The sequence below is a fragment of the Burkholderia sp. SRS-25 genome (genome assembly GCF_004343765.1).
Lineage (GTDB): Bacteria > Pseudomonadota > Gammaproteobacteria > Burkholderiales > Burkholderiaceae > Burkholderia > Burkholderia contaminans.
The window spans coordinates 1-57,480 of sequence record NZ_PTXM01000024.1 but is presented as its reverse complement, the minus strand read 5'-3'; the positions used below and the strand labels follow the sequence as shown (position 1 = coordinate 57,480).

Sequence of the window (57,480 nt, the reverse complement as noted above, 5' to 3'; positions counted from 1 at the left end):
TCGACGTCGGCCGCACGCTGCGTTACGCGTCGTCACGTCAGCTGCTGCGCGATGCCGGCGACTGGCGCTATTGACGCCCCGTTTTACCGCGTGACATTTCGACATCCATAACGATCGACAAGGAGACATCGCCATGACAGCCCCACTCGAAGGACAGGTCGCCATCGTCACGGGCGGCGCGCGCGGCATCGGCCGCGGCATTGCCCTGACGCTTGCCGGCGCGGGCGCCGACATCCTGCTGGCCGACCTGCTCGACGACGCACTCGACGCCACCGCGAGCGAGGTACGCGCGCTCGGCCGCCGGGCGGCGGTTGCGAAGGTCGACGTCACGCAGGCCGCGCAGGTCGACGCGATGGTTGCGCAGGCGCTCGCCGACCTTGGCCGGCTCGACATCCTCGTGAACTGCGCGGGCGTGATCAGCATTCATCCGGTTGGCGAACTGACCGAGCGCGACTGGGATTTCGTGATGGACGTGAACGCGAAGGGCACGTTCCTCGGGTGCCGCGCGGCGCTCGCGCCGCTGAAGGCGCAGGGCCGCGGCCGGATCATCAACGTCGCGTCGATCGCCGGCAAGGAAGGCTTTCCGAATCTCGCGCACTACAGCGCGTCGAAATTCGCGGTCGTCGGCTTCACGAACGCGCTCGCGAAGGAGGTCGCGCGTGACGGCGTGACCGTCAACGCGATCTGCCCCGGCATCGTGCGGACCTACATGTGGGACCGGCTGTCCGACGAATGGAAGACCGACGGCGAATCGGTCGAGGCGTCGTGGCAGCGGCACCAGTTGACGCTGATTCCGCAGGGCCGCGCGCAGACGCCGGAGGACATGGGCCGGCTCGCGCTGTTCTTCGCGACGATGGACAACGTGACGGGCCAGGCCGTGAACGTCGACGGCGGCTTCACGTTCCACTGACGGCCGCGGGCCGTGAAATCCGTCGCCACGGCCCCGGCCGCGGCGGCATTCGCAGTCAGACCTACTCAGGAGACACACATGACCGCTTCGACACAGCTCAGCAGGGACACGCTGCTGGACGCCTACCGGCTGATGCGCACGATCCGCGAATTCGAGGAGCGCCTGCACGTCGAATTCGCGACCGGCGAGATCCCCGGCTTCGTTCACCTGTATGCGGGCGAGGAGGCGTCCGCGGTCGGCACCATACTGCACCTCGGCCTCGACGACTACGTCGCGACCACGCACCGCGGCCATGGCCATTGCATCGCGAAGGGAGTCGACGTGCACGGAATGATGGCCGAGATCTACGGCAAGAAGACGGGCGTCTGCCACGGCAAAGGCGGCTCGATGCACATCGCCGACCTGGCGATGGGGATGCTCGGCGCAAACGGGATCGTCGGCGCGGGCGGCCCGCTCGTCTGCGGTGCGGCGCTCGCGGCGAAGCACAGGAAGACCGGCGGCGTCGGCGTGTGCTTCTTCGGCGACGGCGCATCGAACCAGGGCGTGATCTTCGAATCGATGAACCTCGCGTCGGTGTGGCGGCTGCCCGCGATCTTCGTGGCCGAGAACAACGGCTATGCGGAAGCGACGTCGTCGAGCTGGTCGGTCGCGACCGACAACATCGCCGATCGCGCGAACGGGTTCGGGATGCCGGGCGTGATCGTCGACGGCTTCGACTTCTTCGCGGTGCACGAAGCGCTCGGCGAGGCCGTCGAGCGTGCGCGCAACGGTGGCGGGCCGACGCTCGTCGAGGTGAAGTTCACGCGCTATTTCGGCCACTTCGAAGGCGATGCGCAAACCTATCGCGCACCCGGCGAAGTGCAGAAGCTGCGCGACGAAAAGGACTGCCTGAAGCATTTCGAAACGCGCGTCGTGCGGGCCGAAGCGCTGACGACCGCCGACCTGCGCGCGGTCGATGCCCAGGTGAAGGCGCTGATCGACGATGCGGTCGCGCAGGCCAAGGCCGCGCCGGTACCCGACGCGGCCGACCTGCTGACCGACGTCTACGTGTCGTACCCGTGAGCGCCGCCTGACACCGCGGCCGACACGGCGAACCGAACATTCCAGGAGACAGACATGGCAAGGAAGATCACTTATTCGCAGGCGATCAACGAAGCGCTCGCGCAGGAAATGGCGCGCGACGACAGCGTGATCGTGATGGGCGAGGACAATGCAGGCGGCGCGGGCGCGCCGGGCGAGGACGACGCGTGGGGCGGCGTGCTCGGCGTGACGAAAGGGTTGTTCCACAAGTTTCCGGGCCGCGTGCTCGATACGCCGTTGTCCGAAGGGGGCTACATCGGCGCGGCGGTCGGCGCTGCCGCGTGCGGGATGCGGCCCGTCGCGGAGCTGATGTTCATCGATTTCATGGGCGTGTGCTTCGACCAGATCTTCAACCAGGCCGCCAAGTTCCGCTACATGTTCGGCGGCAAGGCCGTGACGCCGGTCGTGATCCGCGCGATGTACGGCGCCGGCCTTCGCGCGGCCGCGCAGCATTCGCAGATGCTCACGTCGCTGTTCACGCACATTCCGGGGCTGAAGGTCGTGTGCCCGTCGACGCCGTACGACGCGAAGGGGCTGCTGATCCAGGCGATCCGCGACAACGATCCCGTGATCTTCCTCGAACACAAGCTGCTCTATACCCGCGAAGGCGATGTGCCGGAGGAGTCCTATGCGATTCCGTTCGGCGAAGCGAGCGTGATGCGCGACGGCGACGACGCGACGATCGTCACGTACGGCCGGATGGTACATCTCGCGATGGACGCGGCCGCGAAGCTCGCGAAGGACGGCATCCAGGTCGACGTGATCGACCTGCGCACGACGTCGCCGCTCGACGAGGACACGATCCTCGAAAGCGCGGAGCGCACCGGGCGCGTGGTGGTCGTCGACGAGGCGAACCCGCGCTGTTCGATCGCGACCGATATTGCCGCGCTCGTTGCGCAGCGCGCGTTCCATGCATTGAAGGCGCCGATCGAACTCGTGACCGCGCCGCATACGCCCGCGCCGTTCGCAAGCGTGCTGGAAGACCTGTATATCCCGTCCGCCGATGCGATTGCGCAGGCGGTCCTGAAGACGAGGAGCTGACACGATGTCGATTCACATGATCACGATGCCCAAGTGGGGGCTGTCGATGGAGCAGGGGCAGGTCAACGGCTGGCTGAAGTCGCTCGGCGAACGCGTGACGAAGGGCGATGAAGTGCTCGACGTCGAGACCGACAAGATCTCGTCGGGCGTCGAATGCGCGTTCGACGGCACGCTGCGCCGGCAGGTCGCGCAGGAGGGCGAGACGCTGCCGGTCGGTGCGCTGCTCGGCGTCGTCGCCGCCGCTGACGCGAGCGATGCCGACATCGATGCGGCGATCGCCGATTTCCAGCGTGACTTCGTGCCGAGCGCGGCCTCCGACGAAGCAGCGGGCCCGCAGCCGGAAAAGGCGCAGATCGGCGGCCGGACGGTGCGCTTCCTGAAGCTCGGTGAAGGCGCGGGCACGCCCGCCGTGCTGATCCACGGCTTCGGCGGCGATCTCAACAACTGGCTGTTCAATCACGCGGATCTCGCCGCGCACCGGCCGGTGTGGGCGCTCGATTTGCCCGGTCATGGCGAGTCGGGCAAGGCGGTCGAGACGGGCAGCCTCGACGAACTGGCCGATGCGGTGCTTGCGCTGCTCGATGCGAAGGGCATCGACAAAGCTCACCTGATCGGCCATTCGATGGGCGGCGCAGTCGCGATGACGGCGGCCGAGCGCGCGCCGCAACGCATCGCATCGCTGACGCTGATCGCGAGCGCCGGGCTCGGCACCGACATCAACCGTACTTACATCGACGGCTTCGTCGCCGGCAACAGCCGCAACACACTGAAGCCGCACCTCGGCGCGCTGTTCGCGGACCACGCGCTGGTCACGCGGCAGCTCGTCGAGGATCTGGTCAAGTACAAGCGGCTCGAGGGCGTGCAGGCCGCGCTCGAGAAGATCGCGAATGCCGCGTTCGACGGCGCCGCGCAGCGGCGCGTGTTCCGCGACCGGCTCGCGATGCTTGCGCCGCGCACGCTCGTCATCTGGGGCGAGCGCGACCAGGTGATTCCGGCGCAGCACGCGCAGGGTTTGCCGGAAGGCGTGCGGGCCGAGGTGATCGCCGGCAGCGGGCACATGGTGCAGATGGAGGCGGCCGCCGACGTGAACCGCCTGATCGTCGCGTTTCTCGGAGGCTGACGATGGCCGCCGCGCTCGAACGACCCAGCCTCACGGCGCTCGGCCAGCCGGGCGCGAGAAGCCGTGACAAGCTCGCGCGCATTCCGGTGCGCGTCGAGCCCGCGGCCGGTGCGGCGTTGCCGAAGCCGCCGTGGCTGCGCGCGCGGCCGATGATGAGCGCGGCGGTCGCCGACATGGCGGCCGTGCTGCGCGACCATCGGCTGCATTCCGTCTGCGAGGAGGCGATGTGCCCGAACATCGGCGAATGCTTCGCGCAGCGCACGGCGACCTTCATGATCATGGGCGGCCTGTGCACGCGGCGCTGCCCGTTCTGCGACGTCGCGCACGGCCGTCCCGAGCCGCTCGACGCCGACGAGCCCGCGCGGCTGGCCGATGCGGCCGCGGCGCTCGGGCTGCGCTACGTCGTGATCACGTCGGTCGACCGCGACGACCTGCGCGACGGCGGCGCCGCGCATTTCGCCGCGTGCATCGCGGCGGTGCGCGCAAGCGTGCCGGGCATCGGCGTCGAAGTGCTGACACCGGACTTCCGAGGCCGCGTGGCCCGCGCGCTCGATGCGCTGTCGACGGCGTGGCCCGACGTGTTCAACCACAACATCGAGACGGTGCCGTCGCTGTATCGGGCGGCGCGGCCGGGTGCCGACTATCGCGGCTCGCTCGAACTGCTCGCGCAGGCGAAGCTGGCACGGCCGGGACTCGTGACGAAATCGGGGTTGATGCTCGGGCTCGGCGAGTGCGACGACGAAGTGCGCGACACGCTGCGCGACCTGCGTGCGCATGACGTCGACGTGCTGACGCTCGGCCAGTACCTCGCGCCGTCCGCGCACCATCTGCCGGTGCGGCGCTACGTCAGTCCGGACGCATTCGCCGCGTGGCGCGACGAGGCGCTGTTGCTCGGTTTCAGGGAAGTCGTCGCCGGCCCGCTCGTGCGGTCGTCGTATCACGCGGCCGACGTGCTGGAGGAGACGTAGCGGGCGGTGCGTCAGGCGGACGTGGAAGCGGTGGCGTGCGCACGACTGACGCGGCGCAGGTACAACACGAGCCCGGCGCCCGCGAGCATCAGGCTGACCGTGTTCGCGAACCAGAAGCCGCGCGCACCGGTCAGCCACGCGGGCGCGATCCCGCCCACGTCGAAGCCGAGCACGTAGCCGCCGCTGAGCCCGACGCCCCACAGCGCGACCGCATAGATCACGGTCGGCACGACCGCCACCTTGTACGCGCGCAGCACGAACGCCGACGTGACCTGCAGCGCATCGAAGACGTGGTAGCACGCGACGATCGCGACGAGCGGCATCGCGGCCGCGGCGACGGCCGGGTTCGGCGTATAGCCGCCGATGATCAGCGGGCGCAGCACGAACACGAGCAGGCCGTAGGTCGCGGCGATGCCGCACGCGAAGATCACGCTGTGCCGGCCGAGCAGCCGGGCTTCCTCGGGCCGTCCGGCGCCGAGCGCGCGCGCGACCAGCGTCGACGCCGCCACGCCGATCGACAGCGGCGTCATGTACAGCACCGCGCCGATGTTGCCGGCGATCTGGTGGCCGGCGAGCGTCGTCGTGCCGAACTGCGCGATGAACAGCGCCATGCACGTATACGACGTGACCTCGATCAGGTACGACAGGCCCATCGGCACACCGAGTTTCAGGATCGCCTTCTGGCGTTCCCACACCGGCCAGCAGAAGCGCGAGAAGATCGCGAGCGGCGCGAACACGTCGAGCTTCGCGAGCAGCGTGTAGCCGATCAGCGCGAGCGCCCAGTTGATCAGCGTGCTGGCGAGCCCGCAGCCGGGGCCGCCGAGGGCTGGCACGCCGAACCCGCCGAAGATGAACCACACGTTCAGCGGAAACTTGAGCAGCAACGCGCCGATCTGCAGGATCATCGCGAGGCGCGGCTTGCCGGCCGCGTTGGTCAGCGCGTTGTAGATGCGGAAGACGAGGCTGGCGGGCAGCCCGTACGACAGGATGCGCAGGTAGTCGACGGTGCGGTCGTGCAGCGCGGCGGGTGTGTGCGCGACGCGCAGCAGCGGTTCGGGAAAATGCAGCAGAAGAAAGCCGGGCACCGCGAGCAGCAACGCGAGCCACAGCGCCTGGCGCACTTCCTCGCCGATCTCGGCGTAGCGGCGCGCGCCGTACAGCTGCCCGGTAATCGGCTGCAGCGCTGACAGGATGCCCGTCAGGCCGATATAGATCGAGATGTAGATCGACGAGCCGAGCCCGAGTGCGGCCAGATCGACGGCCGAATAGCGCCCGACCATCGCGGTGTCGATCACGCCGAACGCGATGATCGCAAGCTGGCCGACGAGCACCGGCCATGCGAGACCGACGATCCGGCGGATGTCGCCGAACATCGTCAATCGGCCGGCTGGCGGCGCGGCGGACGCCGTTTGACGGGCGTCTTCGGCCGTTCGATGCGCTCGTACAGGCGGAAGCGCTCGTCACGGTCGGCGGCGCGCCGGCCTTCCCACACGAGACGCCACACGTATTGCGACATCGAGCTCGGCTCGCCGAAGTCCGAGCGGTCCTGGCGCAGGATCACGTCGCAGTCGCCGGAGAAATCGAAGCGCATGTTGCCGAAATACGCGAAGGTTGCGATCTGCGCGTCACCGAGCCGCACCGGCGAGATGCACTCGTAGTCGGACGGCAGGTGCACGGCGATCTGCTGCGCGACGTCGCGATAGGTCCGGCCGTAGTTGACGATCGGCAGCCACAGCGTCATCAGCAGCACCCACATCAGCGTGGTGCCCGCACCCGACAGCACGACGCTGCGCCACAGCACTTTCGGCTGCCGCGAGATGCGCCAGCGCACGAGGAAGCACCAGCACACGGTGGCGATCACCGCGCAGATGAACGACAGGATCTTGAAGTGCGGCTCGTAGCCGGGCACGAGGCGGGCGAGGTTGCGCGCGAGCGGGTGCGGGAAGCCCGTGAGCGACGCGAGCCAGACGAGCCACACGAAGGTGCCGAGGATCGTGAAGCTCAGCACCGCGAACCAGTCGATCGCGTTGATCGCGCCGCGCTTGAGGGTCGGCAGCGCGAACGTCGCGAGCACCGCGAGCGGCGGCAGCAGCAGCATGTACATGCGGTTCGACTGCTGGCTCTGCAGGATCACGAGCGCGACGAGAGGCACCGCGACCGACAGTGGAATCGCGACGTGCGCACGGCGGCGCATGCCGGCCCAGCTCCACCACGCCCAGATAGCGAGCGGCCACGCGGGCCATGTGAACAGCGGCAGGTTCTTTGCCGCATAGCCGAGCACGGCGGTCGGCGGACCCGAAAAGCGCATCAGGCTGCCGTGAATCCACTGGTTGAAGAACCATGCGGCGTCGTCGGGTGCCGCGACGAACGCGGCCAGCGGCCACAGCGCGAAGATCGCGGCCGCGAGCGGTACGCCGACCAGCGGCAGGCGCAGGTTGCGCATCTCGGGCGTGACGAGCCACAGCACGGCCGTGCCGGCGAGCAGGGCGACGACCAGCACCGGATTGCCGGACAGCGCGACGAGGCCCATCGCGAGGCCCCACCACAGCGCGCCCTGCATCGGCTTGTCGATGCCGCGCACGATCCCGTAGACGAGCATCGCGATCCACGCGAACTGCGCAAGCTGCGGCGTCGTTTCGTGCCCGCGCTCCGCGAGACCGAAGCAGGCGACGAGCACCAGTAGCGCGCCGTCGGCGAGCGTGCGGCCGTAGTCGCGCGGCTCGGGCTCGCCGCCGAATGCGTATTTGAACGGCTGGACCTCGGCACGCCGGCCGAGCAGGTAGGCCGCGTACCAGACGAATGCGCATGCGACGCAGAACAATATGCCGGTATCGACGCGCGACGCGTTGCTCGCGTCGACCCACGGGCCGAGGCCGCGGATCGACAGCGCGCCGAACCAGTAGCCGAGCGGCCCGTCGGTCGTGATGAACTTGCCGACCAGGTTCGGCAGCAGCCAGTCGTGCCAGCCGCCCTTGGCCATCGTCCACATCACGCCAAAGCCCGCCGCGTCCTCGTTCTTCCACGGGTCGCGGCCGAACAGGCCGAACGCGGCGTAGACGAAGCAGAGCGTGAGCAGCAGCCAGCGCGGTAGCGCGCGCGTGGCGGAGGCGGTGAGACGGACGACAGGCTTCATGCAGATGAGCGATTTGTTATGGGCGGGTGGCCGGCGCGGATGCGCGCGGTCGAGCCGGTTTCGAGCATCCGGCATTGTAGACGCGCCCGCTGTTGCGCGTCAGGTCGATACCCGGGCGCAGGCTGGCGCCTGCCGGGCGAGCAGAGACAAAAAAGGGCAGCCTCGGCTGCCCTTTTGTGCGGTACCGGTGCAATGCAACCACCGGATGCAATGCGAAGCTTACTTCGCCTTGCCGCTGGCGCGAACGCCGAACTTGTTCTTGAACTTCTCGACACGGCCTGCCGTGTCCATGATCTTTTGCTGACCCGTGTAGAACGAGTGCGATTCCGACGACACTTCGATCTTGGCGAGCGGGTAGGTCTTGCCGTCGAGTTCGATGTTTTCGCGCGTCTGGATCGTCGAGCGCGTGATGAACTTGAAGCCGTTCGACATGTCTTGGAAGACGACTTCGCGGTAGTTCGGGTGGATGCCTTCTTTCATGGTCTTTCCTTGGTGAGAGCGGTAGCCAACCCGCCGCTTGTCGTACCGGAACGCGCACATTGCGCAAACCAGACCACGCCAAGCCCGGCGCGAGCCACTTGCCTAAGGTCGAAAAACGGCGATTATGCCAGAAAATCAGATGGTTGACGAATAATTTTCACGGTGCGTCGAGCGCGCCGGTGCCGGCCGGATCCTGCCGGTAGTAGCGCGCGAGCAGCCGGTACAGCTCCGGAAATTCGGACTCGAACGCTTTCGGCCGGACGAACAGCGCTTCGCTGCATACCGCGAAGAATTCCGACGGGTGGTCGGCTGCATAGGGATCGATCAGCGAATCCCGCTCGAAGCGCGCCCACGCACGGTCCGGCACCGCGTCGACGCGCGCGCAGAACTGGTCGTACGCGTGTTCGAACACGTCGGCCCAGGCCTGCGCATCGAGGTGCGGCGCGTGCCACCGCCGAAATAGGGGCGGATAGCCATCGGCCGCGCCGTTGACCATGTCGATCTTGTGCGCGAACTCGTGGATCACGACGTTGTACGCGTCGTGGCCGTCCGTCATCTGCGCGTCTTCCCAGGACAGGATCACGGGGCCGCCTTCCCAGGCCTCACCGCTCGCATCCTGCTCGACTTCGTGCACGACGCCGTCCTCGTCCTGCACCGTCTTGCGGATCACGAATTCACCCGGATACACGACGACGCCGACCCAGCCGTCGTACAGCGACAGGTCGAGATTCAGCACGGGCAGGCAGGCCTGCGCGGCGATCGCGACGATCATCGCGTCGGTCAACTCGAGCCCGTGTGCGGTCGAGAACGATTTCTTCGCGACGAACAGGCTCGTCAGTTCGCGCAGCCGGCCGAGCGCGTCGGGCGGCAGTGCCGCGAGGAACGGCAGGCGCTCGACGGTGTCCTGCCACAGCGCGTCGGGAATCGGGTGGCTGCGCAGCGCGCGGTCGCGGCGGCGGTCGTCGAACCAGCGGGTCAGTTTCGAGAGCATGAAGGCGGCTCGCGGAAATCCAAAGCCTGTCTTTTAACTCAATCGATCTCTTTTTGCCATGCCGCAAAGAGACCGCCGACGAGCGCCACGCCCGCCAGGAAGTAAAAGCCGTCGAGCGACGCGAGGAACGACGCCTGTTGCGCGACCATGCGCGCGATCGACGCGATCGCGAGACCGTGCGCCTCGTTCAGCGCGTGGCCGGCGGCGGCATAGCTGCGCGTCAGCGCATCGACTGTCTGCCGGAAGAGCGGGTCGAACACGTTCGCGCGCTCGACGAGCCGCGTCTGGTGCACGGCCACGCGGTGCTGTTCGACGATGATCACCGACGACGTCGCGAACGAGATCGTCAGTTGCCGCACGATGTTCTTCAGCCGGTAGCCGTGCGTATATTCGTCGATCGCGAAGATCCGGAACGTCAGGTTGGCCACCGGCAGCACGATGAAGAGCAGCAGCAATCCGCGCAGCAGCAGCGGGACGATCAGTGCGGCTTCGCCGACCTGCGGCGTCATCCGCGTCATCCACAGCGCGGCCGTGATGGCGATCGCGAACCCCGGCACGACGAACCACTTCTTGTGCGTGACGAATTTCGCGTAACGCAGGTACGCGAACAGCGCGGTGGCCGAAATCAGCGACATCGTGCCCACCAGCCGCCCGGCGTTCTCGACCGGATAGCCGAGCCCGCTTTCGAGAAAACGCGAGGTCAGGTAACTGAAGCCCGTCGACTCGAAGTAATAGAACATGTAGAGCAGCAGCCCGACCTGGAACGTCCGTTCGCGGAACGCGTGCAGGCGCACGAGCGGCGTCGGGTGATTCCACTGGTGATACGCGAACCACGCAAGCGCGCCGATCCCCACGATCGTCAGCAGGATCAGCATGGGCGAGCCGCTGTAGAGCTGGTAATGCACCTGCTGCAGCACGATCTGCAGTGCACCTTGTGCGAGCGCGAACACGACATACGGCCAGAAGTGTCCGGAGCCGCGTTCGTCGTCGGGTGTCCGGCCCGAATCGGGCAGCGTGAGCAGCGCGAGGACCGCAAACGCGATGCCGGCCGGCGCCGAGCACGCGAACAGCGCGCGCCACGTCGAATGTGCGACGAGCAGGCCGCCGACGATCGGCGCGAGCGCGCTGCCGAGCAGGATCATGATCAGGAACGCGCTTGTCGCGGGCGGCCGTTCCTGCGGCTTGAAGCTGATCTGGATCAGGATCCGGCACGCGCCCATCATCGGGCCGATGAAATATCCCTGAAAGCCGCGCGCGAACGCGAGTTCGAGCGACGTGTCGGCGAGCGCTGCCGCGATCGCGCCGAACGAGAACATCAGCATGCAGCCGGCGACGTAGCGGCGATGGCCGAGCCGGTCGACCCACCATTGCTGCTGCAGGATGCCGAGCACGGCTGTGATCGCATAGGCGCTCGACGACCACACGAGCTCGTCGGGCGATGCGTTGATGCCGCCCGCGATGTAGCTCGCGAAGAACGAGAAGACCGCGTTGTCGAAATAGTCGATGCCGGTCACGAGCGCGAGCGCCCAGGGGAAAAGGTCCGCGCGCAGGTTCGCGCGGCTCCACAGCGGCGAGCGACCGGGCATCGCGTTCATTCGCGCGCCTTGCGTGCGCGCCGCGTGCCGGCTTCGGCCTGCCGCTGCGCAATCAGCGCATCGGCGTTTTCGCCGGCAAGACGCCGATCGACGTAGTCGATGTCGTGTTGCAGCTCCTTGCGCAGCGCGACGGCTTCCTTCAGTTCGCGCTGGACGGCCGCGATCCGCCGGTCGAGTGTGTCGATCTGCTCGGCAAGGCCGGTGCGGATGTCGCGCAGCGATGCGTCCGAATAGCGGCGCCGGCCGTCGCCCGTTTCTTCCAGCGGGCGCTTCAGCATTTCCGTGATGCCGTGTAGCGAGAAGCCGAGCGCCCGCAGCCGCAGGATACGCGCGAAGCGCTCGAGGTCGGTCTCGTCGTAGAGACGGTAGCGGCCTTCGCTGCGCGACGGCGTGACGAGCCCGCGCTCTTCGTAATACTTCAGCGTGCGCGGCGTGACGCCGAGCCGTGACGCCGCATCGCTCACGGTCAGCAGCGGGGTGGAGGTGTCGTTCGGCATCGGGAGGAGGATCGGGTTTGGGCGATGACGCGATTATAGATCAACCTGTACGTTCACGTTCAGGTTGACGCCGAAAAACGGCCGCCGGGCGGGATGCGCGGGCGGCCGTCTTTTTGGTGCGTGGCGTGGGCGATTATCCGCCGCGGCGCATCAGGTCGAAGAACTCGGAGTTGCTCTTCGTCTGGCGGATCTTGTCGAGCAGGAATTCCATCGCTTCGACTTCGTCCATGTCGTGGATGAACTTGCGCAGCACCCAGATCTTTTGAAGAATCTCGGGCTTGATCAGCATTTCTTCGCGACGCGTGCCCGACTTGTTCAGGTTGATCGACGGATACACGCGCTTTTCCGCGAGACGGCGCTCGAGGTGCACTTCCATGTTGCCGGTGCCCTTGAACTCTTCGTAGATGACGTCGTCCATGCGGCTGCCGGTTTCGATCAGCGCGGTGCCGATGATCGTCAGCGAACCGCCTTCCTCGATGTTGCGCGCCGCGCCGAAGAAGCGCTTCGGACGTTGCAATGCGTTCGCGTCGACACCACCCGTCAGCACCTTGCCCGATGCCGGGATCACGGTGTTGTACGCGCGTGCGAGACGCGTGATCGAATCGAGCAGAATCACGACGTCGTGCTTCATTTCGACGAGGCGCTTGGCCTTCTCGATCACCATTTCGGCGACCTGGACGTGGCGCGTGGCCGGTTCGTCGAACGTCGAGGCGATCACTTCGCCGGCGACCGAGCGCTGCATTTCGGTCACTTCTTCAGGGCGTTCGTCGATCAGCAGCACGAACAGGATCACGTCCGGGTGGTTCTGCTTGATCGCATGTGCGATGTGCTGGAGCATCACGGTCTTGCCCGACTTCGGCGACGCGACGAGCAGGCCGCGCTGGCCCTTGCCGATCGGCGCGATCATGTCGATGATGCGGCCCGTGACGTTTTCCTCGCCGCGCATTTCGCGTTCGAGCGACAGCGGCTTGTTCGGGTGCAGCGGCGTGAGGTTCTCGAACATGATCTTGTGTTTCGAGGCCTCGGGCGGCTGCCCGTTGACTTTGTCGACCTTCACCAGCGCGAAGTAGCGCTCGCCGTCCTTCGGCGTGCGGACTTCACCTTCGATGGTGTCGCCGGTGTGCAGGTTGAAGCGGCGGATCTGCGACGGGCTGATGTAGATGTCGTCGGTGCTCGCGAGGTACGACATTTCCGGCGAGCGCAGGAAGCCGAAGCCGTCCGGCAGCACTTCGAGCGTACCGTCGCCGAAGATCGTCTCACCCGTCTTGGCGCGCTTTTTGAGAATGGCGAACATCAGCTCCTGCTTGCGCAGGCGGTTCGCGTTTTCGATCTCCAGGCCATTGGCCATTTCGATCAGTTCGGAGACGTGCAGAGACTTGAGCTCGGATAAATGCATACGGAGAACCCGCCAGGGAGGAGACGACGAAAGAAATAAAGGGAGGAGGGCGAGCGGAAGCGCTCAGAGACTTAAATGCGTCTTGTAGACGTTTTTTAATTCTAGCATAGGCCGATTCGCGCTTGAGCGAGCGATCGGCGGGTTGTCGACGGACGTGTTGCCGGCTGACAACACGTCCGCGGAACTGCCTGTATTACAGGTGGCTGTCCAGGAATGCGGTGAGCTGCGACTTCGACAGCGCGCCGACCTTCTGCGCGGCGGCCGCGCCGTTCTTGAACAGGATCAGCGTCGGGATGCCGCGCACGCCGAACTTCGCGGGCGTTGCCTGGTTGTCGTCGACGTTGATCTTCGCGATCTGCAGCTTGTCGCCGTAGTCCTTCGCGACTTCGTCGAGGATCGGGGCGATCATTTTGCACGGGCCGCACCATTCGGCCCAGAAATCGACGAGCACGGGCTTGTCGGATTTGACGACGTCCTGTTCGAACGATGCGTCGCTGATGTGTTTGATCTGTTCGCTCATTGGGTCAATACCTCTTACGGTTCGGGGACTGCCTGCTTGCGCGTTGCGGCGAACCGGCTGCCGTTGGCTGCCGGCCGCTGCGGCAGGTCACTCCGCTCTCCGGAAAGGAGGGGTGTAAGCGCTGCATGCCGCGGCTCGCGGGTCGTTCGGGCGTCATATTAGCCTAAATTGCTATCTGCTGCGGGCGGCGATAGTAGCCGCTACGCGAGTAGGGGTACGACGCGACGTTCGACCGTCGTGTCCAGCAGGTGGAGGCCGGATCGCAAATTACAAGGGGTGGACGCGCAGCCCGTTCGCGTCCGGTGGGCTTCGTGGAGCCCGATGTGCGTCGGTTTGTCTGGTCAAATTCGCATTGGTGCGAACAAACGGTCGCATTCATCCGGAAGCGGTGATAGAATATGCCGTGACGGGCCTCCTCGCATGGTGGGGCGGTGAACCTGGTCAGGTCGGGAACGAAGCAGCCACAATCGTTTTCCGCCAGTGCCGAGGGTCGGGCTCGTCACCTTCCTTCTCGCCCCGTTCGCCGGGCGTTTTTTATTTCTGCACCACACTCCGTTTTACCTGCGCGTTGCCTGTCTTCCGCACCGTTTCGCGTGTCGGCGCGACGCAGCGTTACTGATACAATTTCCCGATGACCTATCAAGTTCTCGCACGCAAGTGGCGTCCGAAGGATTTCGCTTCGCTCGTCGGCCAGGAGCACGTCGTCAGGGCGCTTACGCACGCGCTCGACGGCGGGCGTCTCCATCACGCCTATCTGTTTACCGGAACCCGCGGTGTCGGCAAGACGACGCTGTCGCGGATCTTCGCCAAGGCACTCAATTGTGAAACCGGTGTCACGTCGCAGCCGTGCGGCGTGTGCCGAGCCTGCCGCGAGATCGACGAAGGGCGATTCGTCGATTACGTCGAGATGGATGCCGCGAGCAACCGCGGCGTCGACGAAATGGCCGCGCTGCTCGAGCGCGCGGTGTACGCGCCCGTCGATGCGCGCTTCAAGGTCTACATGATCGACGAAGTGCACATGCTGACGAATCACGCGTTCAACGCGATGCTGAAGACGCTCGAGGAGCCGCCGCCGCACGTCAAGTTCATCCTCGCGACCACCGATCCGCAGAAAATCCCCGTGACCGTGCTGTCGCGCTGCCTGCAGTTCAACCTGAAGCAGATGCCGGCCGGGCACATCGTGTCGCATCTCGAACGGATCCTCGGTGAAGAGCAGATCACGTTCGAGCCGCAGGCACTGCGCCTGCTCGCGCGTGCCGCGCAGGGCAGCATGCGCGACGCGCTGTCGCTCACCGACCAGGCGATCGCCTATTCGGCGAACGAGGTGACCGAATCGGCCGTGTCGGGCATGCTCGGCGCGCTCGACCAGACTTACATGGTGCGTCTGCTCGACGCGCTCGCCGCAGGCAGCGGCCCGGAAATCCTGGCGATTGCCGACGAGATGTCGCTGCGCAGCCTGTCGTTCTCGACCGCGCTTCAGGATCTCGCGAGCCTGCTGCATCGCATCGCGTGGGCGCAGTTCGCGCCGGGCTCGGTGCTCGACGAATGGCCCGAAGCGGGCGACCTGCGCCGCTTCGCCGAGACGCTGAGCCCCGAGCAGGTCCAGTTGTTCTATCAGATCGCGACGGTCGGTCGGGCCGAGCTCGGCCTGGCGCCGGACGAGTACGCTGGTTTCACGATGACGCTGCTGCGGATGCTCGCGTTCGAGCCGACGGTTGCCGCCGGCAGTGCGCCGGGCGGCCAGCCGTCCGCGCCGCGTGCGGTGCCGGGCCCGCGCGTGGCGGCGGCATCGGCCGCTGCGGCGAAGCCGGTATCGACTACACCGGCCGAAGCAGTGCGGCCGCAGGCTATTGCCCCGGCAGCGCCCGCGGCACCGGTTGTGCGGGCAGCGCCGGTGCAGTCCGGCGACGAAACGGACCGGCCGGCCGTGAAGCCGGCTGCCGTCGAAGCAGCCGCGCCGGCCCCGATTGACGCGCCCGTCATCGAAATCCCGCAGTCGCAGACGGCTGCAGCACCGCAAGCGGAGCCGGCTGGCGATAACCCGGCATCTGTACGCAAGGAACCCGAGCCGCCTGCTGCCCCGCCTGCTGCCGTTACGCAGCGAAGCGACGAGCCGGCTGCTCCGGCCGAACCGATGCCGCGCGCTGCGCCGCCTGGGCCCGCCGCGCGTCCGGCGGCGCGTTCCGGAGGAGCCGCAGCCGCGCTCGACGTGTTGCGCAATGCGGGGATGCGCGTGTCGTCCGACCGCGGGCGCGCAGGCGCCGCCGCCGCGAAAACGGCTGCCCAGCCGGCCGCCGAGAAGCCGGCCGCACCGCGTCCCGCCGCCGTCCAGGTGCCGACGCCGCGCGCTGCCGCCCGTGCACCGCAGGCAGCCGATTCGCGCCAGGCGTCGCCGCCGTGGGAGGACATCCCGCCCGACGACTACGTGCCGCTCAGCGCCGACGAAATGTTCGGCGGCCCGCCCGACGATGGCTTCGTGCCGGTATTCGACAGCGGCCCCGACGATGTACGCGTGGCGCCGAGGCCGGCGGAAACCCGTCCGTCCGCACCGGTCGACACGCGTCCGTTGCCGCCTGCGATCGCACTCGATCCGGTCGGCTTCGACGGCGAATGGCCGGCGCTGGCCGCGCGGCTGCCGCTCAAGGGCGTCGCGTACCAGCTCGCGTTCAACAGTGAACTGACGGCTGTCGATGCGACGACGTTGAAGCTTTCCGTACCGGTGCCGCAATATGCGGACGCCGCGCAGGTCGCGAAGCTGAAGGCCGCGCTGGCCGATGCGCTCGGCAAGCCGGTCGAGGTGGCCGTCGAAGTCGGGCCCGCGCGGCGCACCGCGGCGGCGCTCGATGCGGCCGCGCGCGCGGCACGCCAGCGCGAGGCCGAGCAGGAGATTCACGGCGATCCGTTCGTCCAGCAGCTCGTGCGCGACTTCGGCGCGCGCATCGTCGAAGGTTCGGTGCGCCCGCTCGCCGATGCGGCGCCGGATGGCCCGTCGCCGACACTGCATTGAACTGACCGCCCCGCGACAGGCACAATCACGCCCACACATAGGCCGGCACGCGCCGCGTGCCGGTTTTCACACGATCAAGAAGGAGTATTCCCATGTTGAAAGGCAACCTCGCCGGACTGATGAAGCAAGCGCAGCAAATGCAGGAAAACATGAAGAAGATGCAGGAGCAGCTTGCGCTGATCGAAGTCGAAGGGCAGTCGGGCGCCGGCCTCGTCAAGGTGACGATGACGTGCCGCAACGAAGTGCGTCGCGTGTCGATCGACCCGAGCCTGCTCGCGGACGACAAGGACATGCTCGAGGATCTCGTCGCGGCTGCGTTCAACGATGCCGTGCGCAAGGCCGAAGCGACGTCGCAGGAAAAGATGAGCGGCATGACGTCGGGCCTGCCGCTGCCCCCGGGCTTCAAGCTGCCTTTCTGAGCGCGGCGCCCGTGCCACTTTTTACCCCCGTATGAAACAGCCGTCCGCCCTGTCCGCTCTCGTCGAAGCGTTGCGCGTGCTGCCCGGCGTCGGGCCGAAATCCGCGCAGCGCATGGCGGTCCACCTGATGCAGCACGATCGGGAGGGCGCGGAGCGGCTCGGCCGGTCGCTGCTGTTCGCGACCGAGCACCTGCAGCACTGCGAGAAGTGCAACACGTTCACCGAAGCGCAGATTTGCGAGGTCTGTAGCGACGAAGAGCGTGATCCGACGCTGCTGTGCGTCGTCGAGACGCCTGCCGACCAGATCATGCTCGAGCAGACGATGACTTACCGCGGGCTGTATTTCGTTCTGATGGGTCGGCTGAGCCCGCTCGACGGGATCGGTCCGAAGGAAATCCATTTCGACCGCCTCGTGCGGCGCGCGTCCGACGGTGTCGTCAAGGAAGTCGTGCTCGCGACCAACTTCACGAACGAAGGCGAAGCCACCGCGCACTACCTCGGGCAGACGCTGAAGGCGCGCGGGCTCGCGGTCACGCGCCTCGCTCGCGGCGTGCCGGTGGGCGGTGAGCTCGAATACGTCGACGCGGGCACCATCGCCCGCGCGATGCTCGACCGCCGCACGATGTAAGCAGGGCGCCGCCGGCAGGCGGCGCCGTTCCTCATGCCAGGGAGACACATGAGCACCAGCCAGGGTCCGCTCGCGGGCGTCAAAGTGCTCGAATTCGGAACGCTGATCGCGGGGCCGTTCGCGTCGCGGCTGTTCGCCGAATTCGGCGCGGAAGTGATCAAGATCGAGGATCCGAACGGGGGCGACCCGCTGCGCAAGTGGCGCAAGCTCCATCCGGAGCAGGGCGGCACGTCGCTGTGGTGGTCCGTTCAGGCGCGCAACAAGAAATCGGTCACGCTCAACTTGAAAGCCGACGCCGGCAAGGCGATCGCGCGCCAACTTGCGCGCGAGGCAGACATCGTGATCGAGAATTTCCGCCCGGGCCTGCTCGAAAAGCTCGGACTCGGCTACGACGTGCTGTCGGCCGACAACCCGGGCCTCGTGATGGTGCGCCTGTCCGGTTACGGGCAGACCGGCCCGTACCGCGACCGGCCCGGCTTCGGCGCGATCGCCGAATCGATGGGCGGGCTGCGTCACATCACCGGCTATCCCGAACTGCCGCCGCCGCGCATCGGCATCTCGATCGGCGATTCGATCGCCGCGCTGCACGGTGTGATCGGCGCGCTGATGGCGCTGCATCACCGCAAGGTCAACGGCGGTGCGGGGCAGGTGGTCGACGTTGCACTGTATGAAGCCGTCTTCAACATGATGGAAAGCGTGGTGCCCGAATACGGCGTGTACGGTATGGTGCGCGAGCGTACCGGCGCGTCGCTGCCGGGCATCGTGCCGTCGAATACGTATGCGTGCCGCGACGGCAGCATCGTGATCGGCGGCAACAGCGACCCGATCTTCAAGCGGCTGATGAAGGCGATCGAGCGCGACGACCTCGCCAACGATCCCGCGCTCGCGCAAAACGACGGACGCGTGCCGCGCACGCAGGAGATCGACGACGCGATTGCCGCGTGGCTTGCGCCGCGTACGATCGAAGAAGCGCTCGTCATGCTCAACGCGGCCGACGTGCCGGCCGGGCGCATCTACAGCGCCGCCGACATGTTCGCCGATCCGCAGTTCGTCGCGCGGCAGATGATCCAGCGCTTCAAGCTGGCCGACGGCACCGACATTCCGCTGCCGAACATCACGCCGAAGCTGTCCGACACGCCCGGCGAAACACGCTGGCTCGGGCCCGAACTCGGCGAGCATACGGACGAGGTGCTGCGCGGTCTCGGCTACGACGCGCAGGCGATTGCCGCACTGCGCGACGCTGGCGCGATTTGAGCCCCCTCGGGCCTGTCGCTTCGCGTCAGGCTCCTGGAACGGCGCATTCCCCAACGGGGCCGCGGTGGTGGTGAAAACCCGGGGCGGCGCGGTGTTTTCCCGAGCACGCAGAACGCTGCAGCGCAACGCGGCGGCGCGGCGTGTCCGGGGGCCCGCAATCGTCCGTCCGCAGTCGCCGGACTGTCGCTCTCGCGCCATCTTTCCTCGGTTACAATCGCCGGATGCGAATCCTACTCAGCAACGACGACGGCTATCTCGCCCCCGGTCTCGCGGCGCTCAGCGACGCGCTGCAGCCGCTGGCCGAGCTCACGGTGATCGCGCCCGAGCAGAACTGCAGCGGCGCATCGAATTCCCTCACGTTGTCGCGGCCGCTGTCGGTGCAGCGCGCGGCGAGTACGGGTTTCTTCTACGTGAACGGCACGCCGACCGATTCGGTACACGTCGCGTTGACGGGGATGGCCGACGCCAGCCCGGACCTCGTCGTTTCCGGGATCAACAACGGCCAGAACATGGGCGAAGACACGCTCTATTCGGGGACAGTTGCGGCCGCTACCGAAGGCATCATGTTCGGCGTGCCGGCCATCGCATTCTCGCTGGTCGACAAGGGCTGGGCCCATCTGGCGGACGCAGCGCGCGTCGCCGCGGAAATCGTCGAGCACTATCTCGCGCATCCGCTGCCGGGCCAGCCGCTGCTCAACGTCAATATTCCGAACCTGCCGTACGACGAACTGAAAGGCTGGAAGGTCACGCGACTCGGCAAGCGTCATCCGTCGCAGCCGGTGATTCGCCAGACCGACCCGCGCGGTGAAACGATCTACTGGATCGGCGCGGCGGGTGAAGCGCTGGACGCCAGCGACGGCACCGATTTTCACGCAGTGGCAAACGGTTTCGTGTCGATCACGCCGCTGCAGCTGGACCTCACGCATACGCAGATGCTGCCCGCGACGCGCGAATGGGCGCGCGCCGGAGGGCGGGCTTCATGAGCGGCGAGCGCGCGAAGCGGTTCCCGCTCGCGCTCGAAGATCTCAAGCGAGCGCCACGCAAGTCGGAAGGTCGGGCCGGCGAACGCCATGCGGCGGTCGCGGCATCGAAGGCAGCCGACAAGCCGGCAGGCGTGCTGAAACCGGTTACGGTGAAGCCTGCTGTGGCGCGGGCGGCATTGCCCGGCTCCGCCGCGGCGAAGCCCGCGACCGTACCGAAGCCGACCGCGCTGAAGCCCGCCATGCCGAAGCCGGCCGCGCCGAGTGTCGCACCGGCCGGCGCGTTCGCGCTTACGTCGGAACGCGTGCGCGAACGGATGGTCGAACGGCTGCGCGCGAACGGCGTGACCGACGCGCGCGTGCTGGAAGCGATGGCCGCGGTGCCGCGACACATGTTCGTGGATCCGGGGCTCGCGACGCAGGCTTACGAGGATTCGGCGTTGCCGATCGGCCACCAGCAGACCATATCAAAGCCGTCGGTCGTCGCGCGCATGATCGAGCTCGCGATGGCCGGCCGCACGCTCGAGCGCGTCCTCGAGATCGGCACGGGCTGCGGCTATCAGGCCGCCGTGCTGAGCCACGTGGCACGCGACGTGTATTCGATTGAACGCATCAAGCCGCTCTACGAGCGCGCGAAGCTGAACCTGCGGCCGCTGCGCGTGCCGAACATCCGTCTGCACTACGGCGACGGGCGTGTCGGCCTGCCGTCCGCGGCCCCGTTCGACGCGATCGTGATCGCGGCGGCGGGGCTCGACGTGCCGCAGGCGCTGCTCGAACAGCTCGCGATCGGCGGGCGGCTCGTCGCGCCGGTCGGTGCGCAGAGCGGGCAGCACCAGGTACTCACGCTCGTCGAGCGCGTCGCGCACGCGCAATGGCGAGCGTCACGGCTTGATCGCGTTTTCTTTGTCCCTTTAAAATCCGGAGTAATTTGAAACCGATGAGTATGTTGCGCGCGATGCAAAACAACCGTTCCAGGGAACCGCTCACGCTCGCCCAGCGGGCGATCTGCGTAGCTGCGTTCTCCACGCTTCTGGCCGCCTGTGCGACGCGGCTCGACAACGCGCCCGTCGTCGATCGCTCCGGTTCGCTCGGCACGACCGGCACCGCGCAGCCCGCGGCGCCGCTCCCCCCGGCGCCGCCGGGTTACTACCGGGTGAAGCCGGGCGATACGCTGTACCGGATCGCGCTCGAAAACGGGCAGAACTATCGCGACATCGCCGCGTGGAACAACCTGGCGAACCCGAACCAGATCGAAGTCGACCAGCTGCTGCGCGTTTCGCCGCAGGCCGGTGCCGCCGTTGCGGGCACGCAGGTCGCCGCGCCGATCGCGGGCGCCGCCGTTGCGACCGCGCCGCTCAGCAGCGGTCCGGCAACGCCGGCCGCCGGTACGTCGTCGTCGGTCGCGACGCCGCCTGCCGCCGCAGCCGCATCGAGCGATACGGCAGCCGCGCCGAGCGGCCCCGTGACGTTCGCATGGCCCGCACGCGGTCCCGTGCTGAACGGTTTCGATGACGCGAAGAACAAGGGCGTCAATATCGGCGGGTCGGCCGGCGAGACCGTGAAGGCGGCGGCTGACGGTCGCGTCGTCTACTCCGGTAATGGTCTGCGCGGCTACGGCAACCTCATTATCATCAAGCACGATGCAACTTACCTCACGGCGTATGCACACAATCGCGCTTTGATGGTAAAAGAGGGGGACGCGGTAACGAAGGGGCAGAAGATCGCCGAGATGGGGAACAGCGATTCCGACCGCGTGATGCTGCATTTCGAGGTTCGCCGGCAGGGTAAACCTGTCGATCCGCTGAAGTATTTGCCGCCTCAATAACCGAGACGACCATGCCGAAATCGAAGCGCCACGAGCCGCAAGCCGAGTCTGAGAAGATCAGTCGTGCCACGCAAGCATCGGTGGGGCGAGTTGGTGCTTCGACGGACGACGAAGACGACGTCGCGGAAAACGAGCGTGACCTCGAGGCACGCGACTCTGACGCTGAAGGCGGCGACGACGAGCGCGAAGGCCGCGCCGAGGCGGCGCCCGACGTCGACGATTTCCGCACGCTGCTGCAGGCCGAGCTCACGGCCGACACGATCCAGCATTACCTGAACCGCATCAGCGTGAAGCCGCTGCTCACCGTCGAGGAGGAGCAGCGCTATTCGCGTCTGGCCAAGGCCGGCGAATTCGAGGCGCGGCAGGTGATGATCGAGCGCAACCTGCGTCTCGTCGTCAGCATCGCGAAGGGGTATCTGAACCGTGGCGTGCCGCTGCTCGATCTGATCGAGGAAGGCAACCTCGGCCTCATGCATGCAATCGAAAAATTCGACCCGACGCGCGGCTTTCGTTTCTCGACCTACGCGACGTGGTGGATCCGGCAGAGCATCGAGCGCGCGATCATGAATCAGGCACGCACGGTGCGCCTGCCCGTGCACGTGATCCGCGAACTGAACCAGGTGCTGCGCGCGAAGCGCCACCTCGAAAAGAACTCGATGTCGACGGGCGAGGCGGCCGAGCGCCGTGAAGCCAGCATCGACGACATCGCCTATCTCACCGGCAAGACCGCCGAGGAAGTCACCGATATCCTCGCGCTCAACGAGCACACGGCGTCGCTTGACGCACCCCTCGACCTCGATCCCGCGAGCAGCCTGCTCGACCTGCTGCCCGACGACCAGAGCCAGTCGCCCGACGCGGAGGTGCAGCACCGCGAGCTCGAGACGCTGACGCGCGCGTGGCTGTCGCGGCTGTCCGACAAGCATCGGCATGTGATCGAGCGCCGCTTCGGCCTGAACCACATCGAACCGGCCACGCTCGAGGAACTGGCCGACGAGATGGGGCTTACACGCGAGCGCGTGCGCCAGATCCAGCAGGAAGCGCTGGTGCGCCTCAAGCGGTTTTTTGCCTCCAACGGTGTGCGCAAGGACGCCGTTCTGTAACTGATGACTCCGATTCTTGTATTTGACATCGAGACGATTCCCGATGTCGACGGCATTCGCCGTCTGGAAGACCTGCCCGCGACGCTCGACGATGCCGCGGTGGCCGAACATGCATTCGCGGCCCGTCGCGAGAAGACCGGCGGCGATTTCCTGCCGCACCACCTGCAGCGCATCGCGGCGATTTCGTGCGTGTTTCGCGACAACAACGGGTTTCGCGTGCGCTCGCTCGGCACGCCGCAGGACAACGAGGCGACGCTGATCCAGTCGTTCTACCGCGTGATCGAGAAATACACGCCGCAGCTCGTGTCGTGGAACGGCGGCGGCTTCGATCTGCCGGTGCTCCATTACCGCGCGCTCGTGCACGGCATTCCCGCGAGCCGCTACTGGGACCTCGGCGAGGACGACCGCGATTTCAAGTGGAACAACTACATCTCGCGTTACCACTCGCGGCATACCGACCTGATGGATGTGCTCGCGATGTACCAGGCGCGCGCGAACGCGCCGCTCGACGCGCTCGCGAAGATGTGTGGCTTTCCGGGTAAACTCGGCATGGACGGCAGCCAGGTTTGGCCGGCGTTCCAGGCCGGGCGGATCGAGGAAATCCGCAACTATTGCGAAACCGACGTCGTCAATACCTACCTGCTGTATTGCCGGTTTCAGTTGATGCGCGGCGGCCTGACGCCGAGCGAGTATGCGGACGAGATCCTGCTCGTGAAGAACTCGCTTGCGCAGGAGCCTGCGTCGCACTGGGCCGAATACCTGGCCGGTTTCGACTCGTAGCGCGGGCCGGGTGCGCCGCGGACGGTGGCGCGATCATGCCAGTTCGAGCAGCACCGGCTGGTGATCGGACGCGCGCACGTCGCCGTCGATCTCGCAGCGCGTGACGCGTGGCACCAGCGTATCGGTCACGAACACGAAGTCGCACGTGAGCGGCCCCTCCGACCATTGCACCGTATCGTAGACACCCGCCGTCGGCGGTGGCGGGCGGCCGGGGTGTCGTGCTATCCATGCGTCGACGAAGCGCGGCGCCTCTGCGATCGGCTCCAGGAATCGGCAATAGGCGTCGCTGCCGAACGCGCTGTTGAAGTCGCCGCAAACGATCGCATCGCACGGCTGGCCGGTCGCGCTGAACGGCCCCTCGGCGGTTTCGGCAGGCGCCGGTCGTGCCGCGTGCGCGCAGGCCTCGTGGTGCCGGTCGCGCAATGCGTCGACCTGGGCGAGCCGCTGGCGCGCCGAATAATATTCCAGATGCGTGGTGACCACCCGCAGTGGCCCGAAGGGCGCCTGCATCTCGACGTCGAGCGCGACGCGTGGCATCGACGGCGCGCCGGCGTCGGCCGGCCAAGGCAGCAACTGGCGGAGCACGCGCCTGACCGGCAGCCTGGTTGCGATCGCGTTGCCGAACTGGCGGCGCGGTGCGCCGGTTTCGATGGGCGGCAAGTCGGCACCGATCGCTTCGGCGATCGTATATCCGGGCAGCAGTGCCGCGAGTTCGGCGAACTGGTCGGCACCGGGCCCGCCGGGCAGTGCGCCAAAGCCGCGCGTGACTTCCTGCAGGCACAGCACGTCGAAGTCGCCGAGCGCGCGGATCGCGGCGACGGTGCGCGAAAGATCGACGCCGCCGTCCGCGTCCCGACCCCATTGGATGTTCCAGTCAATCAGCTGCATGGTCGAATCTCCTGTGGGGCGGATCTCGGGCCCGGAGCCGCTTGTGAGTCGGCGCGACGGGCCACGCGCGGCCACGGGTGCTCCCGGGCCGTCTGTCTGGCCGTTTCGGCGCAATGCCGGGCCGTCTATGCTCAAGTATCGACGCTTGGCGCATGCAAAGCGGGCGATGCGGGCCTGCGTCGTCTACAATCTCGCCTTCTTCAACGTTTGTCAGGAAAAGCTGGTGTCCGAAGCCGTCCCCACTTCTGCGCGCAAATCAAGAAATGCGCCCGTCGCGCCCGGAATCGCCCCGGTCCTCGAGATCGAATCGCTCGACATGGAAGCGCGCGGTGTCGGCCGCACGATTACCGAGGACGGCGAGCCGGGCAAGGTCATCTTCGTCGAGGGTGCGCTGCCGGGCGAGCGCGTGACCTATTCGAGCTTTCGTCGCAAGCCGAGCTACGAGCAGGCGACGGTTGTCGACATTCTGCGCCCGAGCGTGATGCGCACGAAGCCGAAATGCGCGTTCTTCGGCACCTGCGGCGGCTGCTCGATGCAGCATCTCGACATGCGCGCCCAGGTGGCGGTCAAGCAGCGTGTGCTCGAAGACAATCTGTGGCACCTGGCGAAGCTGCGCGCGGAAACGATGTTCGCGCCGATCCATGGCCCGTCGTGGGGCTATCGCTACCGCGCACGCCTGACCGTGCGCAACGTCGCGAAGAAGGGCGGCGTGCTGGTCGGATTCCACGAGAAGAAGAGCAGCTACGTTGCCGACATGACGAGTTGCGAAGTGTTGCCGCCGCACGTGTCGGCGATGCTCGTGCCGCTGCGCAGGCTCGTCGAGGCGCTGTCGATTCGCGATCGGATGCCGCAGATCGAACTAGCGGTCGGTTCGGAGGTGACGGCGCTCGTGCTGCGCGTGCTGGAGCCGATCAACGCGGACGACGAAGCGCTGCTGCGCGCGTTCGCGGACGAGCACAAGGTGCAGTTCTGGCTGCAGCCCAAGGGCCCTGATACGGTGACGCCGTTCTATCCGCTCGACGTGTCGCTCGATTACACGCTGCCGGAATTCGGCATCCGCATGCCGTTCAAGCCGACCGACTTTACACAGGTCAACCATCAGATCAACCGCGTGCTGGTGGGCCGCGCGCTGCGCCTGCTCGCCCCGTCGCGCGACGACCGCGTGCTCGACCTGTTCTGCGGGATCGGCAACTTCACGCTGCCGCTCGCACGGCTGTCGCGCGAGGTGATGGGCATCGAAGGCAGCGACACGCTGACGACGCGCGCGCTGGCGAATGCGCGCGAGAACGGTGTCGACGGCCACACGACGTTCGCGTGCCGGAACCTGTTCGAAGTGACGGGCGACGACATCCGCGCGCTCGGCGCGTTCGACAAGTTCCTGATCGACCCGCCGCGCGAAGGCGCGCTCGCGGTGTCGAAGGCGCTGGCCGAGATCGCGCAGAGCGGTGAAGGCCCGCTGCCGAAGCGCATCGTCTATGTGTCGTGCAACCCGTCGACGCTCGCGCGCGATGCGGGCCTGCTCGTGCACGAGGCCGGTTATCGCCTGAAGGGTGCCGGTGTCGTGAACATGTTCCCGAATACGTCGCACGTCGAATCGATCGCGCTGTTCGAGCGCGATTGAGCCCCGGGCGACGGACGTAAAAAAACCGGCCCGCGGGCCGGTTTTTTCATGGTGTGCAGCGAGCGTCAGTTGCGGTTGCCGCCGAAGATGCCGAGCAGCGCGAGCAGGTTCGTGAACACGTTGTACAGGTCGAGGTAGATCGCGAGCGTGGCCGAGATGTAGTTCGTCTCGCCGCCGTTCACGACGCGCTGGACGTCGAACAGCATGTAGGCGGAGAAGATCGCGATCGCGAGTACCGACACGGTGAGCATCAGCGCCGGGAGTTGCAGGAAGATGTTCGCGACCGATGCAAGCAGGATCACGATCACGCCCATGAACAGCCATTTGCCGAGCCCCGAGAAATCGCGCTTGCTGACGGTGGCGATCGTCGCCATCGCGGCGAAGATGATGCCGGTGCCGCCGAACGCGAGCATGATCAGCGACGGGCCGTTCGAGAAGCCGAGGATGAAACTCAGCAGCCGCGACAGCATCAGGCCCATGAAGAACGTGAAGCCGAGCAGCACGAACACGCCGACCGAGCTGTTTTTGGTCCGCTCGATCGCGAACATGAAGCCGAACGCGATCGCGAAGAACGCGAGCAGGCTCATCATCGGGCTCGTGGCCGCGAACAGCGAGAAGCCCGTCGCGACGCCGACCCATGCGCCCAGCACGGTCGGCACCATCGACAGCGCGAGCAGCCAGTACGTGTTCCGCAGCACGCGGTTGCGAACCTCGGCGGTGCTGACGGAACCGCCGCGGCCGAAATTGTACGGATAGTCGTTCATGGTTTCTCCTAACATTGAACGCATGGGCGTCCGGGGCCGGTTCGGCGCGCGCGGTGTGCGGCGCAGCAAACCGGAGCAGCTATGGCTAAGATACGTTCCGTGCCGGGAGGTTTCAATGGCCGGGCGGCACAAAACATATGGATTCTGAACCTTTCATGCGTGTAAGGGTTCAATCGCAATGATACACGGGATCGTGCTACAATAGCGGATTCATTTGAACCTGTAACTTCTTAATTTTTTGGAGTTTTTATGGCAATCGAGCGCACCCTGTCGATCATCAAGCCGGATGCGGTGGCAAAGAACGTGATCGGTCAGATCTACAGCCGTTTCGAAGGCGCCGGCCTGAAGATCGTCGCATCGCGCATGGCACACCTGTCGCGTGCAGACGCAGAGAAGTTCTACGCGGTTCACGCAGCGCGTCCGTTCTTCAAGGACCTCGTCGATTTCATGATCTCGGGCCCGGTGATGATCCAGGTTCTGGAAGGCGAGGGCGCGATCCTGAAGAACCGCGACCTGATGGGCGCAACGGATCCGAAGAAGGCGGAAAAGGGCACGATCCGCGCCGACTTCGCCGACAGCATCGACGCGAACGCCGTGCACGGCTCGGACGCTGCTGAAACGGCAGCGGTCGAAATCGCGTTCTTCTTCCCGGAAATGAACGTTTACTCGCGCTAAGCCCTGGCTGGCAGCAAGTAGGCAGGATTCAGCGCACGCGGCAAGGCAGCACATCATGACGAGCGAAACTTCCGTCAATCTTCTCGACTTCGATGCCGAGGGTCTTGTCGCGTACTGCGGCAGCCTCGGCGAGAAGCCGTTCCGCGCCAAGCAATTGCAGCGCTGGATCCACCAGTACAACGCTGGCGACTTCGACGGCATGACCGATCTCGCGAAGTCCTTGAGAGAAAAACTCAAGGGCCGCGCGTCGATCGGCATGCCCGAGATCGCCAGCGATCACGTTTCCGCCGACGGCACGCGCAAGTGGCTGATTGACGTCGGAAACGGCAATGCGGTCGAAACCGTGTTCATCCCGGAAGAGACGCGCGGCACGCTGTGCGTGTCGTCGCAGGCCGGGTGTGCGGTCAACTGCCGCTTCTGTTCGACGGGCAAGCAGGGCTTTTCCCGCAACCTGTCGACAGCCGAAATCATCGGCCAGCTCCGGATGGCCGAATTTGCATTGCGAGCGTCCCTGGGCCGCGCGCCCGGTCCGAACGGCAAGGCCGAACGGGTCGTCACCAACGTGGTGATGATGGGCATGGGTGAGCCGCTGCTGAATTACAGCGCGGTCGTGCCGGCGATGCGGCTGATGCTCGACGACAACGCATACGGGCTGTCGCGCCGCCGCGTCACGCTGTCGACGTCTGGCGTGGTGCCAATGATGGACCGCCTCGGCGCCGAGCTGCCGGTCGCGCTGGCCGTGTCGCTGCACGCGCCGAACGATCCGCTGCGCGACGAGCTGGTGCCGCTCAACAAGAAGTATCCGCTGCGCGAGCTGATGGCGGCTTGCCAGCGTTATCTGAAAGTCGCGCCGCGCGACTTCATCACTTTCGAATACTGCATGCTGGACGGCGTCAACGACACCGAAGCGCATGCGCGCGAACTGCTGGCCGTCACACGCGACGTGCCGTGCAAGTTCAATCTGATCCCGTTCAATCCGTTTCCGGAGTCGGGCCTCATCCGCTCGAAGCCGGAGCAGATCAAGCGCTTTGCACAGGTCCTCATCGACGCGGGTGTCGTCACGACCGTGCGCAAGACGCGCGGCGACGATATCGATGCCGCGTGCGGCCAGCTGGCCGGCGCAGTGAAGGACCGCACGCGCCTCGCGGAACGGACGGGCGCAGCAGGAAAGATCATCGAAGTTCGGGCGATTTGACAGGGATGCCTGGCCGGGGATGCCAGGGCCTTTAAGCGGTACAACACGCGAATAGCGATCGGTCGTGGCGCCTCGGCGTCGCGCATGGTAAGGACAGTTGCGGGTGCCGGCCGGCGGGAACCGGTGGCGGCCGCCAGTGAAGAAGAATCGACGCGAGGACAAGGATGAGTGAGCCGCAGCCGTCTAACGGCGCAGAGACGAATGGCGCGAAGCCGGCACCGGCAGGGTTGGAATCGCTTGCGGCAGTCGGCAGCCGACTGGCGCAGCTTCGGGAAACGAGGGGTTGGACCGTCGACGACGTGTCGGCGCGACTCAAGGTCGCACCGCAGAAGCTTCGGGCGCTCGAGGCCGGCGACATCAGCCATTTGCCCGGCGTAACGTTCGCGCTCGGTGTCGTGCGCAGCTACGCGAAGATGCTCGGCGTCGATCCCGAACCGTTCGCGCAGGCGTTGCGCCGTGAGCGCGGCGTGCCGGAAGTCGATCTGTCGATGCCCGCGTCGTCGGGCACGGATCTGCCGCGCGGCCGCGTGTCGATTCCGCTGGGCGGGTCGTCGCGGCACCACCCGTGGCTTTGGGGTACGGGGATCGTCGTCGTCGCGGTGGTTGCCGTACTGATGTGGCACACTGGCGGCGATTCGTCGAGCCTGCTTGCGCGCTTCAAGAGCGGCGATGCTGAGCATGCGTCGGCCGCGAGCGCGCCGGCGGCATCGTCGTCATCCGGCGAAGAGGCGGCCTCGAGCGTTGCGTCTGCCGTAGTCGCGAATGACGTTCCGGCCCCGGCCGTTGCGTCTGCAGCCCCGGCGCCGGCAATTGCGTCGGCTGCTCCGGCGCTTGCGCCCGTGGCGCCGGTCGTGACGGCAGCCGCATCGCAGCCCGCCCTGGCAACGGCGGCGGCAAGCGCCGCAGTACCGGCCCAGCCGGCGAGCGTCGTGGTTGCGGCCGGCCAGTCGATGATCGAACTGAAGGTCAAGCAGGACAGCTGGTTCAGCGTGCGCGACAAGAATGGCAAGGAGCTGTTCTCCGGGCTGGTGCACGGCGGCGAGGCGAAGCAGGTCGCCGGCGACGGCCCGTTCAAGGTCACGATCGGCAACAAGGCGGGCCTCGACGCGATCGCGTTCGACGGAAAACCTGTCGATCCGGCAAAATATTCGGCAGCGCGGGGTAATGTGGCGCGGTTCACGTTGCCCTGACGTCAAGCGCCGTGGCGAAGGCCTGTCATCGATATCGGCAGGCCGTGAGGGCACGGCGCTTTTTCAATTCATGCGCCGCGTTGCGGCGCATTCCGCGTAAATGGATCTATCGATGCAATCCGAAGCTCAATCCCCACGCAGCAGTCAGATTTGTTCAACCGAGCCGGTGTTCGGCGGGCACAAGCCGCGCCGTGTATCGCATGCGGTGGATGTCCGCTGGGGCGGGCAGCTCGTGACGATCGGCGGCGACGCGCCGGTGCGCGTGCAGTCGATGACGAATACCGACACGGCCGACGCGATCGGCACGGCAATCCAGATCAAGGAACTCGCGAACGCGGGTTCCGAACTGGTGCGCATCACGGTCAACACGCCCGAGGCCGCGGCCGCCGTGCCGGCGATCCGGGAGCAGCTCGATCGCATGGGCGTGACCGTGCCGCTCGTCGGCGATTTCCACTACAACGGCCACCTGCTGCTGCGTGACTACCCGGGCTGCGCCGAGTCGCTGTCGAAGTACCGGATCAACCCGGGCAACGTCGGCCAGGGTGCGAAGCGCGATACGCAGTTCGCACAGATGATCGAGGCCGCGGCCAAGTACGACAAGCCGGTGCGGATCGGCGTGAACTGGGGCAGTCTCGACCAGGACCTGCTCGCGCGCATGATGGACGAGAACGGTGCGCGTTCGCAGCCGTGGGATGCGCAGAGCGTGATGTACGAGGCGCTGATCCAGTCGGCGATCGGCTCGGCCGAGCGTGCGGTCGAACTGGGCCTCGGCCGCGACCGCATCATTCTGTCGTGCAAGGTCAGCGGCGTGCAGGACCTGATCGCCGTGTACCGCGAACTCAGCCGCCGCTGCGGCTTCGCGCTGCACCTCGGGCTGACCGAGGCCGGCATGGGCTCGAAGGGCATCGTCGCGTCGACGGCTGCACTCGGCGTGCTGCTGCAGGAAGGGATCGGCGACACGATCCGCATCTCGCTGACGCCGGAACCGGGCGCGTCGCGCACGGGTGAGGTGATCGTCGGCCAGGAAATCCTGCAGACGATGGGCCTGCGTTCGTTCGCACCGATGGTGATCGCGTGCCCGGGCTGCGGCCGTACGACGAGCACGCTGTTCCAGGAACTCGCGATGCAGATCCAGACCTACCTGCGCGAACAGATGCCGGTCTGGCGCAAAGCGTATCCGGGCGTCGAGAAAATGAACGTCGCGGTGATGGGCTGCATCGTCAACGGCCCGGGCGAATCGAAGCACGCGAACATCGGCATCAGCCTGCCGGGCTCCGGCGAGAACCCGGCCGCGCCTGTCTTCATCGACGGCGAGAAGGTCAAGACGCTGCGCGGCGAGCGGATCGCCGAGGAATTCCAGCAGATCGTCAGCGACTACGTCGAACGCAACTACGGCCGCGCTGAGGCCACGAACTAATTCGTCCACACACACGATGACTGAACAGAAACGCAAGATCGAGAAGCTCACCGGCGTCAAGGGCATGAACGACATCCTTCCGCAGGATGCCGGCCTTTGGGAGTTCTTCGAAGCTACGGTGAAATCGCTGCTGCGCGCATACGGTTACCAGAACATCCGCACGCCGATCGTCGAGCACACGCAGCTCTTCACGCGCGGCATCGGTGAGGTCACCGACATCGTCGAAAAAGAGATGTACAGCTTCACCGACGCGCTGAACGGCGAGAACCTGACGATGCGCCCGGAAAATACCGCGGCCGTCGTGCGCGCGTCGATCGAGCACAACATGCTGTACGACGGCCCGAAGCGCCTGTGGTACATCGGCCCGATGTTCCGTCACGAGCGTCCGCAGCGCGGCCGCTATCGCCAGTTCCATCAGGTCGGCGTCGAGGCGCTCGGCTTCGCGGGCCCTGATGCGGATGCCGAGATCATCATGATGTGCCAGCGCCTGTGGGACGACCTCGGCCTGACCGGCATCAAGCTCGAGATCAACTCGCTCGGCCTTGCCGAAGAGCGTGCCGCGCATCGCGTCGAACTGATCAAGTACCTCGAGCAGTTCGTCGACGTGCTCGACGAGGATGCGAAGCGCCGCCTGTATACGAACCCGCTGCGCGTGCTCGACACGAAGAACCCCGCGCTGCAGGAAATCGCGCAGAACGCGCCGAAGCTGATCGACTTCCTCGGCGACGAGTCGCGCGCGCACTTCGAAGGGCTGCAGCGCCTGCTGCTCGCGAACAACATTCCGTTCAAGATCAACCCGCGTCTCGTGCGTGGTCTGGACTACTACAACCTGACCGTGTTCGAGTGGGTGACCGACAAGCTCGGCGCGCAGGGCACGGTCGCAGCCGGCGGCCGCTACGATCCACTGATCGAGCAGCTCGGCGGCAAGCCGACCGCCGCATGCGGCTGGGCGATGGGCATCGAGCGGATCCTCGAGCTGCTGAAGGAAGAGGATCTCGCACCCGAGCAGGAGGGCGTCGACGTGTACGTCGTGCACCAGGGCGAGACCGCGCGTGAACAGGCGTTCATTGCGGCCGAGCGCCTGCGCGATACAGGCCTCGACGTGATCTTCCACTGCAGTGCCGACGGCGCGCCGGCGAGCTTCAAGTCGCAGATGAAACGGGCCGACGCAAGCGGCGCCGCGTTCGCGGTGATCTTCGGTGAAGAAGAGGTTGCAAACGGCACCGTGGGCGTGAAAGCGCTGCGCGGTGCGGGCGGAGACGGGGAAAAGAACGTTCAGCAGACCGTACCGGTCGAAGGCTTGACCGAATTCCTAATCAATGCGATGGTTGCATCCGCTGAAGACGGCGACGACTGATCGCGCTGGCATCCGCTCGACAAGAAAAGCCTGAACAGGAAGGAATCGCTCGCCGATGAGTTATCACGACGAACAAGAATCGATTGAAAGTGTCAAGGCGTGGTGGGCCCGCTGGGGCAACCTCACCACGTGGATCGTGCTCGCGGCGCTCGTCGTCGCGGCCGGTTTCAACGGCTGGAACTACTGGCAGCGCCGTCAGGCTGCCGAGGCGTCCGGGCTGTACGAACAGGTCCAGAAGGCCGCCGCCGCGAATGACAAGGCGACGATCGCTCGCGCGGCTGCCGACATGGAAGACAAGTTCGGCAGCACGCCCTATGCGCAGATGACCGCACTCTCCGCTGCGAAGACGCTGTACGCAGCCGGCGACTCGGCCGGTGCGAAGGCGCAGTTGCAATGGGCCGTCGATCACGCCAAGGATGACGAGTACAAGCAGATCGCGAAGCTGCGTCTCGCGTCGCTGCTGCTCGACGAGAAAGCGTACGATGCGGGCCTCGCGCTGCTGTCGGGTACGCCGGTCGATGCATTCAAGGGCCTCGTGGCCGATCGCCGCGGCGATCTGCTTGCCGCGCAAGGCAAGACCGACGATGCGCGCGCGGCTTACAAGCTCGCGCTCGACGGCCTGTCGAAGGACGACCAATCTGCGCGTCAGCTCGTGCAGTTCAAGCTGGATGCGCTTGGCGGCTGAACCCCGGTCCCCTCAACCTCTTAACTCTGCTTCGCTAACCGATGAATTTGCTGAAACGTTACGCTGTGCCCGTTGCCTGCGCGGCGGCTGTCCTCGCACTGGCGGCCTGCTCGTCGTCGAAGGACGCGCGCCGCGTGCCGACGCCGCTCACCGAGTTCAAGCCCGTGATGGACGTGCAACAGGTCTGGAAGGCGAGCGTCGGCAAGGGCGGGCGCTACCTGTTCTCGCCGGTGGCCGTCGGCGACGCCGTCTATGCAGCGGGCGAGAACGGATCGGTCGAGAAGATCGACGCGAAGACGGGCCAGACGCTCTGGCGCGCGAAGGTCGGCTCCGACCTGTCGGCCGGTGTCGGCAGCGACGGCAACCTGACCGCGGTCGGCGCGCTGAAGGGCGGCGTGTTCGTGCTGGGCCCGGACGGCAAGCAACTGTGGAAGACCAGCGTGCAGGGCGAGATCTTCTCGCCGCCGCTCGTCGGCAACGGCCTCGTGGTCGTCCGCACGATCGACGGCCAGGTGATCGCGTTCAACGCGCAGACGGGCGAGCAGAAGTGGAACTACCGCAATCGCGCGGTGCCGCTGAATCTGCGCGTGTCGGCCGGCATGACCTTCGCGGGTGACGCAGCGGTGCTGGCGGGCTTCCCGGGCGGCGGGCTGGTCGCGATCAACCTGCAGACGGGCGAGCCGTTCTGGCAGACCCCGGTGTCGTTCCCGAAGGGCGTGACCGAAGTCGAGCGCATCAACGACGTCAGCGGTCCGCCGACGCTCGTGGGCGCGGAAGCCTGCGCGGTGACGTTCCAGGGTCAGCTTGGCTGCTTCGATGCGAACTCGGGCCGCCCGCTGTGGGAAAAGGCGTTCTCGAGCCGCAGCGGCCTCGCGCAGGACGATTCGGTGGTCGCCGGCGGCGACGACTGGTCGGTCGTGACTGCGTACGACGCTGCGTCGGGCAACCAGCTGTGGCGCAACGACAAGCTCAAGAGCCGTGACGTCGGCGTGCCGTATTTGCTCGGGCACGCGGTCGTGTTGGGCGATTACAAGGGCTTCGTGCACTTCCTGTCCCGCGAAGACGGCAGCTTCATCGCACGGATGAAGACCGACGGCAGCGCGATTACGGCGGCGCCGGTCCTCGCGGGCAATACGCTCGTCGTGCAGACGAAGGACGGCGGCCTGTACGGATTCCGTCCGCGCTGACGCGCAGGAAACATGCGCGGCCGCGGCGCGACGGGCTTGTCCCGCGCGCCGCGGCCGCGCGACTTGAAGGCGGCCGGTGCTCCCGGCCGCTCGGTATTTGAAAGGCAGTTCGAGACGAAAGACGACGGCGCGCAACGCGCGCCAGGCGCGCGCATCCGGCGCGGCGCGAATTCGTGATATTTTCATTCAGCGCAGCCGCCCGCAGCAGCGGGCCTCCCGCTGCTGCGCTTCACCGTAGAAAACACAGATGAAACCGGTCATTGCCCTCGTTGGGCGCCCCAATGTGGGGAAATCCACGCTGTTCAACCGGCTCACGCGCTCGCGCGATGCGCTGGTCGCCGACTTGCCGGGCCTGACGCGCGATCGCCATTACGGCGAAGGCCGCGTCGGCGAGCGGCCGTACCTGGTCGTCGACACGGGCGGCTTCGAGCCCGTCGCGAAGGACGGCATCCTGCACGAGATGGCACGCCAGACGCGGCAGGCCGTCGAGGAAGCCGACGTCGTCGTGTTCATCGTCGACGGCCGTAACGGGCTCGCGCCGCAGGACAAGTCGATCGCCGACTACCTGCGCAAGACCGGCCGGCCGATCTTCCTCGTCGTCAACAAGGCCGAGGGGATGAAGTACACGGCGGTCGCGACGGACTTCTACGAGCTCGGGCTCGGCGATCCGCGTGCGATCTCGGCTGCGCACGGTGACGGCGTCACCGACATGATCAACGAGGCGCTGGATGTCGCGTATGCGGACCGTCCGGAGGAAGAGGACGAAAACGATCCTTCGCGGGGCATCAAGATCGCGATCGTCGGCCGCCCGAACGTCGGCAAGTCGACGCTCGTGAACGCGCTGATCGGCGAGGATCGCGTGATCGCGTTCGACATGCCGGGCACGACGCGCGATTCGATCTACGTCGACTTCGAGCGTAACGGCAAGAAATACACGCTGATCGACACGGCCGGCCTGCGCCGCCGCGGCAAGGTGTTCGAAGCGATCGAGAAATTTTCGGTCGTGAAGACGCTGCAGTCGATCTCCGACGCGAACGTGGTCATTCTTCTGCTGGATGCGCAGCAGGACATTTCCGACCAGGACGCGCACATCGCCGGCTTCGTCGTCGAGCAGGGCCGCGCGCTCGTGATCGGCGTCAACAAGTGGGACGGCCTTGACGAACATGCGCGCGATCGCGCGAAAGCGGATTTGACCCGCAAGCTGAAATTCCTCGACTTCGCGAAATCGCACTTCATTTCGGCCACGAAGAAGACCGGCATCGGTACGCTGATGCGCTCGGTCGACGACGCGTATGCGGCGGCGATGGCGAAGCTGCCGACGCCGAAGCTCACGCGCGCGCTGATCGAGGCGGTCGAGTTCCAGCAGCCGCGCCGTCGCGGCCCGGTGCGTCCGAAGCTGCGCTACGCGCACCAGGGCGGCCAGAATCCGCCGATCATCGTCATCCACGGTAACGCGCTCGACGCCGTGACGGAAACGTACAAGCGTTACCTGGAAAACCGGTTCCGCGAAACTTTCTCACTGACAGGGACTCCATTGCGCATAGAGTTCCGTTCGTCGAACAATCCGTACGCGGACAAGAGCTGAAGACGTCTGTTACACGCGTCACGCAAGGGGTTGGCCGCAAGGCCTACGCCCCGGGCGGGCCAGTTAAAATCGGCTATAGTGTAGCGATTGGCGCCGGATCTCTTTTTCTTCGCCGCCAGTCCAGATCAACCTGCAAAAAAAGATGGAGTACGCCATGAGCAACAAAGGGCAATTGTTACAAGACCCGTTTTTGAACGCACTGCGCAAAGAGCACGTTCCCGTTTCGATCTACCTCGTCAACGGCATCAAGCTTCAAGGGAACATTGAATCGTTCGACCAGTACGTCGTGTTGCTCCGTAATACGGTGACCCAGATGGTGTACAAGCACGCCATCTCGACGGTCGTGCCGGCGCGCCCGGTGAATTTCCACCCGGACGCGGAAGCCTCGTCCTAACCTATCGCAGCGGCCGGCATCCGGTCGCCGCGAGCGACCGATGCCAGCCGCCTTATCTTGACACCTGAAAATTTGATCAACGCAGCGCTCGTCGGCATCGATTTCGGCAAGACCGATTTCGAAGCCAGTCTCGAAGAACTCAGTCTTCTCGCCTCCAGCGCGGGGGCCCGTCCCGCAGTCACCCTCACGGGTCGTCGCTCCAGTCCCGATGCCAAGATGTTCATCGGCAGCGGCAAAGCCGAAGAACTCCGGCTCGCCTGCGACGCGCACAACGTCGAAATCGTCATCTTCAACCACGCGTTGGCGCCCGCCCAGCAACGTAATCTGGAGCAGGCACTTAACAGGCGCGTGGTCGATCGCACCAGCCTCATCCTCGACATCTTTGCACAGCGAGCCCGCAGCCACGAAGGCAAGCTGCAGGTCGAGCTCGCGCAGCTTCAGTATCTGTCGACGCGGCTCATTCGCGCGTGGACCCACCTTGAGCGGCAGAAGGGTGGTATCGGCCTGCGCGGCCCCGGTGAAACCCAGCTCGAAACCGACCGCCGGCTGATCGGCGAACGCATCAAGATGCTGAAGTCGCGGCTCGACCGGTTGCGCCGGCAACACAGCACGCAACGCCGCCAGCGCGCGCGCAGCGGGACGATGTCGGTGTCGCTCGTCGGCTATACGAACGCGGGCAAGTCGACGCTGTTCAACGCGCTGACGAAGGCGCAGGCCTATGCGGCCGACCAGCTGTTCGCCACGCTCGATACGACGTCGCGGCGCGTGTACCTCGGCGACGAAGTCGGCCAGATCGTCGTGTCGGATACGGTCGGGTTTATCCGCGAGTTGCCTCACCAGCTGGTCGCCGCATTCCGCGCGACCCTCGAGGAAACGATCCACGCGGATCTGCTGCTGCACGTGGTCGATGCGTCGAGCGCGGTCAGGCTTGAACAGATCGAGCAGGTCAATGGCGTGCTGCACGAGATCGGCGCGGACACGATCCGCCAGGTGCTGGTGTTCAACAAGATCGACGCCGTGCCTGAGCTGGCGGCCCGCGGCGACGCGGTCGAGCGGGACGAGTATGGTAATATTTCGCGCGTCTTTTTGAGCGCGCGCACCGGTCAGGGTCTTGATACGTTGCGTGCCGCCATCGCCGAAATCGCCTCCGCGGAACACCTTTCCAGCGCGACGTTACCCAACGGCGCGCTCGACGGCGCCCCCGCTGAACCACACGAAGACCACACGATTTCCGAACACGGGCGCTAACCGGTCCCGGCCGGTTCGCCGGCGTCTAATCTGGTGAACAAACTCTGGTGAACGAATACAACGAGCGGAGTACCTGGCGGCGGATGCGCGCCTTGCTGTCGATCAACGATCCCCGCTGGGGACGCGGCGAAGGCAATGGCAAAGACGGATCCCGTCCCCGCCCGAACGAATCGAAGCGTCCGCAAGGCGGCGACGGCGATGGTCCGCCCGATCTCGACGAGATGTGGCGCAACTTCAACCGGCGCCTGAACGGCCTGTTCGGCGGCAAGGGCGGCAACGGCTTCCGTCCTGACAACGGACGAGCCGCGCGCGTCGGCGTCGGCATCGTGATCGGCGTGCTGGTCGCGGTCTACGCGGGCAGCGGGCTGTTCGTCGTGCAGGAAGGGCAGACCGGCGTCGTGCTGCAGCTCGGCAAGCTGTCGGGCACGGTCGGCCAAGGCGTGCACTGGCGCGCGCCGTATCCGTTCGCGTCGCACGAGATCGTCGATACGTCGCAGGTCCGCTCGATCGAAATCGGCCGCAACAACGTCGTGCGTCTCGCGAACGTGAAGGAAGCGGCGATGCTGACGCGCGACGCCGACATCGTCGACGTACGCTTCATCGTCCAGTATCGCATCCGTTCCGCGACCGATTACCTGTTCCGCAGTGTCGACCCCGAGCGCAGCGTCTCGCAGGCCGCCCAGGCTGCGGTACGTGCGATCGTCGGCACGCGTAGCGCGGCCGACGTGCTGAACCAGGACCGCGACGCACTGCGCGAGCAGCTCTCCGCCGCGATCCAGCGCGACCTCGATCGCTACCAGTCGGGGCTCGAAGTGACGGCCGTCACGATGCAGAGCGTTGCGGCGCCCGAGCAGACGCAGGCCGCGTACGGTGAAGTCGCGAAGGCACGCGACGAGCGCGAGGCCGCGAAGCGCGCCGCGCAGACGTATGCAAACGACCTGCTGCCGAAGGCGCAGGGCGATGCGGCGAAGCTCGTCGACGAAGCGAAGGCGTATGCCGATCGCGTGGTCACGCAAGCCGAAGGAGATGCCGACCGCTTCAAGCAGGTCTATGCGCAGTACTCGAAGGCGCCCGCGGTGATCCGCGAGCGGATGTATCTCGAGACGATGCAGGAAATCTATTCGAATTCGACGAAGGTATTCGTCGGCAACAAGGGCGGCAACAGCGTCGTGTATCTGCCGCTCGACAAGCTCGTCGAGCAGGGGCGACAAAACGCCGCGGCGTCTACGGGCGCATCCGCGCCCGATGCGGCGTCGGCACCGGCGGCTGTCGCGCCGGCTGCAGCGGCGCCAGCGAGTGCGGCGTCGGGCACCGACGTGCTGCGGTCGCGCGAGGCCTTTCGCAGCCGGTCGCGCGAAGACGATCTGAAGTAACGGGGAGCGCAGAACATGAACCGAATCATTGCGCTCGTCGTCGCAATCGTGATCGTTGCCTTCGCGGCATCGTCGACAGTCCTTACCGTCGATCCGCGCCATACGGCCGTGCTGTCGGGGCGTGATGGCGCGCAGCCCGAACTCGCGGGCCCCGGCATCCATTTCAAATTGCCGTCGCCGCTGCAGACGGCCACGCTGATCGACACGCGCCTGCAATCGCTCGAATCGTCGGATCCGCTGCAACTGGCAACCGAAGACAAGCACGACTTGCTCGTCGCCTACGCGGTGAAGTACCGGATCAGCGATCCGATGAAGTATTTCACGACGACGGGCGGTGACCCGTCGGCAGCCGGCGACCGTCTCGCCGGCGCGCTGAAGAGCGCTCTCGGTGACGCGTTCGGCAAGCGCGCGCTCGACGACGCACTGGGCGGCCAGCGTGCGATCGCCGATGCGGCCCGCGACGAAGTGAAGCCGAAGGCGTCCGGTTTCGGCGTCGACGTGATCGACGTCCAGCTGACGCGCGTCGACTTGCCCGCTGCGCAGACCGATGCCGTCTATCAGCGGATGATCGGCGCGCTGCGCGATCAGGCGGCGCAGGTGCGTGCACAAGGCGCGGCTGACGTCGAACAGATCAAGGCGGACGCCGAACGCGAACAGCAGGCCGTGCTTGCGAACGCGTACAAGTCTGCGCAGACGATCAAGGGCGAGGGCGACGCGAAGGCCGCCACGATTGCCGCCGACGCGTTCGGCCGCGATCCGCAGTTCTACCAGTTCTACGCGAGCCTGCAGGCTTACCGGAACACGTTCAAGCGCAACGACATCATCGTCGTCGATCCCGACAGCGAGTTCTTCCGCTTCATGCGCAGCCCGACGGGCGGTGCCGCACCGGCGGCGCCTGCTCCCCGCAAACACTGACCTTGGGGCGCCGCGTCGAGCGGCGCCGTCGCTCGCATGGACCTGGCTGGCTCGTTGTTGCTCGCAGTAGCGCTGATGCTGATCATCGAGGGGGCGTTCCCCTTCGTGTTTCCCGTCGCCTGGCGCGACACGTTTCGTAGAATAGCGGAGCGGCCGCCGCATCATATCCGGATCGGCGGGCTGATCGTGATGGTGCTCGGGCTCATACTGCTGCTGCTCGCTACCTGACCGGGACCTGATCCGGACGGCGCATCCGCCGTTCGTCCCGCCTGAATTCAGAATTTCCGATTCACATCGCGGCGCGCGTGTCGCGCGCTGTTTCCCGTCGTAGGACCGTACCGATGTCGACCTGGTTACTTCCCGAGAATATCGCCGACGTACTTCCGTCGGAAGCGCGCAAGATCGAAGAGCTGCGCCGCAGGCTGCTCGACCGCTTCCGTTCATATGGCTACGAAATGGTGATGCCGCCGCTGCTCGAGTATCTCGAGTCGCTGCTGACGAGCGGTGGCGCCGACCTGCGCCTGCGCACCTTCAAGCTGGTCGATCAGCTGTCGGGTCGCACCCTCGGCCTTCGCGCAGACATCACGCCGCAGGTCGCGCGGATCGACGCGCACTTGTTGAACCGCCAGGGCGTGACGCGCCTCTGCTATGCAGGCCACGTGATGCATACGCGTCCGCGCGGTCTGCACGCGACGCGCGAGCAGATCCAGATCGGCGCCGAGATCTACGGGCATGCCGGCCTGGAGGCCGACCTCGAGATCCAGCAACTGATGCTCGACGCGCTGCATCTCGCGGGCCTGTCGCGCATCCGTCTCGACCTCGGCCACGCGGGCGTGCTCGCGGCGCTGCTGGCGCGTGACGCGCAGGCCGCCGAGCGCGGCGAGTCGCTGTACGACGCATTGTCGGGCAAGGACGTGCCGCTGCTGAACGAGCTCACCGACGATCTCGGTGCCGATACGCGCGCCGCGCTGCGCGCGCTGCCGCATCTCTATGGCGACGCGAGCGTGCTCGCCGAGGCGCGCGCACGCTTGCCGGTACTGCCCGAAATCACGCGGGCGCTCGACGATCTGGCGCAGCTCGCGGCGCAGGCGAAGGGAGCCGAGGTGGCGATCGATCTCGGCGACCTGCGTGGCTATGCGTATCACAGCGGCGCGATGTTCAGCGCCTACATCGATGGCGTGCCGAACGCGATCGCGCGGGGCGGCCGGTACGACCACGTCGGTCAGGCGTATGGCCGCGCCCGTCCGGCTACGGGCTTCTCGCTCGACCTGCGCGAGCTCGCGCGGATTTCGCCGGTCGAGGCGCGCGGCACCGCGATTCTCGCGCCGTGGGCACAGGACGACGCGCTGAGCGCGGCCGTCGCGGCGCTGCGCGATTCGGGCGAGGTCGTGATCCAGGCGCTGCCGGGTCACGATCATGTGCTCGACGAATTCGCGTGCGACCGGTCGCTCGTCGAGCGCAACGGCGCGTGGGTGGTCGAACCCCGATAAACAGGCGTTCGCGGGACCTGCTTCGGCGTGCATATCGTTGAAGCGAAACGGAAAAATTCGGAATCGCCCGCGAACATAGGTAGAATACGTTTTTAACCAGCTAACGAATCAACATGTCTGCCAGCGCAGTGAACGTGACTCCCGGGCGCAATGTCGTCGTCGTGGGAACGCAATGGGGTGATGAAGGCAAGGGCAAGATCGTCGACTGGCTGACGGACCACGCTCAGGGCGTCGTGCGTTTCCAGGGCGGTCACAACGCCGGCCACACCCTCATCATCGGCGGCAAGAAAACGATCTTGCGCCTCATTCCGTCGGGCATCATGCGTGAAGGCGTCGCCTGCTACATCGGCAACGGCGTCGTCCTGTCCCCCGAAGCACTGTTCAAGGAAATCGGCGAGCTGGAAGAAGCCGGCGTGAACGTGCGCGACCGCCTGTTCATTTCCGAAGCCACGACGCTGATCCTGCCGTACCACATCGCGATCGACCAGGCGCGCGAAGCGCGCAAGGGCGCGGGCAAGATCGGCACGACGGGCCGCGGCATCGGCCCCGCGTACGAAGACAAGGTCGGCCGCCGCGCGCTGCGTGTGCAGGACCTCTTCGATGCGAAGACCTTCGCCGACCGCCTGCGCGAAAACCTCGATTTCCACAACTTCGTGCTGACCCAGTACCTGGGCGGCGCGGCTGTCGATTTCCAGGCCACGCTCGACACGATGCTGGGTTATGCCGACCGCCTGAAGCCGATGGTGGCCGACGTGTCGCGCCGCCTGTACGACGCGAACAATGCGGGCCAGAACCTGCTGTTCGAAGGCGCACAAGGTACGCTGCTCGACATCGACCACGGCACCTATCCGTTCGTCACGTCGAGCAACTGCGTCGCAGGTGCGGCGTCGGCTGGCGCGGGCGTGGGTCCGCAGAAGCTCAACTACATCCTCGGCATCACGAAGGCATATTGCACGCGCGTCGGCTCGGGCCCGTTCCCGAGCGAACTGTACGATGCGGACAACCCGCAGCGTCAGGACCAGGTTGGCGTCACGCTCGCTAATGTCGGCAAGGAATTCGGTTCGGTCACCGGCCGTCCGCGCCGCACGGGCTGGCTCGACGCAGCCGCGCTGCGCCGCTCGATCCAGATCAACGGCGTGTCGGGCCTGTGCATGACGAAGCTCGACGTGCTGGACGGCCTCGACGAAGTCAAGCTGTGCGTCGGCTACAAGATCGACGGCAAGGATGTGGACATCCTGCCGCGCGGCGCCGCTGACGTGGCCCGTTGCGAGCCCGTATACGAAACGTTTGCCGGCTGGAAGGAAAGCACGGTTGGCATCAAGACGTGGGAAGCCCTGCCGGCGAACGCGCAGGCTTACCTGACCCGTGTCCAGGAAGTGGCTGGCGTGCCGGTCGACATGGTGTCGACGGGTCCGGACCGCGACGAAACGATCCTGCTCCGCCATCCGTTCAAGGTGTAATTTTCAGATGACGCAGCAAATCACGATGACGGCGGCAGATTTGATGACCGATCCGCGCAACGACGACAAGAACCTGTGGGTAGGCTGGGACGAGTATCACCGTCTCATCGAGTTGCTCGCGCTCCAGGTGCATGCATCGGGCTGGAAGTTCGACCAGATCCTGTGCCTCGCGCGCGGCGGCCTGCGCGTCGGCGATCAACTGTCGCGCATCTACGACGTGCCGCTCGCGATCCTCGCGACGAGTTCGTACCGCGAAGCGGCCGGCACGGAGCAGGGCGACCTCGATATCGCGCAGTACATCACGATGACGCGCGGCAACCTGGCGGGCAACGTGCTGCTGGTCGACGATCTCGTCGATTCGGGCGTCACGCTTGCGCGCGTGCAGGAGCACCTGAAGGAGCGCTATCCGTCGGTGACGGCCGTGCGCTCGGCCGTGCTCTGGTACAAGGGTTGCTCGAAGGTCAAGCCCGACTATCACACGCAGTTTCTGCCGACGAATCCGTGGATTCATCAGCCGTTCGAGGAGTGGGACACGGTTCGCCCGCACAACCTCGAGGCGTGGATCAAGCGCGGTCGCGCACAGCGCGAGGGCTCTGGCGCATAAGCGGCCGGCCAATCGAAGGAAAGCCTTGTACGGCGCCGCTTGCGGCGCCGTTTTTCATTGGGGTGCCGTCCGCGCTGGCGCCGCGCACCGTGGATCCGGTAGGCAGACGCCGCTGCCCCGGCTATGATTGGCAGCCCTGCCACAGCTCGCGCCGGATTGCATGCGCAGCGTGGATCACGTGGCTACAAGGCAACAGAGCAGGACGGCGTTTCACGGGGGCGCGAGTAGAATAGCGCTCGTTTTGTCCGACCCGGACCCGATTATTACGCTTCATATGAACGACACGATCCACGCGACCGACGCAGCACACGCGCCGCATTCGACGCAACAACACTCGATGCGGGCGCTAGCGATAGCAGCCATCGGCGTCGTGTTCGGCGACATCGGCACCAGCCCGCTGTATTCGCTCAAGGAGGCGTTCAGCCCCGCACACGGCATTCCGCTCACCGAAGCGTCGATTCTCGGTGTGATCTCGCTGCTGTTCTGGGCAATCATCCTGGTGGTCGGCATCAAGTATCTGCTGTTCGTGATGCGGGCGGACAACAACGGCGAAGGCGGCGTGCTCGCGCTGATGGCGCTGTCGCTGCGGCCACTCGACTCGAAGACCCGCGTCGCGGGCGCGCTGATGGCGCTCGGGATTTTCGGCGCATGCATGTTCTACGGGGACGCGGTGATCACGCCGGCGATCTCGGTGATGTCGGCGGTCGAGGGTCTCGAAATCGCGACGCCGCACCTGTCCCATCTCGTGCTGCCGATCACGATCGTGATCCTGATCGCGCTGTTCTGGATCCAGCGCCACGGCACTGCGCTGGTCGGCAAGCTGTTCGGCCCGATCATGGTGCTGTGGTTCGTCGTGATCGCGGCGCTCGGCGTGTACCACATCGTGCGCGTGCCGGGCATCATGGCGGCCATCAACCCGTATTACGCGGCGTCGTTCATGGCCGATCACCTGCTGCAGGCCTATGTCGTGCTCGGCTCGGTCGTGCTGGTGCTGACCGGTGCGGAAGCGCTCTACGCGGACATGGGCCACTTCGGCGCGAAGCCGATCCGCATCGCCGCCTACGGGCTCGTGATGCCGTCGCTCGTGCTGAACTACTTCGGCCAGGGCGCGCTGCTGATCCAGAATCCGAAGGCGATCGAGAACCCGTTCTTCCTGCTGGCACCCGAATGGGGGCTGTTGCCGCTCGTCGTGCTGTCGACGGTCGCAACCGTGATCGCGTCGCAGGCGGTGATCTCGGGCGCGTATTCGCTGACGTCGCAGGCCATCCAGCTCGGCTACGTGCCGCGCATGAAGGTGCTGCACACGTCGGAACTGGCGATCGGCCAGATCTACGTGCCGGTCGTGAACTGGCTGCTGCTGTTCGTGATCCTCTGCATCGTCATCGGCTTCAAGAGCTCCGACAACCTCGCGGCTGCGTACGGCATCGCGGTGACGGCGACGATGGTGATCACGACCGTGCTCGCCGCGGTCGTGATGGTGAAGGTGTGGAACTGGAACCGGCTGCTGGTCGGCGCGATCATCGCGGTGTTTCTCGCGGTCGACCTCGGCTTCTTCGGCGCGAACCTGCTGAAGGTCGCTCAGGGCGGCTGGCTGCCGCTCGGCATCGGCGCACTGCTGTTCTTCCTGCTGATGACCTGGTACAAGGGGCGTCACATCGTCAAGGAGCGCACGGCTGCCGACGGTATTCCGCTCGAGCCGTTCCTGCAGGGGCTGCTCGCGCATCCGCCGCATCGCGTGTCGGGTACCGCGATCTACCTGACCGGCAACGACAAGCTCGTGCCCGTCAGCCTGCTGCACAACCTGAAGCACAACAAGGTGCTGCACGAGCGCACCATTTTCCTCACGTTCGTCACGCGCGACTTTCCTTACGTGCGAGACGACAAGCGCCAGTCCTCGCGTGATGCAGGCGGCGGGTTGTATATCGTCAAGGCCGAGTACGGCTTCAACGAGACGCCGGACGTGAAGGCCGTGCTCGAGGAATTCGGCCGCACGCATGACATGACGTTCGAGCTGATGGATACGTCGTTCTTCCTCGCGCGCGAAACGGTCGTGCCGACGCATCTGCCCGGAATGTCGATCTGGCGCGAGCGCGTGTTCGCATGGATGCACCAGAACGCCGCGAAGCCGACCGACTTCTTCTCGATCCCGGCGAATCGCGTGGTCGAACTCGGGACGAAGATCGAAATCTGATCGAGGGCGGCGCGCGGGCCGTTCAGCCGCGCGCCGTGTTTGCCGAAGTCATGAAAAAGCCCGCCTTTCGGCGGGCTTTTTTGTCTGTCGCGAAAGCTGGCGGATGCTCAGCGCTTCAGCTTCGCGAACGCTGCAGCCATTGCGCCAGCCGGTTCCGGCTCGCGCGAACGCTGCGGGCGCGCCGCGCCGCGCCCGGCGTTGCCGCGATCCTGGCCGCCGCGCGACGACATGCCGGGCGCCGCCGCGTCGTCGTCGAGGCGCATCGTCAGCGCAATGCGCTGGCGCTTCACGTCGACGTCGAGCACCTTCACCTTGACGACCTGGCCGGCTTTCACGACTTCGTGCGGATCCTTGATGAACTTGGTCGACATCGCGGATACGTGGACAAGGCCGTCCTGGTGGACGCCGATGTCCACGAACGCGCCGAACGCGGCGACGTTCGTCACGACGCCCTCGAGCGTCATGCCGGGTACGAGGTCCGACACCTTTTCGACGCCTTCACGGAACGTCGCGGTCTTGAATTCGGGGCGCGGATCGCGGCCCGGCTTCTCCAGCTCGGACAGGATGTCGCGCACGGTCGGCAGGCCGAAACGTTCGTCAACAAATTCCGCCGGGGACAGGCCCGACAGCGCTTCGCGGTTGCCGAGCACGTCGTCGATGCGCTTGCTGATCTTCGCGAGTATCCGCTCGACGACCGGATACGCTTCCGGGTGCACCGACGAGCGGTCGAGCGGATTCTCGCCGCCATTGATGCGCAGGAAGCCGGCGGCCTGTTCGAAGGTCTTGTCGCCGAGGCGCGGCACCTTGCGCAGGTGCTCGCGCGACGGGAACGGGCCGTTCGCATCGCGGTAGTCGACGATATTGCGCGCGAGCGTCGCGTTCAGGCCCGATACGCGGGCGAGCAGCGGGGCCGACGCGGTGTTCGCGTCGACGCCGACCGCGTTCACGCAGTCCTCGACGACCGCGTCGAGCGAGCGGGCGAGTTCGCGCTGGTTCACGTCGTGCTGGTACTGGCCGACGCCGATGGCCTTCGGTTCGATCTTCACCAGCTCGGCGAGCGGATCCTGCAGGCGGCGTGCAATCGACACGGCGCCGCGCAGCGACACGTCGAGTTCCGGGAATTCCTTCGCGGCCAGCTCGGATGCCGAATAGACCGATGCACCGGCTTCCGACACGACGATCTTCTGCAGGCGCAGCTCCGGGTGTTTCGCGATCAGTTCGCTCGCGAGCTTGTCGGTTTCACGCGACGCGGTGCCGTTGCCGATGCTGATCAGCTCGGCCTGCGTCTGCGCGGCGATGCGTGCGAGTTTCGCGATCGAGCCATCCCAGTCGCGGCGCGGCTCGTGCGGGTAGATCGTGTCGGTCGCGAGCACCTTGCCGGTGCGGTCGACGACCGCAACCTTCACGCCCGTGCGCAGGCCGGGGTCGAGACCGATCACGGCCTTCGGGCCGGCCGGCGCGGCCAGCAGCAGGTCGTTCAGGTTGCGCGCGAACACGCGGATCGCTTCCGTTTCGGCCGTTTCGCGCAGTTGCGTGAGCAGTTCGTTCTCGATGTGCGGCTGCACCTTCACGCGCCAGCACCAGCGGCATACGTCGGACAGCCATTTGTCGGCCGGGCGGTTCTGGTTCGCGATGCCGAAATGGCGCGCGATCATTGCCTCGCCAGGATGCGGCACCTGCGCGTCGAGCTCTTCGCCGAGGCCGAGCTTGACCGTCAGCACGCCCGCGTTGCGGCCGCGGAACAGCGCGAGGGCGCGGTGCGACGGCACGGTCTTGATCGTTTCCGCGTAGTCGTAATAGTCGCGGAATTTCTCGCCTTCCTCGTTTTCCTTGCCCTCGACGACGGCCGACGACACGACGCCCTGGTTGTGCAGATAGTCGCGCAGCTTGCCGAGCAGCTCGGCCGTCTCGCCAAACTGTTCGGACAGGATGTCGCGCGCGCCGTCGAGCGCGGCCTTCACGTCGGCTACACCCTTCTCGGCGTCGACGTACGCGGCTGCCTCGGCCTGCGGGTCGAGCAGCGGGTTCGCGAGGAGTGCCTGGGCGAGCGGCTCGAGGCCGGCTTCGCGGGCGATCTGCGCACGCGTGCGGCGCTTCGGCTTGTACGGCAGATAAAGGTCTTCGAGCACCTGCTTGCTGTCGGCCGCGTCGATCGCGACGCGCAGTTCGTCGGTCAGCTTGCCCTGTTCGTCGATGCTCGACAGGATCGCCGCACGGCGATCTTCAAGCTCGCGCAGATACAGGAGGCGTTCCTCGAGCTGGCGCAGCTGCGTGTCGTCCAGGTTGCCGGTCACTTCCTTGCGGTACCGGGCAATGAACGGAACGGTCGAGCCTTCGTCGAGGAGTTGCACTGCCGCCGCGACCTGGCGCGGCTGGACGGACAGTTCGGTGGCGATGCGCTGTACGATCTTGAGTGCTACGGTTTCCGTCATGTCGTGGATGATCTGCCTGCTGAAATCGCGGCGGGGGCCGGCAGGCCCGAAGCGGCGGGCTGCGTGGCGGGCCCGTCGGGCCGGATGCCGCGGGTGAGTGAAGCGAGGCATTTTGCCATAAATGGCGGAGCGTCCAGCCGGGGGTGATAGAATTTGACACATGTCCCGCAGCTTTCCTACGACGTTGCCAACTTCCCGAATTTCTCTCGTCGCGCTCGGCGCAGCGCTCGCCGCGGCTTTGTCTGCCGGGCCTTCCGGCGCGTTCGCGCAAGCTTCGGATGCAACCGCGCCGGCCGCCGCCGCGGCTGCGCCCGTGACGGCCACGGCCGCACCGGATTTCGATGCCCGTCAAAAAGTGCTCAATCAACGTTCCGCAGAAAACGATTATCGTTATGCGGTGGCCGAGCACGATTGCTACAGCAAGTTCTTCGTCAATCACTGTCTCGGCAAGGCACGTGAACAGATGCGCGACGAGCGGGCGAGCATCCGCCAGGAGCAGCTCGCGCTCAACGACGAGCAGCGGGCCGTGCGTGCGCAGCAGCGCGACCAGCAGCAGGCGCTGAAGGCGGCGCAGAACGCGGCGGAAGCACCGCGGCGCGCGGCGAACGACGCGGCAAACGCGGCTGCGTTCCGCGACAAGCAGGAGCAGAATGCGCTGAAGCAGGCGCAGCGCGGCGCGGAAGGGCCGCAGCGCGCGGCGAACAAGCAGGCATACGACCAGAAGCAGGGCGACTTCCAGCGCAAGCTCGACCAGGCGCACCAGCAGGCCGCGCAGAAGGCGCAGGAGCGGGCGGACAACGCCGCGCGCTACGAGCAGAAGCAGAAGGAAGCCGTGCAGCACAAGGCCGATGTCGAGCAGCGTCAGAAGGAAGCGGCCGAGAAGGCGCAGCAGAAGCAACAGCAGGGGCAGTAACGTGTTGGATTGATCGAGACCAGTCTCGGGCGCGCTGGCACGCCGGTCGGCGCGCTGCTTCGATGAGGAGGCAAGTATGCAAAACCGTCACACGGAACAGCAGCAGGAATTGCACAACCGTTTGGCTGCATTGCAGGAGCAGCACCAGCAGCTCGCTCGGGAGATCGAGCTGAAGGAAGGGCACTCCGACATCGACGACATCACGCTGCACAGGCTGAAGAAGGAAAAGCTGGCGGCCAAGGACAAAATCATTTTGCTGCAATCGCAGCTGGAACCGGATAAGCGCGCCTGAGCGCGGCCTGGCAAGCGCCGGCGCCGCCCGGGCGCTGGACACAGGAACGCTTGCCTTGAATTCACCGCTTGAAGCCACCCCCGATGCCCGGCGCGACGTGTCGCCTGCCGGGCGCGCTCGTGCGCCCGAAGGCACCTTTGAGCTGAGCCGCAAGCGCGTCGACGAACTCGACACGATCTTCGGCGAAGGCGGATTGCTGGCGCGCGCGCTGGACGGCTATCGGCCGCGTACGTCGCAGATCGAGATGGCGCGCGCCGTCGCGTCTGCGATGGAAGCGTCCGCGCGCCGCATGCCCGAACCCGAGATCTTCGAAACCCGCAAGCGGCCGGCGCGTCGCCTCGGCGACGGTGACAAGGCGGCCGAAACGGGCGCGGACGCCGCGGCAGCCGAAGTCGACAGCGATGCCGGCGACAACACGCTGATCGTCGAGGCCGGCACGGGTACCGGCAAGACTTATGCATACCTCGTGCCCGCAATGCTGTGGGGCGGCAAGGTGATCGTGTCGACCGGCACGAAACACCTGCAGGACCAATTGTTCGCGCGCGACATCCCGACCGTGCGCAACGCGCTCGCGGTGCCGGTGTCGGTCGCGATGCTGAAGGGCCGTGCCAACTACCTGTGCCACTACTACCTGCAACGCACGGCCGACAACGGCCGGTTGCCGTCGCGGCAGGATACGGCCTATCTGCAGGAAATCGTCCGTTTCGCGAAGATCACGAAGAGCGGCGACAAGGCCGAGCTCGCGAGCGTGCCGGAAACGGCGCCGGTATGGTCGATGGTCACGTCGACACGCGACAACTGCCTCGGCCAGGAATGCCCGCATTACAAGGAATGCTTCGTGATGCAGGCGCGGCGCGAGGCGCAGCAGGCCGACGTCGTCGTCGTCAACCACCACCTGTTCTTCGCGGACATCATGCTGCGCGATACGGGGATGGCCGAGTTGCTGCCTAATGCCAACACGGTCATCTTCGACGAAGCGCACCAGTTGCCCGAAACGGCGACGCTGTTCTTCGGCGAGACGCTGTCGACGACGCAGATTCTCGAGCTCGCACGCGACACGGTGGCGGAAGGCCTGAGCCATGCCCGCGACGCGGTCGAGTGGGTGAAGCTCGGCGGCGATCTCGAGCGCGCGGCGCGCGACTTGCGCCTTGCGTTCGCGAACGACCAGATCGTCCGCATGTCGCTCGCCCAGCTCGGCGACGATCACCCGATGTTCGGCGCGCTCGACGCGCTCGAGGCTGCGCTCGACGCGCTGGCGTCGGCGCTTGCCAGCCAGGCCGAACGGGCGGAATCGCTCGGCGCGTGCCTGCGGCGCGCACGCGAGCTGCAGGACCTGCTGGCCGGCTGGGTCGCACCCGGCGCGACGGAAGCGGCGGCGAAAGCCGACGCAACAGCGGCCGGCGACAAGGCGGCATCCGACGGCGATCCGAACGAGAAGGTGCGCTGGGTCGAAGTGTTCGCGCATACGGTCCAGCTGCACGAAACGCCGCTGTCGGTCGCGCCGATCTTTGCCAAGCAGCGCGCGGGCGTGTCGCGTGCCTGGGTGTTCACGTCTGCCACGCTGTCGGTGCGCGGCGACTTCACGCACTATGCGGCGCAAATGGGCCTCAGCTCGCGTCGCTCGATGACGCTCGCAAGCCCGTTCGACTACCAGTCGCAAGGGCTGCTGTACGTGCCGCGCAACCTGCCGCAACCGTCTTCGCCGGCGTTTACCGACGCCGTCTTCGACGCCGCACTGCCGGCGATCGAGGCGTCCGGTGGCGGCGTGTTCATGCTGTGCACGACGCTGCGCGCGGTCGACCGGATCGCGTCGAAGCTGCGCGACGTGATCGAGTCGCGCGGCTGGAACACGCCGCTGCTCGTGCAGGGCGATGCAAGCCGTACCGAGCTCCTCGACCGCTTCCGCGCATATGGCAACGCGATCCTGGTCGGCAGCCAGAGTTTCTGGGAAGGCGTCGACGTGCGCGGCGACGCGCTGTCGCTCGTCGTGATCGACAAGCTGCCGTTCGCGCCGCCGGACGATCCGGTGCTGGCTGCGCGGCTCGACGCGCTCACGAAGAAGGGGCTGAGCCCGTTCGCCGTGCACCAGCTGCCGCAGGCCGTGATCACGCTGAAGCAGGGCGCGGGCCGGCTGATTCGCGCGGAAACGGATCGCGGCGTGCTGATGATCTGCGACACGCGGCTCGTCGACAAACCCTACGGGCGCCGGATCTGGCAGAGCCTGCCGCCATTCAAGCGGACCCGCGAGATCGCGGTCGTTCAGGACTTCTTCGACGAGCACCGTTCGGCAAAGCGCTCGTGACGGTGCGTGCGGCGATCGTCGCGCGATTGCACCGGCGCCGCCTGAATGCGGCGCCAATAAAAAACCCGGCTCGATGGCCGGGTTTTTTGTTCGTGCAGCGCGGGCTGTACGGTGCTTTCGTCAGAACTGCCACCACGACTTCTTCGTACCGGGGCGCGAGTGGCCCGTGACGTACGGGCTGTCGGGGAACGTGCCTGCGAGCACGCGCTTCGTGTCCTCGGCGAGTTCCGGCTGGTTCAGCTTGCCGTACGACAGGATCATGATGTGCAGCGCGTCCTCGATCGCCGGGGCGCCCTTGTAGTCCTTGATCGCGAGCTGGGCACGGTTGATGGCCGCGACGTAGGCGCCGCGCCGGTAGTAGTAGTCGGCTGCGTGCACTTCGTGCGATGCGAGCGCGTTGACGATGTAGCGCATCCGAGCGGCGGCGTCGGGCGCGTACTTGCTCTTCGGGAAGCGGTCGACGACGACCTTGAACGCATCGTACGATTCGCGCAGTGCCTGCGGATCGCGTTCGCTCATGTCCTGGCCCGAGAAGCGGCCGAACAGGCCGAGATCGTCGTTGAAGTGGATCATCCCCTTCAGGTAGTACGCGTACGGGATATCCGGATGATCGGGGTGGAGCTGGATGAAGCGATCGACGGCCTGGTCGGCGGCGGCCGCTTCGTTATCCTTCCAGTTGCAGTATGCAACGTTGATCTGCGCCTGCTGCGCGAAATGGCCGAACGGATCGCGACCTTGCAGCGATTCGAAATATTTCGCGCACTTGCCCCAGTCGCCGCCGGACAGTGCGTCCTGGGCCTCTGAGTATAATTTGTTGTTCGACCAGGTAGCCGTCTCGTCCTGCTTCTGCGGCAAGCCGTGGCAGCCGGCGATGAGGGCCGCGGCCGCTACCGCCGCAGCCCGGGCGGCGACGGTTCTGGCCGTGCGTTTGGTCGAATTCATCATGCTCGCATGTCCTAGCTTCAAGTCTCGGTGACCCAGTCTAAATGACCCGTTCAAGTTCGCAGAATGCCCAGCCGGGCACACCAAATCGCGAAGATTATAGCCCAAGCGATCGGCCCGCCGACGCTGCCTCGGGGGATTCCCTCGATGACGATCTGACCGGCGACGCAATGCAGCCGCCCGTCGTGCCGTCCGCAGCGGTCGATGAAGCACCGCGCGTCGTCGAAGTGCCGATGTCGCTCGCGGGCGAGCGCCTCGACAAGGCGCTCGCCCAACTGTTCCCCGAATTCTCGCGCAGCCGCCTCCAGAGCTGGATCGAGGCGCAGCGCGTGCTCGTCGACGGCGCGCCGGCGAAGATCCGCCAGCCGGTGCCGCTCGGCGCGAAGATCGAACTCGTGCCCGACCTGCTCCCCGAGCAGCTCGCCTTTACGCCGGAGCCGGTGCCGCTCGACGTGATCTACGAGGACGATGCGCTCGTCGTCATCAACAAGCCGGCCGGCCTCGTCGTGCATCCGGCCGCAGGCAACTGGAGCGGCACGATCCTCAACGGGCTGCTGCATCGCTACGGCGATGCGGCGGCCGGCCTGCCGCGCGCAGGGATCGTCCACCGGCTCGACAAGGAGACGTCGGGCCTGATGGTGGTGGCGCGTACGCTGGCCGCGCAGACGGACCTCGTGCGCCAGTTGCAGGCCCGCACGGTGAAGCGCCGCTATTTCGCGCTCGTGTGGGGCACGATGCCCGAGGAAGGCACGATCGACGCGCCGATCGGCCGCGATCCGCGCGAACGCACGCGCATGGCCGTCGTTACGGGCGCATCGGGCAAGCCCGCGCGCACGCATTTCCGCACGGTTGACACATGCCTGTGGCAACGTCAGCCGGTTTCGGCGATCCAGTGCGATCTCGAGACCGGTCGCACGCACCAGATCCGCGTTCACTGCGCGCACGCCGGGCACCCGTTGCTCGGCGATCCCGTGTACGGGCGCGCGCGCGGCAAGCGCTCGGTCACGCCGCTGCCGGACGGGTTCGCGCGTCAGGCGCTGCACGCATGGCGGCTCGGTCTCGTGCATCCGGTCACGGGCAAGGCGATGCAATGGCGCTGCCCGCTGCCGGACGACATGAACGCACTCGTCGCGGCGCTCGGCTTCGGGCAGGGTGACGAGGAATTCGACGACGATGACGGTGTCTACGACGATGACGATTTCGGCGGCGAGTATCACGATGACGAGCCGTACCTGGACGATGAGGAGGAGTGAGTGCCGATGACGAACCTGGCGCCGTTGACGTGGCAGGACTGCGTGCAGCCCGACTGGCAGGTGTCGCCGCGCGTGCGCGCGCTGATCACGACGCGTGACGGCGGCGTGAGCGAAGGCCCGTACGGGCGCTGGCAGGGCGGCGACGCGCTGCCGGGCGGGATGAATCTCGGCCTGCATACCGGTGACGACCCGGCCCATGTCGCCGGGAACCGCGCGCGCTTGCTGGCGCTGGCAGGCCAGTCGAATGCTGCCTGGCTCGAGCAGGTTCACGGCGCGCGAATCGTGCGGGCGGACGAGGTGATCGCGGCGGCGCCGATGGCTACGGCGCCGGTGCAGGCCGACGCGAGCGTCACCGACCGGGCGGGTGCCGTGTGCGTCGTGATGGTCGCGGATTGCCTGCCCGTGCTGCTGTGCGACACGCAGGGCCGCGCGGTCGGCGCCGCACATGCGGGCTGGCGTGGGCTGGCGGCCGGCATCGTCGAGCAGACCGCGGCGCATGTCGCGGCACTCGCGGGCGGTGCGACGGACGCGCTTCATGCGTACCTCGGGCCGGCGATCGGCCCACGGGCGTTCGAGGTGGGCGCCGACGTGCGTGACGCGTTTCTCGACACGGCCCCACAGTCGGAGCATGATGAAACCCGGCTTGCGTTCGTCGCGATCGATGGTGCGCCGGGCAAGTTTCTCGCCGATCTCCATGCGCTTGCGCGCCTGCGTCTTGCGCGTGCGGGTGTGGCGCACGTGAGCGGCGGGACGGCCTGCACGGTCACCGAGCAGGCACGCTTCTATTCGTACCGGCGCGATCGCGTGACGGGCCGCATGGCAGCGGCGATCTGGCTGGCCGATTGACGGAATGCGCATGCGCGTGGAGTTTGTTGCGTCGCAAAATCGGGTTATCTCGATATTTTGGCTGCCGCGCCGCGCTGCATGCGCGCTTGAATGAAAAATCCCGAAGTCAAGTCAACCCAAATGTTTTATGTTTTGCCGGAAGCCTTGTCCCGTCTGTTGTGCGAGGATTATCTCCGTACGGAAATGTTCAGCGGTTTGACATGACGCTTCACATGGGGAAAACGATAATGATAAAAATACCGCACTGCGGCAGAATCTGGAGACGCCTCTCCAGAGCATGACGGCCCGGCTCGCAGCCGGCATGCCGCGCGCGAGCAGGATTTCACGATAGACGCTCACGAATCACCGGTAAGGCAGGTAATGACAGCATCGAAAAAATCGTCGACGTCCGCTCAGGCGGGCACTTCCCCGGGCAGCATTGGTTTCGATCCGGCCGCCCAGCCGATGCAGCAGATGTTCGAATCGTGGTTGAACGCGTGGCGCGGTTTTGCAGATCCGGCACGCGTCGCGACTGCGTCGGCCACCGTGAATCCGTTCGCGACATTCCAGTTTCCGACATCGTTCCCGTTCCAGATGCCGTCGATGCCCGATTTCGGCGCGATGGCGTCGCCGTTCGCCGGATTGAAGCTGCCGGCCGCCGCGATTCCGCCCGAGCGGCTACAGGCGCTGCAGGCCGACTACGCGCGCGATTGCATGGCGCTGATGCAGCAGGCCGCCGCGGCGAAGCTCGAGTCGCCCGAACTGAAGGACCGCCGTTTCAGCGGCGAGGCGTGGAAGGCGTCGCCGGCGCATGCGTTCGCGGCGGCCTGGTATCTGCTCAACGCGCGCTATCTGCAGGAACTGGCCGACGCGCTTCAGACCGATCCGAAGACGCGCGAGCGCATTCGTTTCACGGTCCAGCAATGGACGGCTGCGGCCGCGCCGAGCAATTTCCTCGCGCTCAATCCCGACGCACAGAAATCGATCCTCGAAACGCAGGGCGAAAGCCTGCGGCAAGGGATGATGAACCTGCTCGGCGACATGCAGCGCGGCAAGATTTCGCAGACCGACGAATCGCAGTTCGTAGTCGGCAAGAACCTCGGGTGTACTGAAGGCGCGGTCGTCTACGAGAACGACCTGATCCAGCTGATCCAGTACACGCCGAAGACGGACAAGGTGTTCGAGCGGCCGCTGTTGATCGTGCCGCCTTGCATCAACAAGTTCTACATCCTCGACCTGCAGCCCGAGAATTCGCTCGTCGCGCATGCGCTGTCGAACGGCCATCAGGTGTTCCTCGTGTCGTGGCGCAACGCGGACGCATCGGTCGCGCACAAGACGTGGGACGACTACATGAACGAAGGGCTGCTCGCGGCGATCGACGCCGTGCAGCAGGTCAGCGGCCGCGAGCAGATCAACACGCTCGGCTTTTGCGTCGGCGGCACGATGCTCGCGACCGCGCTCGCGGTGCTTGCCGCGCGCGGCGAACATCCGGCCGCGTCGATGACGCTGCTCACCGCGATGCTCGACTTCACCGACACCGGCATTCTCGACGTGTTCGTCGACGAGGCGCACGTGCAGATGCGCGAGCAGACCATCGGCGGCAAGAACGGCACGCAGCCGGGGCTGATGCGCGGCGTCGAATTCGCGAACACGTTCTCGTTCCTGCGGCCGAACGACCTCGTGTGGAACTACGTCGTCGACAACTACCTGAAGGGCCGCACGCCGGCGCCGTTCGACCTGCTGTACTGGAACAGCGATTCGACGAGCCTGCCGGGCCCGATGTACGCGTGGTACCTGCGCAATACCTATCTCGAGAACAAGCTGCGCGAGCCGGGCGCGCTGACCGTGTGCGGCGAGTCGGTCGACCTGACGCTGATCGACGTGCCGACCTTCATCTACGGTTCGCGCGAGGATCACATCGTGCCGTGGCAGACGGCCTATGCGTCCACGTCGATCCTGTCGGGCCCGCTGAAGTTCGTGCTCGGCGCGTCGGGACACATCGCGGGCGTGATCAATCCGCCGGCGAAGAAGAAGCGCAGCTACTGGGTCAACGACAGCGACCTGCCCGAATCGGCGGACGACTGGTTCGCCGGTGCAACCGAGCATCCCGGAAGCTGGTGGACGACCTGGGTCGAATGGCTCGACCAGTACGGCGGCCGCAAGGTGGAGCCGCCCGCCCAGCCCGGTACCGCGCAGTTCCCGGTAATCGAGCCGGCGCCGGGCCGCTACGTGTTGCAGCGCGATTGACGAAAACCGGACAGCAGCGCAGGCTGTCCGGTGCACCGCAGTTTTTTTTAACAGGGCCGGTAGCGATGCGCCGTGTCGTGCGGGCCTGGAGGAAAGGGAAATGACGGACGTAGTGATCGTATCGGCCGCGCGGACCGCGGTCGGCAAATTCGGCGGTTCGCTTGCGAAGATTGCGGCGCCCGAGCTGGGCGCGACGGTGATCCGCGCGGTGCTGGAGCGTGCGGGCGTGAAGCCCGAGCAGGTCAGCGAAGTGATCATGGGCCAGGTGCTGACGGCCGGTTCCGGGCAGAACCCGGCACGGCAGTCGCTGA

Annotated in this window: 51 protein-coding genes, 1 other RNA gene and 1 pseudogene (1 of these 53 only partly in view); 41 read left to right on the top strand and 12 right to left on the bottom strand. The window is 66.2% G+C overall.

Features of this window, described 5'->3' with window-relative positions:
* From C5O79_RS30420 to lipA, 6 genes are all read left to right on the top strand, one after another.
* Positions 1-74: the final stretch of an NAD(+)/NADH kinase gene (locus C5O79_RS30420; protein WP_122474007.1), read on the top strand. 985 nt of this gene lie to the left of the window's left edge; only the last 74 of its 1,059 coding nucleotides appear in the window; the start codon falls outside the window, past its left edge; the stop codon is at positions 72-74.
* Positions 75-133: 59 nt separating this feature from the next.
* Positions 134-910: an SDR family NAD(P)-dependent oxidoreductase gene (locus C5O79_RS30415; protein ID WP_046545866.1), complete on the top strand. Its 777-nt coding sequence runs from the start codon at positions 134-136 to the stop codon at positions 908-910.
* A gap of 78 nt (positions 911-988) precedes the next feature.
* Positions 989-1,972, top strand: coding sequence for a thiamine pyrophosphate-dependent dehydrogenase E1 component subunit alpha (locus tag C5O79_RS30410; protein ID WP_039366918.1), 984 nt, complete (start codon positions 989-991; stop codon positions 1,970-1,972).
* A gap of 54 nt (positions 1,973-2,026) precedes the next feature.
* A complete protein-coding gene (locus C5O79_RS30405) occupies positions 2,027-3,031 on the top strand; it encodes an alpha-ketoacid dehydrogenase subunit beta (RefSeq protein ID WP_039366915.1) in 1,005 nt (334 codons plus the stop codon).
* Positions 3,032-3,035: 4 nt separating this feature from the next.
* Positions 3,036-4,151, top strand: a complete 1,116-nt coding sequence (locus tag C5O79_RS30400) for an acetoin dehydrogenase dihydrolipoyllysine-residue acetyltransferase subunit (RefSeq protein WP_122474006.1) — start codon at positions 3,036-3,038, stop codon at positions 4,149-4,151.
* Between the two features lie 2 nt (positions 4,152-4,153).
* Positions 4,154-5,119 (top strand): lipoyl synthase, encoded by a 966-nt coding sequence (lipA, locus tag C5O79_RS30395; RefSeq protein ID WP_122474005.1) that lies wholly within the window; start codon positions 4,154-4,156, stop codon positions 5,117-5,119.
* A gap of 11 nt (positions 5,120-5,130) precedes the next feature.
* On the opposite strand, the gene C5O79_RS30390 is transcribed toward lipA, so the two are convergent.
* The 8 genes from C5O79_RS30390 to trxA form a co-directional block, all read right to left on the bottom strand.
* Positions 5,131-6,492 (bottom strand): MATE family efflux transporter, encoded by a 1,362-nt coding sequence (locus C5O79_RS30390; protein ID WP_046545863.1) that lies wholly within the window; start codon positions 6,490-6,492, stop codon positions 5,131-5,133.
* Between the two features lie 2 nt (positions 6,493-6,494).
* Positions 6,495-8,327, bottom strand: a complete 1,833-nt coding sequence (locus C5O79_RS30385; protein ID WP_122474004.1) for a glycosyltransferase family 39 protein — start codon at positions 8,325-8,327, stop codon at positions 6,495-6,497.
* A 144-nt stretch (positions 8,328-8,471) separates the two neighbouring features.
* Positions 8,472-8,732, bottom strand: coding sequence for a type B 50S ribosomal protein L31 (locus C5O79_RS30380; RefSeq protein WP_006753671.1), 261 nt, complete (start codon positions 8,730-8,732; stop codon positions 8,472-8,474).
* Positions 8,733-8,889: 157 nt separating this feature from the next.
* Complete coding sequence (locus tag C5O79_RS30375) at positions 8,890-9,723, bottom strand: M90 family metallopeptidase (protein WP_046545861.1); 834 nt, start codon at positions 9,721-9,723, stop codon at positions 8,890-8,892.
* 38 nt (positions 9,724-9,761) lie between these two features.
* Positions 9,762-11,318: an MFS transporter gene (locus C5O79_RS30370; RefSeq protein ID WP_122474003.1), complete on the bottom strand. Its 1,557-nt coding sequence runs from the start codon at positions 11,316-11,318 to the stop codon at positions 9,762-9,764.
* Entirely contained in the window at positions 11,315-11,815 is a 501-nt protein-coding gene (locus C5O79_RS30365; protein WP_039360302.1) for a MerR family transcriptional regulator, read from the bottom strand. The genes C5O79_RS30370 and C5O79_RS30365 overlap by 4 nt, the downstream gene beginning before the upstream one ends.
* A gap of 133 nt (positions 11,816-11,948) precedes the next feature.
* Complete coding sequence (gene rho / locus C5O79_RS30360; RefSeq protein ID WP_006478662.1) at positions 11,949-13,211, bottom strand: transcription termination factor Rho; 1,263 nt, start codon at positions 13,209-13,211, stop codon at positions 11,949-11,951.
* Positions 13,212-13,404: 193 nt separating this feature from the next.
* Complete coding sequence (gene trxA / locus C5O79_RS30355) at positions 13,405-13,731, bottom strand: thioredoxin TrxA (RefSeq protein ID WP_006402348.1); 327 nt, start codon at positions 13,729-13,731, stop codon at positions 13,405-13,407.
* Between the two features lie 405 nt (positions 13,732-14,136).
* Here trxA and ffs point away from each other — a divergent pair.
* The 10 genes from ffs to C5O79_RS30305 all read left to right on the top strand — a co-directional run bounded on the left by ffs (position 14,137) and on the right by C5O79_RS30305 (position 23,724).
* Positions 14,137-14,235: signal recognition particle sRNA small type (ffs, locus tag C5O79_RS30350), an RNA gene on the top strand.
* Between the two features lie 127 nt (positions 14,236-14,362).
* On the top strand, positions 14,363-16,738 hold the full coding sequence (locus tag C5O79_RS30345; RefSeq protein ID WP_122474002.1) for a DNA polymerase III subunit gamma/tau: 2,376 nt from the start codon (positions 14,363-14,365) through the stop codon (positions 16,736-16,738).
* Positions 16,739-16,830: 92 nt separating this feature from the next.
* Positions 16,831-17,157, top strand: a complete 327-nt coding sequence (locus C5O79_RS30340) for a YbaB/EbfC family nucleoid-associated protein (RefSeq protein WP_006482124.1) — start codon at positions 16,831-16,833, stop codon at positions 17,155-17,157.
* A 31-nt stretch (positions 17,158-17,188) separates the two neighbouring features.
* Entirely contained in the window at positions 17,189-17,785 is a 597-nt protein-coding gene (gene recR, locus C5O79_RS30335; RefSeq protein WP_006478665.1) for a recombination mediator RecR, read from the top strand.
* 48 nt (positions 17,786-17,833) lie between these two features.
* Positions 17,834-19,039, top strand: a complete 1,206-nt coding sequence (locus tag C5O79_RS30330; RefSeq protein ID WP_122474001.1) for a CaiB/BaiF CoA-transferase family protein — start codon at positions 17,834-17,836, stop codon at positions 19,037-19,039.
* Between the two features lie 221 nt (positions 19,040-19,260).
* Positions 19,261-20,022: a 5'/3'-nucleotidase SurE gene (gene surE, locus C5O79_RS30325; RefSeq protein WP_046545857.1), complete on the top strand. Its 762-nt coding sequence runs from the start codon at positions 19,261-19,263 to the stop codon at positions 20,020-20,022.
* The gene (locus C5O79_RS30320) at positions 20,019-20,951 is read left to right on the top strand and encodes a protein-L-isoaspartate(D-aspartate) O-methyltransferase (protein ID WP_122474546.1); all 933 of its coding nucleotides are present in this window, start codon (positions 20,019-20,021) and stop codon (positions 20,949-20,951) included. The genes surE and C5O79_RS30320 overlap by 4 nt, the downstream gene beginning before the upstream one ends.
* Before the next feature lie 5 nt (positions 20,952-20,956).
* Positions 20,957-21,844 carry a peptidoglycan DD-metalloendopeptidase family protein gene (locus C5O79_RS30315; RefSeq protein WP_069248110.1) on the top strand — a complete coding sequence of 296 codons (888 nt, stop codon included), beginning with the start codon at positions 20,957-20,959 and terminating at the stop codon, positions 21,842-21,844.
* An 11-nt stretch (positions 21,845-21,855) separates the two neighbouring features.
* A complete protein-coding gene (gene rpoS / locus C5O79_RS30310; RefSeq protein ID WP_046545856.1) occupies positions 21,856-22,944 on the top strand; it encodes an RNA polymerase sigma factor RpoS in 1,089 nt (362 codons plus the stop codon).
* Between the two features lie 3 nt (positions 22,945-22,947).
* Positions 22,948-23,724: a 3'-5' exonuclease gene (locus C5O79_RS30305; protein ID WP_122474000.1), complete on the top strand. Its 777-nt coding sequence runs from the start codon at positions 22,948-22,950 to the stop codon at positions 23,722-23,724.
* A 33-nt stretch (positions 23,725-23,757) separates the two neighbouring features.
* On the opposite strand, the gene C5O79_RS30300 is transcribed toward C5O79_RS30305, so the two are convergent.
* Positions 23,758-24,612, bottom strand: a complete 855-nt coding sequence (locus C5O79_RS30300) for an endonuclease/exonuclease/phosphatase family protein (protein WP_122473999.1) — start codon at positions 24,610-24,612, stop codon at positions 23,758-23,760.
* A gap of 223 nt (positions 24,613-24,835) precedes the next feature.
* Here C5O79_RS30300 and rlmD point away from each other — a divergent pair, with 223 nt between their 5' ends.
* Positions 24,836-26,233: a 23S rRNA (uracil(1939)-C(5))-methyltransferase RlmD gene (rlmD, locus tag C5O79_RS30295; protein ID WP_082138578.1), complete on the top strand. Its 1,398-nt coding sequence runs from the start codon at positions 24,836-24,838 to the stop codon at positions 26,231-26,233.
* Between the two features lie 65 nt (positions 26,234-26,298).
* Here the strand turns inward: rlmD and C5O79_RS30290 are convergent, their stop codons facing one another.
* On the bottom strand, positions 26,299-26,997 hold the full coding sequence (locus C5O79_RS30290) for a Bax inhibitor-1/YccA family protein (RefSeq protein ID WP_039360273.1): 699 nt from the start codon (positions 26,995-26,997) through the stop codon (positions 26,299-26,301).
* 249 nt (positions 26,998-27,246) lie between these two features.
* Between C5O79_RS30290 and ndk the strand changes: the two genes are divergently transcribed.
* The 17 genes from ndk to C5O79_RS30200 all read left to right on the top strand — a co-directional run bounded on the left by ndk (position 27,247) and on the right by C5O79_RS30200 (position 45,963).
* The gene (gene ndk, locus C5O79_RS30285) at positions 27,247-27,672 is read left to right on the top strand and encodes a nucleoside-diphosphate kinase (RefSeq protein WP_006478674.1); all 426 of its coding nucleotides are present in this window, start codon (positions 27,247-27,249) and stop codon (positions 27,670-27,672) included.
* A gap of 55 nt (positions 27,673-27,727) precedes the next feature.
* Entirely contained in the window at positions 27,728-28,867 is a 1,140-nt protein-coding gene (gene rlmN, locus C5O79_RS30280; protein ID WP_046545853.1) for a 23S rRNA (adenine(2503)-C(2))-methyltransferase RlmN, read from the top strand.
* A gap of 164 nt (positions 28,868-29,031) precedes the next feature.
* Positions 29,032-30,057, top strand: a complete 1,026-nt coding sequence (locus tag C5O79_RS30275) for a helix-turn-helix domain-containing protein (protein WP_122473998.1) — start codon at positions 29,032-29,034, stop codon at positions 30,055-30,057.
* Between the two features lie 112 nt (positions 30,058-30,169).
* A complete protein-coding gene (gene ispG, locus C5O79_RS30270) occupies positions 30,170-31,474 on the top strand; it encodes a flavodoxin-dependent (E)-4-hydroxy-3-methylbut-2-enyl-diphosphate synthase (RefSeq protein ID WP_046545851.1) in 1,305 nt (434 codons plus the stop codon).
* 16 nt (positions 31,475-31,490) lie between these two features.
* Positions 31,491-32,831 (top strand): histidine--tRNA ligase, encoded by a 1,341-nt coding sequence (hisS, locus tag C5O79_RS30265; RefSeq protein ID WP_046545850.1) that lies wholly within the window; start codon positions 31,491-31,493, stop codon positions 32,829-32,831.
* A 55-nt stretch (positions 32,832-32,886) separates the two neighbouring features.
* A complete protein-coding gene (locus C5O79_RS30260; RefSeq protein ID WP_039360256.1) occupies positions 32,887-33,516 on the top strand; it encodes a tetratricopeptide repeat protein in 630 nt (209 codons plus the stop codon).
* 41 nt (positions 33,517-33,557) lie between these two features.
* Positions 33,558-34,703 (top strand): outer membrane protein assembly factor BamB, encoded by a 1,146-nt coding sequence (bamB, locus tag C5O79_RS30255; RefSeq protein WP_039360253.1) that lies wholly within the window; start codon positions 33,558-33,560, stop codon positions 34,701-34,703.
* A 247-nt stretch (positions 34,704-34,950) separates the two neighbouring features.
* Entirely contained in the window at positions 34,951-36,288 is a 1,338-nt protein-coding gene (gene der, locus C5O79_RS30245) for a ribosome biogenesis GTPase Der (protein WP_046197066.1), read from the top strand.
* Positions 36,289-36,442: 154 nt separating this feature from the next.
* A complete protein-coding gene (gene hfq, locus C5O79_RS30240; protein ID WP_006399927.1) occupies positions 36,443-36,682 on the top strand; it encodes an RNA chaperone Hfq in 240 nt (79 codons plus the stop codon).
* 72 nt (positions 36,683-36,754) lie between these two features.
* On the top strand, positions 36,755-37,930 hold the full coding sequence (gene hflX, locus C5O79_RS30235; RefSeq protein ID WP_171026909.1) for a GTPase HflX: 1,176 nt from the start codon (positions 36,755-36,757) through the stop codon (positions 37,928-37,930).
* Positions 37,931-37,977: 47 nt separating this feature from the next.
* Positions 37,978-39,303, top strand: a complete 1,326-nt coding sequence (gene hflK / locus C5O79_RS30230) for an FtsH protease activity modulator HflK (protein ID WP_046545847.1) — start codon at positions 37,978-37,980, stop codon at positions 39,301-39,303.
* Between the two features lie 15 nt (positions 39,304-39,318).
* Positions 39,319-40,218 (top strand): protease modulator HflC, encoded by a 900-nt coding sequence (locus C5O79_RS30225; RefSeq protein WP_122473997.1) that lies wholly within the window; start codon positions 39,319-39,321, stop codon positions 40,216-40,218.
* A 36-nt stretch (positions 40,219-40,254) separates the two neighbouring features.
* Positions 40,255-40,446, top strand: a complete 192-nt coding sequence (locus C5O79_RS30220; protein ID WP_011352254.1) for a DUF2065 domain-containing protein — start codon at positions 40,255-40,257, stop codon at positions 40,444-40,446.
* Between the two features lie 113 nt (positions 40,447-40,559).
* Positions 40,560-41,708 (top strand): ATP phosphoribosyltransferase regulatory subunit, encoded by a 1,149-nt coding sequence (locus C5O79_RS30215; protein ID WP_047850793.1) that lies wholly within the window; start codon positions 40,560-40,562, stop codon positions 41,706-41,708.
* 113 nt (positions 41,709-41,821) lie between these two features.
* Positions 41,822-43,168, top strand: coding sequence for an adenylosuccinate synthase (locus C5O79_RS30210; RefSeq protein ID WP_039360238.1), 1,347 nt, complete (start codon positions 41,822-41,824; stop codon positions 43,166-43,168).
* 7 nt (positions 43,169-43,175) lie between these two features.
* Positions 43,176-43,772 (top strand): phosphoribosyltransferase, encoded by a 597-nt coding sequence (locus C5O79_RS30205; RefSeq protein WP_039360235.1) that lies wholly within the window; start codon positions 43,176-43,178, stop codon positions 43,770-43,772.
* Positions 43,773-44,046: 274 nt separating this feature from the next.
* On the top strand, positions 44,047-45,963 hold the full coding sequence (locus C5O79_RS30200; RefSeq protein ID WP_046545844.1) for a potassium transporter Kup: 1,917 nt from the start codon (positions 44,047-44,049) through the stop codon (positions 45,961-45,963).
* Positions 45,964-46,070: 107 nt separating this feature from the next.
* On the opposite strand, the gene C5O79_RS30195 is transcribed toward C5O79_RS30200, so the two are convergent.
* The gene (locus C5O79_RS30195; RefSeq protein WP_122473996.1) at positions 46,071-48,395 is read right to left on the bottom strand and encodes a Tex family protein; all 2,325 of its coding nucleotides are present in this window, start codon (positions 48,393-48,395) and stop codon (positions 46,071-46,073) included.
* Between the two features lie 160 nt (positions 48,396-48,555).
* On the opposite strand from C5O79_RS30195, the gene C5O79_RS30190 reads away from it, so the two are divergent.
* The 3 genes from C5O79_RS30190 (at position 48,556) to C5O79_RS30180 (ending at position 51,902) form a co-directional block, all read left to right on the top strand.
* Positions 48,556-49,308 carry a hypothetical protein gene (locus C5O79_RS30190; protein ID WP_122473995.1) on the top strand — a complete coding sequence of 251 codons (753 nt, stop codon included), beginning with the start codon at positions 48,556-48,558 and terminating at the stop codon, positions 49,306-49,308.
* Positions 49,309-49,384: 76 nt separating this feature from the next.
* Positions 49,385-49,600, top strand: a complete 216-nt coding sequence (locus tag C5O79_RS30185; RefSeq protein WP_006478692.1) for a YdcH family protein — start codon at positions 49,385-49,387, stop codon at positions 49,598-49,600.
* Positions 49,601-49,655: 55 nt separating this feature from the next.
* Entirely contained in the window at positions 49,656-51,902 is a 2,247-nt protein-coding gene (locus C5O79_RS30180) for an ATP-dependent DNA helicase (RefSeq protein ID WP_122473994.1), read from the top strand.
* 120 nt (positions 51,903-52,022) lie between these two features.
* On the opposite strand, the gene C5O79_RS30175 is transcribed toward C5O79_RS30180, so the two are convergent.
* Positions 52,023-52,847: an outer membrane protein assembly factor BamD gene (locus C5O79_RS30175; RefSeq protein ID WP_046545840.1), complete on the bottom strand. Its 825-nt coding sequence runs from the start codon at positions 52,845-52,847 to the stop codon at positions 52,023-52,025.
* A 41-nt stretch (positions 52,848-52,888) separates the two neighbouring features.
* On the opposite strand from C5O79_RS30175, the gene C5O79_RS30170 reads away from it, so the two are divergent.
* The 4 genes and pseudogenes from C5O79_RS30170 to C5O79_RS30155 all read left to right on the top strand — a co-directional run.
* Positions 52,889-54,097, top strand: coding sequence for an RluA family pseudouridine synthase (locus tag C5O79_RS30170; protein ID WP_046545839.1), 1,209 nt, complete (start codon positions 52,889-52,891; stop codon positions 54,095-54,097).
* Positions 54,098-54,103: 6 nt separating this feature from the next.
* Positions 54,104-54,943, top strand: coding sequence for a peptidoglycan editing factor PgeF (gene pgeF, locus C5O79_RS30165; protein ID WP_122474545.1), 840 nt, complete (start codon positions 54,104-54,106; stop codon positions 54,941-54,943).
* 360 nt (positions 54,944-55,303) lie between these two features.
* A complete protein-coding gene (phaC, locus tag C5O79_RS30160) occupies positions 55,304-57,169 on the top strand; it encodes a class I poly(R)-hydroxyalkanoic acid synthase (RefSeq protein ID WP_122473993.1) in 1,866 nt (621 codons plus the stop codon).
* 100 nt (positions 57,170-57,269) lie between these two features.
* A pseudogene (locus C5O79_RS30155) lies at positions 57,270-57,480 on the top strand (acetyl-CoA C-acetyltransferase); the annotation flags it as partial.

Bases quoted from the DNA above. Each gene is read 5' to 3' on its own strand.
- C5O79_RS30415 (WP_046545866.1), top strand. From the start codon at position 134: ATGACAGCCCCACTCGAAGGACAGGTCGCCATCGTCACGGGCGGCGCG.
- C5O79_RS30410 (WP_039366918.1), top strand. From the start codon at position 989: ATGACCGCTTCGACACAGCTCAGCAGGGACACGCTGCTGGACGCCTAC.
- C5O79_RS30405 (WP_039366915.1), top strand. From the start codon at position 2,027: ATGGCAAGGAAGATCACTTATTCGCAGGCGATCAACGAAGCGCTCGCG.
- C5O79_RS30400 (WP_122474006.1), top strand. From the start codon at position 3,036: ATGTCGATTCACATGATCACGATGCCCAAGTGGGGGCTGTCGATGGAG.
- lipA (WP_122474005.1), top strand. From the start codon at position 4,154: ATGGCCGCCGCGCTCGAACGACCCAGCCTCACGGCGCTCGGCCAGCCG.
- C5O79_RS30390 (WP_046545863.1), bottom strand. From the start codon at position 6,492: ATGTTCGGCGACATCCGCCGGATCGTCGGTCTCGCATGGCCGGTGCTC.
- C5O79_RS30385 (WP_122474004.1), bottom strand. From the start codon at position 8,327: ATGCCGGATGCTCGAAACCGGCTCGACCGCGCGCATCCGCGCCGGCCA.
- C5O79_RS30380 (WP_006753671.1), bottom strand. From the start codon at position 8,732: ATGAAAGAAGGCATCCACCCGAACTACCGCGAAGTCGTCTTCCAAGAC.
- C5O79_RS30375 (WP_046545861.1), bottom strand. From the start codon at position 9,723: ATGCTCTCGAAACTGACCCGCTGGTTCGACGACCGCCGCCGCGACCGC.
- C5O79_RS30370 (WP_122474003.1), bottom strand. From the start codon at position 11,318: ATGAACGCGATGCCCGGTCGCTCGCCGCTGTGGAGCCGCGCGAACCTG.
- C5O79_RS30365 (WP_039360302.1), bottom strand. From the start codon at position 11,815: ATGCCGAACGACACCTCCACCCCGCTGCTGACCGTGAGCGATGCGGCG.
- rho (WP_006478662.1), bottom strand. From the start codon at position 13,211: ATGCATTTATCCGAGCTCAAGTCTCTGCACGTCTCCGAACTGATCGAA.
- trxA (WP_006402348.1), bottom strand. From the start codon at position 13,731: ATGAGCGAACAGATCAAACACATCAGCGACGCATCGTTCGAACAGGAC.
- C5O79_RS30345 (WP_122474002.1), top strand. From the start codon at position 14,363: ATGACCTATCAAGTTCTCGCACGCAAGTGGCGTCCGAAGGATTTCGCT.
- C5O79_RS30340 (WP_006482124.1), top strand. From the start codon at position 16,831: ATGTTGAAAGGCAACCTCGCCGGACTGATGAAGCAAGCGCAGCAAATG.
- recR (WP_006478665.1), top strand. From the start codon at position 17,189: ATGAAACAGCCGTCCGCCCTGTCCGCTCTCGTCGAAGCGTTGCGCGTG.
- C5O79_RS30330 (WP_122474001.1), top strand. From the start codon at position 17,834: ATGAGCACCAGCCAGGGTCCGCTCGCGGGCGTCAAAGTGCTCGAATTC.
- surE (WP_046545857.1), top strand. From the start codon at position 19,261: ATGCGAATCCTACTCAGCAACGACGACGGCTATCTCGCCCCCGGTCTC.
- C5O79_RS30320 (WP_122474546.1), top strand. From the start codon at position 20,019: ATGAGCGGCGAGCGCGCGAAGCGGTTCCCGCTCGCGCTCGAAGATCTC.
- C5O79_RS30315 (WP_069248110.1), top strand. From the start codon at position 20,957: ATGAGTATGTTGCGCGCGATGCAAAACAACCGTTCCAGGGAACCGCTC.
- rpoS (WP_046545856.1), top strand. From the start codon at position 21,856: ATGCCGAAATCGAAGCGCCACGAGCCGCAAGCCGAGTCTGAGAAGATC.
- C5O79_RS30305 (WP_122474000.1), top strand. From the start codon at position 22,948: ATGACTCCGATTCTTGTATTTGACATCGAGACGATTCCCGATGTCGAC.
- C5O79_RS30300 (WP_122473999.1), bottom strand. From the start codon at position 24,612: ATGCAGCTGATTGACTGGAACATCCAATGGGGTCGGGACGCGGACGGC.
- C5O79_RS30290 (WP_039360273.1), bottom strand. From the start codon at position 26,997: ATGAACGACTATCCGTACAATTTCGGCCGCGGCGGTTCCGTCAGCACC.
- ndk (WP_006478674.1), top strand. From the start codon at position 27,247: ATGGCAATCGAGCGCACCCTGTCGATCATCAAGCCGGATGCGGTGGCA.
- rlmN (WP_046545853.1), top strand. From the start codon at position 27,728: ATGACGAGCGAAACTTCCGTCAATCTTCTCGACTTCGATGCCGAGGGT.
- C5O79_RS30275 (WP_122473998.1), top strand. From the start codon at position 29,032: ATGAGTGAGCCGCAGCCGTCTAACGGCGCAGAGACGAATGGCGCGAAG.
- ispG (WP_046545851.1), top strand. From the start codon at position 30,170: ATGCAATCCGAAGCTCAATCCCCACGCAGCAGTCAGATTTGTTCAACC.
- hisS (WP_046545850.1), top strand. From the start codon at position 31,491: ATGACTGAACAGAAACGCAAGATCGAGAAGCTCACCGGCGTCAAGGGC.
- C5O79_RS30260 (WP_039360256.1), top strand. From the start codon at position 32,887: ATGAGTTATCACGACGAACAAGAATCGATTGAAAGTGTCAAGGCGTGG.
- bamB (WP_039360253.1), top strand. From the start codon at position 33,558: ATGAATTTGCTGAAACGTTACGCTGTGCCCGTTGCCTGCGCGGCGGCT.
- der (WP_046197066.1), top strand. From the start codon at position 34,951: ATGAAACCGGTCATTGCCCTCGTTGGGCGCCCCAATGTGGGGAAATCC.
- hfq (WP_006399927.1), top strand. From the start codon at position 36,443: ATGAGCAACAAAGGGCAATTGTTACAAGACCCGTTTTTGAACGCACTG.
- C5O79_RS30225 (WP_122473997.1), top strand. From the start codon at position 39,319: ATGAACCGAATCATTGCGCTCGTCGTCGCAATCGTGATCGTTGCCTTC.
- C5O79_RS30220 (WP_011352254.1), top strand. From the start codon at position 40,255: ATGGACCTGGCTGGCTCGTTGTTGCTCGCAGTAGCGCTGATGCTGATC.
- C5O79_RS30215 (WP_047850793.1), top strand. From the start codon at position 40,560: ATGTCGACCTGGTTACTTCCCGAGAATATCGCCGACGTACTTCCGTCG.
- C5O79_RS30210 (WP_039360238.1), top strand. From the start codon at position 41,822: ATGTCTGCCAGCGCAGTGAACGTGACTCCCGGGCGCAATGTCGTCGTC.
- C5O79_RS30205 (WP_039360235.1), top strand. From the start codon at position 43,176: ATGACGCAGCAAATCACGATGACGGCGGCAGATTTGATGACCGATCCG.
- C5O79_RS30200 (WP_046545844.1), top strand. From the start codon at position 44,047: ATGAACGACACGATCCACGCGACCGACGCAGCACACGCGCCGCATTCG.
- C5O79_RS30195 (WP_122473996.1), bottom strand. From the start codon at position 48,395: ATGACGGAAACCGTAGCACTCAAGATCGTACAGCGCATCGCCACCGAA.
- C5O79_RS30190 (WP_122473995.1), top strand. From the start codon at position 48,556: ATGTCCCGCAGCTTTCCTACGACGTTGCCAACTTCCCGAATTTCTCTC.
- C5O79_RS30185 (WP_006478692.1), top strand. From the start codon at position 49,385: ATGCAAAACCGTCACACGGAACAGCAGCAGGAATTGCACAACCGTTTG.
- C5O79_RS30175 (WP_046545840.1), bottom strand. From the start codon at position 52,847: ATGATGAATTCGACCAAACGCACGGCCAGAACCGTCGCCGCCCGGGCT.
- C5O79_RS30170 (WP_046545839.1), top strand. From the start codon at position 52,889: ATGACCCGTTCAAGTTCGCAGAATGCCCAGCCGGGCACACCAAATCGC.
- pgeF (WP_122474545.1), top strand. From the start codon at position 54,104: ATGACGAACCTGGCGCCGTTGACGTGGCAGGACTGCGTGCAGCCCGAC.
- phaC (WP_122473993.1), top strand. From the start codon at position 55,304: ATGACAGCATCGAAAAAATCGTCGACGTCCGCTCAGGCGGGCACTTCC.